The 56111-nt window shown below is 64.4% G+C and carries 55 protein-coding genes and 1 tRNA gene (2 of these 56 cut by a window edge); 28 read left to right on the forward strand and 28 right to left on the reverse strand.

Annotated features, from left to right (window positions below; translation table 11 throughout):
- The 4 genes in view from AAFN84_RS13135 to AAFN84_RS13150 are tightly spaced (at most 26 nt apart) and all read left to right on the forward strand, a layout consistent with a single transcriptional unit that may run on beyond the window.
- Nucleotides 1-448, forward strand: partial view of a methyl-accepting chemotaxis protein gene (locus tag AAFN84_RS13135; RefSeq protein WP_347514994.1) — the 3' portion only. 1385 nt of this gene lie to the left of the window's left edge; only the last 448 of its 1833 coding nucleotides appear in the window; the start codon falls outside the window, past its left edge; its stop codon occupies nt 446-448.
- Nucleotides 448-930, forward strand: a complete 483-nt coding sequence (locus AAFN84_RS13140; protein ID WP_347514995.1) for a chemotaxis protein CheW — start codon at nt 448-450, stop codon at nt 928-930. Before AAFN84_RS13135 ends, AAFN84_RS13140 begins: the two co-directional genes overlap by 1 nt.
- 26 nt (nt 931-956) lie before the next feature.
- Nucleotides 957-1817, forward strand: a complete 861-nt coding sequence (locus AAFN84_RS13145; RefSeq protein WP_347515136.1) for a protein-glutamate O-methyltransferase CheR — start codon at nt 957-959, stop codon at nt 1815-1817.
- A 6-nt stretch (nt 1818-1823) separates the two neighbouring features.
- Nucleotides 1824-2909, forward strand: a complete 1086-nt coding sequence (locus tag AAFN84_RS13150; RefSeq protein WP_347514996.1) for a chemotaxis response regulator protein-glutamate methylesterase — start codon at nt 1824-1826, stop codon at nt 2907-2909.
- Between the two features lie 69 nt (nt 2910-2978).
- On the opposite strand, the gene rpsP is transcribed toward AAFN84_RS13150, so the two are convergent.
- From rpsP to ffh, 3 genes are read right to left on the reverse strand one after another with little or no spacing between them, the layout of a single operon-like run.
- Nucleotides 2979-3395: a 30S ribosomal protein S16 gene (rpsP, locus tag AAFN84_RS13155; RefSeq protein WP_347514997.1), complete on the reverse strand. Its 417-nt coding sequence runs from the start codon at nt 3393-3395 to the stop codon at nt 2979-2981.
- A 55-nt stretch (nt 3396-3450) separates the two neighbouring features.
- A complete protein-coding gene (locus tag AAFN84_RS13160; RefSeq protein ID WP_347514998.1) occupies nt 3451-3771 on the reverse strand; it encodes a chorismate mutase in 321 nt (106 codons plus the stop codon).
- Between the two features lie 8 nt (nt 3772-3779).
- Nucleotides 3780-5351, reverse strand: a complete 1572-nt coding sequence (gene ffh, locus AAFN84_RS13165; protein WP_347514999.1) for a signal recognition particle protein — start codon at nt 5349-5351, stop codon at nt 3780-3782.
- 317 nt (nt 5352-5668) lie between these two features.
- Between ffh and AAFN84_RS13170 the strand changes: the two genes are divergently transcribed.
- Together AAFN84_RS13170 and AAFN84_RS13175 are read left to right on the forward strand one after the other, a co-directional pair.
- On the forward strand, nt 5669-6049 hold the full coding sequence (locus AAFN84_RS13170; protein WP_347515000.1) for a metalloregulator ArsR/SmtB family transcription factor: 381 nt from the start codon (nt 5669-5671) through the stop codon (nt 6047-6049).
- On the forward strand, nt 6046-6531 hold the full coding sequence (locus AAFN84_RS13175; protein WP_347515001.1) for an SRPBCC family protein: 486 nt from the start codon (nt 6046-6048) through the stop codon (nt 6529-6531). The genes AAFN84_RS13170 and AAFN84_RS13175 overlap by 4 nt, the downstream gene beginning before the upstream one ends.
- 54 nt (nt 6532-6585) lie before the next feature.
- Here the strand turns inward: AAFN84_RS13175 and AAFN84_RS13180 are convergent, their stop codons facing one another.
- Both AAFN84_RS13180 and AAFN84_RS13185 read right to left on the reverse strand, forming a co-directional pair.
- Nucleotides 6586-7257, reverse strand: a complete 672-nt coding sequence (locus tag AAFN84_RS13180; protein WP_347515002.1) for a DUF1236 domain-containing protein — start codon at nt 7255-7257, stop codon at nt 6586-6588.
- 72 nt (nt 7258-7329) lie between these two features.
- Nucleotides 7330-8592, reverse strand: a complete 1263-nt coding sequence (locus tag AAFN84_RS13185; RefSeq protein ID WP_347515003.1) for an NAD(P)/FAD-dependent oxidoreductase — start codon at nt 8590-8592, stop codon at nt 7330-7332.
- A 213-nt stretch (nt 8593-8805) separates the two neighbouring features.
- Between AAFN84_RS13185 and AAFN84_RS13190 the strand changes: the two genes are divergently transcribed.
- On the forward strand, nt 8806-9585 hold the full coding sequence (locus AAFN84_RS13190; RefSeq protein WP_347515137.1) for a lytic murein transglycosylase: 780 nt from the start codon (nt 8806-8808) through the stop codon (nt 9583-9585).
- Between the two features lie 68 nt (nt 9586-9653).
- Here the strand turns inward: AAFN84_RS13190 and AAFN84_RS13195 are convergent, their stop codons facing one another.
- Nucleotides 9654-10877, reverse strand: coding sequence for an argininosuccinate synthase (locus AAFN84_RS13195; RefSeq protein ID WP_347515004.1), 1224 nt, complete (start codon nt 10875-10877; stop codon nt 9654-9656).
- Between the two features lie 187 nt (nt 10878-11064).
- Here AAFN84_RS13195 and AAFN84_RS13200 point away from each other — a divergent pair, with 187 nt between their 5' ends.
- Complete coding sequence (locus tag AAFN84_RS13200; protein ID WP_347515005.1) at nt 11065-12012, forward strand: hypothetical protein; 948 nt, start codon at nt 11065-11067, stop codon at nt 12010-12012.
- 3 nt (nt 12013-12015) lie between these two features.
- Here the strand turns inward: AAFN84_RS13200 and AAFN84_RS13205 are convergent, their stop codons facing one another.
- The 8 genes from AAFN84_RS13205 to AAFN84_RS13240 all read right to left on the reverse strand — a co-directional run bounded on the left by AAFN84_RS13205 (nt 12016) and on the right by AAFN84_RS13240 (nt 17342).
- Nucleotides 12016-12480, reverse strand: coding sequence for a hypothetical protein (locus AAFN84_RS13205; protein ID WP_347515006.1), 465 nt, complete (start codon nt 12478-12480; stop codon nt 12016-12018).
- On the reverse strand, nt 12477-13709 hold the full coding sequence (gene rlmN / locus AAFN84_RS13210) for a 23S rRNA (adenine(2503)-C(2))-methyltransferase RlmN (protein WP_347515007.1): 1233 nt from the start codon (nt 13707-13709) through the stop codon (nt 12477-12479). Before rlmN ends, AAFN84_RS13205 begins: the two co-directional genes overlap by 4 nt.
- A 133-nt stretch (nt 13710-13842) precedes the next feature.
- Nucleotides 13843-14346 carry an invasion associated locus B family protein gene (locus AAFN84_RS13215; protein WP_347515008.1) on the reverse strand — a complete coding sequence of 168 codons (504 nt, stop codon included), beginning with the start codon at nt 14344-14346 and terminating at the stop codon, nt 13843-13845.
- 255 nt (nt 14347-14601) lie between these two features.
- Entirely contained in the window at nt 14602-14976 is a 375-nt protein-coding gene (locus tag AAFN84_RS13220; RefSeq protein ID WP_347515138.1) for a YkvA family protein, read from the reverse strand.
- Nucleotides 14977-15019: 43 nt separating this feature from the next.
- A complete protein-coding gene (locus AAFN84_RS13225) occupies nt 15020-15604 on the reverse strand; it encodes a protein-tyrosine-phosphatase (protein ID WP_347515009.1) in 585 nt (194 codons plus the stop codon).
- Between the two features lie 71 nt (nt 15605-15675).
- The gene (locus tag AAFN84_RS13230; protein ID WP_347515010.1) at nt 15676-15972 is read right to left on the reverse strand and encodes a 4a-hydroxytetrahydrobiopterin dehydratase; all 297 of its coding nucleotides are present in this window, start codon (nt 15970-15972) and stop codon (nt 15676-15678) included.
- On the reverse strand, nt 15973-16569 hold the full coding sequence (gene thpR, locus AAFN84_RS13235; RefSeq protein WP_347515011.1) for an RNA 2',3'-cyclic phosphodiesterase: 597 nt from the start codon (nt 16567-16569) through the stop codon (nt 15973-15975).
- 128 nt (nt 16570-16697) lie between these two features.
- Nucleotides 16698-17342 (reverse strand): arylesterase, encoded by a 645-nt coding sequence (locus AAFN84_RS13240; RefSeq protein WP_347515012.1) that lies wholly within the window; start codon nt 17340-17342, stop codon nt 16698-16700.
- Nucleotides 17343-17405: 63 nt separating this feature from the next.
- Here AAFN84_RS13240 and AAFN84_RS13245 point away from each other — a divergent pair, with 63 nt between their 5' ends.
- The 3 genes from AAFN84_RS13245 to AAFN84_RS13255 all read left to right on the forward strand — a co-directional run bounded on the left by AAFN84_RS13245 (nt 17406) and on the right by AAFN84_RS13255 (nt 21632).
- A complete protein-coding gene (locus AAFN84_RS13245) occupies nt 17406-18104 on the forward strand; it encodes an ABC transporter ATP-binding protein (RefSeq protein ID WP_347515013.1) in 699 nt (232 codons plus the stop codon).
- Between the two features lie 74 nt (nt 18105-18178).
- On the forward strand, nt 18179-20677 hold the full coding sequence (locus AAFN84_RS13250; protein WP_347515139.1) for an ABC transporter permease: 2499 nt from the start codon (nt 18179-18181) through the stop codon (nt 20675-20677).
- A 175-nt stretch (nt 20678-20852) separates the two neighbouring features.
- Entirely contained in the window at nt 20853-21632 is a 780-nt protein-coding gene (locus tag AAFN84_RS13255; RefSeq protein WP_347515014.1) for a Bax inhibitor-1/YccA family protein, read from the forward strand.
- Between the two features lie 71 nt (nt 21633-21703).
- Here the strand turns inward: AAFN84_RS13255 and AAFN84_RS13260 are convergent, their stop codons facing one another.
- Nucleotides 21704-22537 carry a universal stress protein gene (locus AAFN84_RS13260; protein WP_347515015.1) on the reverse strand — a complete coding sequence of 278 codons (834 nt, stop codon included), beginning with the start codon at nt 22535-22537 and terminating at the stop codon, nt 21704-21706.
- 217 nt (nt 22538-22754) lie between these two features.
- Between AAFN84_RS13260 and AAFN84_RS13265 the strand changes: the two genes are divergently transcribed.
- On the forward strand, nt 22755-24038 hold the full coding sequence (locus tag AAFN84_RS13265) for an MFS transporter (protein WP_347515016.1): 1284 nt from the start codon (nt 22755-22757) through the stop codon (nt 24036-24038).
- Nucleotides 24039-24051: 13 nt separating this feature from the next.
- On the opposite strand, the gene AAFN84_RS13270 is transcribed toward AAFN84_RS13265, so the two are convergent.
- Nucleotides 24052-24127, reverse strand: a tRNA-Ala gene (locus tag AAFN84_RS13270).
- Between the two features lie 132 nt (nt 24128-24259).
- Here AAFN84_RS13270 and AAFN84_RS13275 point away from each other — a divergent pair.
- The 3 genes from AAFN84_RS13275 to AAFN84_RS13285 are packed head-to-tail and all read left to right on the forward strand — an operon-like array spanning nt 24260 to nt 25535.
- Nucleotides 24260-24550 carry a YggT family protein gene (locus AAFN84_RS13275; protein WP_347515017.1) on the forward strand — a complete coding sequence of 97 codons (291 nt, stop codon included), beginning with the start codon at nt 24260-24262 and terminating at the stop codon, nt 24548-24550.
- Nucleotides 24551-24554: 4 nt separating this feature from the next.
- Complete coding sequence (locus AAFN84_RS13280; RefSeq protein WP_347515018.1) at nt 24555-24878, forward strand: DUF167 family protein; 324 nt, start codon at nt 24555-24557, stop codon at nt 24876-24878.
- 45 nt (nt 24879-24923) lie between these two features.
- Complete coding sequence (locus AAFN84_RS13285) at nt 24924-25535, forward strand: hypothetical protein (protein WP_347515019.1); 612 nt, start codon at nt 24924-24926, stop codon at nt 25533-25535.
- Nucleotides 25536-25539: 4 nt separating this feature from the next.
- Here AAFN84_RS13285 and ppa read toward each other — a convergent pair whose 3' ends face one another.
- Nucleotides 25540-26073 carry an inorganic diphosphatase gene (gene ppa, locus AAFN84_RS13290; RefSeq protein WP_347515020.1) on the reverse strand — a complete coding sequence of 178 codons (534 nt, stop codon included), beginning with the start codon at nt 26071-26073 and terminating at the stop codon, nt 25540-25542.
- A gap of 102 nt (nt 26074-26175) precedes the next feature.
- Complete coding sequence (locus AAFN84_RS13295) at nt 26176-26682, reverse strand: GNAT family N-acetyltransferase (RefSeq protein ID WP_347515021.1); 507 nt, start codon at nt 26680-26682, stop codon at nt 26176-26178.
- A gap of 130 nt (nt 26683-26812) precedes the next feature.
- On the opposite strand from AAFN84_RS13295, the gene AAFN84_RS13300 reads away from it, so the two are divergent.
- The 4 genes from AAFN84_RS13300 (at nt 26813) to AAFN84_RS13315 (ending at nt 29400) form a co-directional block, all read left to right on the forward strand.
- Nucleotides 26813-27043, forward strand: coding sequence for a hypothetical protein (locus tag AAFN84_RS13300; protein WP_347515022.1), 231 nt, complete (start codon nt 26813-26815; stop codon nt 27041-27043).
- Nucleotides 27044-27047: 4 nt separating this feature from the next.
- The gene (gene pdxY, locus AAFN84_RS13305; RefSeq protein ID WP_347515023.1) at nt 27048-27929 is read left to right on the forward strand and encodes a pyridoxal kinase PdxY; all 882 of its coding nucleotides are present in this window, start codon (nt 27048-27050) and stop codon (nt 27927-27929) included.
- Entirely contained in the window at nt 27926-28684 is a 759-nt protein-coding gene (locus AAFN84_RS13310; protein WP_347515024.1) for a DUF429 domain-containing protein, read from the forward strand. The genes pdxY and AAFN84_RS13310 overlap by 4 nt, the downstream gene beginning before the upstream one ends.
- Before the next feature lie 71 nt (nt 28685-28755).
- On the forward strand, nt 28756-29400 hold the full coding sequence (locus tag AAFN84_RS13315; RefSeq protein ID WP_347515025.1) for a carbonic anhydrase: 645 nt from the start codon (nt 28756-28758) through the stop codon (nt 29398-29400).
- Here AAFN84_RS13315 and AAFN84_RS13320 read toward each other — a convergent pair whose 3' ends face one another.
- Both AAFN84_RS13320 and AAFN84_RS13325 read right to left on the reverse strand, forming a co-directional pair.
- Entirely contained in the window at nt 29401-30669 is a 1269-nt protein-coding gene (locus AAFN84_RS13320; RefSeq protein WP_347515026.1) for a multidrug effflux MFS transporter, read from the reverse strand. It lies immediately after the preceding gene.
- On the reverse strand, nt 30666-31139 hold the full coding sequence (locus AAFN84_RS13325) for a MarR family transcriptional regulator (protein ID WP_347515027.1): 474 nt from the start codon (nt 31137-31139) through the stop codon (nt 30666-30668). Before AAFN84_RS13325 ends, AAFN84_RS13320 begins: the two co-directional genes overlap by 4 nt.
- A 132-nt stretch (nt 31140-31271) precedes the next feature.
- Here AAFN84_RS13325 and AAFN84_RS13330 point away from each other — a divergent pair, with 132 nt between their 5' ends.
- Nucleotides 31272-33323 (forward strand): M3 family metallopeptidase, encoded by a 2052-nt coding sequence (locus AAFN84_RS13330; protein WP_347515028.1) that lies wholly within the window; start codon nt 31272-31274, stop codon nt 33321-33323.
- A 10-nt stretch (nt 33324-33333) separates the two neighbouring features.
- Here AAFN84_RS13330 and AAFN84_RS13335 read toward each other — a convergent pair whose 3' ends face one another.
- Nucleotides 33334-33579 (reverse strand): hypothetical protein, encoded by a 246-nt coding sequence (locus AAFN84_RS13335; RefSeq protein WP_347515029.1) that lies wholly within the window; start codon nt 33577-33579, stop codon nt 33334-33336.
- 380 nt (nt 33580-33959) lie between these two features.
- Here AAFN84_RS13335 and typA point away from each other — a divergent pair, with 380 nt between their 5' ends.
- A complete protein-coding gene (typA, locus tag AAFN84_RS13340; RefSeq protein WP_347515030.1) occupies nt 33960-35789 on the forward strand; it encodes a translational GTPase TypA in 1830 nt (609 codons plus the stop codon).
- A gap of 77 nt (nt 35790-35866) precedes the next feature.
- Here typA and AAFN84_RS13345 read toward each other — a convergent pair whose 3' ends face one another.
- The gene (locus AAFN84_RS13345; protein ID WP_347515031.1) at nt 35867-36430 is read right to left on the reverse strand and encodes a peroxidase-related enzyme; all 564 of its coding nucleotides are present in this window, start codon (nt 36428-36430) and stop codon (nt 35867-35869) included.
- Nucleotides 36431-36538: 108 nt separating this feature from the next.
- Between AAFN84_RS13345 and AAFN84_RS13350 the strand changes: the two genes are divergently transcribed.
- Complete coding sequence (locus AAFN84_RS13350; protein WP_347515032.1) at nt 36539-41314, forward strand: NAD-glutamate dehydrogenase; 4776 nt, start codon at nt 36539-36541, stop codon at nt 41312-41314.
- A 79-nt stretch (nt 41315-41393) separates the two neighbouring features.
- The gene (locus tag AAFN84_RS13355; RefSeq protein ID WP_347515033.1) at nt 41394-42782 is read left to right on the forward strand and encodes an MFS transporter; all 1389 of its coding nucleotides are present in this window, start codon (nt 41394-41396) and stop codon (nt 42780-42782) included.
- Here AAFN84_RS13355 and purH read toward each other — a convergent pair.
- From purH to htpX, 4 genes are all read right to left on the reverse strand, one after another.
- Nucleotides 42779-44395: a bifunctional phosphoribosylaminoimidazolecarboxamide formyltransferase/IMP cyclohydrolase gene (gene purH / locus AAFN84_RS13360; protein WP_347515034.1), complete on the reverse strand. Its 1617-nt coding sequence runs from the start codon at nt 44393-44395 to the stop codon at nt 42779-42781. The two genes, AAFN84_RS13355 and purH, sit on opposite strands and share 4 nt — an antisense overlap.
- A gap of 94 nt (nt 44396-44489) precedes the next feature.
- Nucleotides 44490-46184, reverse strand: a complete 1695-nt coding sequence (locus AAFN84_RS13365) for a heparinase II/III family protein (RefSeq protein WP_347515035.1) — start codon at nt 46182-46184, stop codon at nt 44490-44492.
- A gap of 97 nt (nt 46185-46281) precedes the next feature.
- Complete coding sequence (locus tag AAFN84_RS13370; protein ID WP_347515036.1) at nt 46282-47598, reverse strand: RsmB/NOP family class I SAM-dependent RNA methyltransferase; 1317 nt, start codon at nt 47596-47598, stop codon at nt 46282-46284.
- 62 nt (nt 47599-47660) lie between these two features.
- Nucleotides 47661-48680: a zinc metalloprotease HtpX gene (gene htpX, locus AAFN84_RS13375; protein ID WP_347515037.1), complete on the reverse strand. Its 1020-nt coding sequence runs from the start codon at nt 48678-48680 to the stop codon at nt 47661-47663.
- Nucleotides 48681-48790: 110 nt separating this feature from the next.
- Between htpX and AAFN84_RS13380 the strand changes: the two genes are divergently transcribed.
- Together AAFN84_RS13380 and AAFN84_RS13385 are read left to right on the forward strand one after the other, a co-directional pair.
- The gene (locus AAFN84_RS13380; RefSeq protein ID WP_347515038.1) at nt 48791-49012 is read left to right on the forward strand and encodes a DUF1674 domain-containing protein; all 222 of its coding nucleotides are present in this window, start codon (nt 48791-48793) and stop codon (nt 49010-49012) included.
- A gap of 204 nt (nt 49013-49216) precedes the next feature.
- Complete coding sequence (locus AAFN84_RS13385; protein WP_347515039.1) at nt 49217-50590, forward strand: pilus assembly protein; 1374 nt, start codon at nt 49217-49219, stop codon at nt 50588-50590.
- A gap of 468 nt (nt 50591-51058) precedes the next feature.
- On the opposite strand, the gene acs is transcribed toward AAFN84_RS13385, so the two are convergent.
- The gene (acs, locus tag AAFN84_RS13390) at nt 51059-53014 is read right to left on the reverse strand and encodes an acetate--CoA ligase (RefSeq protein ID WP_347515040.1); all 1956 of its coding nucleotides are present in this window, start codon (nt 53012-53014) and stop codon (nt 51059-51061) included.
- Between the two features lie 286 nt (nt 53015-53300).
- Here acs and AAFN84_RS13395 point away from each other — a divergent pair, with 286 nt between their 5' ends.
- Together AAFN84_RS13395 and AAFN84_RS13400 are read left to right on the forward strand one after the other, a co-directional pair.
- Entirely contained in the window at nt 53301-53573 is a 273-nt protein-coding gene (locus AAFN84_RS13395) for an aspartate-semialdehyde dehydrogenase (RefSeq protein WP_347515140.1), read from the forward strand.
- 87 nt (nt 53574-53660) lie between these two features.
- Nucleotides 53661-54788, forward strand: a complete 1128-nt coding sequence (locus tag AAFN84_RS13400; RefSeq protein WP_347515041.1) for a DUF2235 domain-containing protein — start codon at nt 53661-53663, stop codon at nt 54786-54788.
- A 4-nt stretch (nt 54789-54792) separates the two neighbouring features.
- Here the strand turns inward: AAFN84_RS13400 and AAFN84_RS13405 are convergent, their stop codons facing one another.
- Nucleotides 54793-55455: a YggS family pyridoxal phosphate-dependent enzyme gene (locus AAFN84_RS13405; RefSeq protein WP_347515042.1), complete on the reverse strand. Its 663-nt coding sequence runs from the start codon at nt 55453-55455 to the stop codon at nt 54793-54795.
- Between the two features lie 166 nt (nt 55456-55621).
- Between AAFN84_RS13405 and leuS the strand changes: the two genes are divergently transcribed.
- Nucleotides 55622-56111, forward strand: the beginning of a protein-coding gene (gene leuS / locus AAFN84_RS13410) for a leucine--tRNA ligase (RefSeq protein WP_347515043.1). 2153 nt of this gene lie beyond the right edge of the window; 490 of the gene's 2643 nt are visible here — the first part of the coding sequence; it begins with the start codon at nt 55622-55624; its stop codon lies off the right edge, out of view.

Here is a 56111-nt window from a genome sequence, read left to right on the forward strand (position 1 = left end):
GCTCGTGCCGGACATCCGCAAGACCGCCGAACTCGTCTCGGAGATCAGCGCTGCCTGCCGCGAGCAGGACATCGGTGCTGCCCAGATCAACGAGGCGATCCAGCAGCTCGACCAGGTGACGCAGCAGAACGCGGGCGCCTCGGAAGAGATGTCGGCAACCTCGGAAGAACTCGCCGCACAGGCAGAGGAACTGCAGGCATCGATCGCCTTCTTCCGCACCGACATGGCAGGCACGAAGCGGACCGCGACGGTTGCACGACCGGCCGCGGCCCCGAAGAAGACCGTTGCCCACATCGCGCCAGCGGCGAAGAAGCCGATGGCAAAGAAGCCGACCTACCAGGCGGGCCATTCGGTTCACGCCCAGCAGGAACGCGCCAAGGGCTTCGCGCTCGACATGGCCATGGGCGGCCCCGATGAGCACGACGCCGATTTCAGGGAGTCGGCCTGATGTCCGCCTCCGACGAAGCCCAATACGTCACCTTCAGCCTGGGTGACGAGGTCTTCGCAGTGCCGGTCGGCGTGGTCCGGGAGATCCTGGACCACGAGGAGGCCTTCAAGATCCCCAACGGCCCTGACTACCTGCTGGGCCTGCGGGACGTGCGAGGCCAGGGCGTGCCGATCATGGACCTGCGGCTGAAGCTGGGGCTGTCGAAGACGGTGCCCACGCCGCACACAAGGGTTCTGGTCATGGACATCCCGCTCGACGACAGGATGCTGTCGCTGGGCATGGTTGCCGACCGGGTCTACGAGGTCACGCCGTTCCGGCGTGACCAGGTGGAGCAGGCGCCCGACATCGGAAGCCGCTGGCGTTCCGACTACATCGCCGGCGTCGTGCGCCGAGACCAGGGCTTCGTCGTCCTGGTCGACCTCGCACGGCTCCTGACAGAAAAAGACACGGCACTTCTGGCCCAAAGGCCGGAAGCTGCCTGACGCGTGTAACAGTTCGAGTTCGAGGTATCCGTATGGCGTCCACTGCAGTCAAGGCACAGCCACTCAACGACAGGCTGAGCAAGCGCAATTTCGAACGGTTGTCGGCATTCATCTACCGCTACAGCGGTATCAAGATGCCGGCGACCAAGCATACGATGCTGGAGGGCCGCCTGCGCCGACGCCTGCGGGCCACCAACATCCTCACCTTTGATGCCTATTGCGACTACGTCTTCGACCATGGCGGTCTGGAGACGGAACTCGTCCACCTGGTCGATGCGGTCACCACCAACAAGACCGACTTCTTCCGCGAGCCGAAGCATTTCGACTACATGCGGGACGTCGCACTTCCCGCGCTCGTCAAGCAGGGGGTCGGTTCCATTCGTGCCTGGAGCTCGGCCTGCTCGACGGGTGCGGAACCCTACACCATGGCCATGGTGCTCGACACGTTCTTCGAGACCCGACGTGACGGCTCATATTCGATCCTGGCTACGGACCTGAGCACCGACGTGCTGGAAAAGGCGCGGCTGGGCATCTATCCGACGGAGCTGATCGAACCGGTGCCGGACGACATGCGGCACAAATACATCCTGACCGCTGCCAATGCGTCGCGTCGCGACGTCCGCGTCACGCCCTATCTGCGCTCCAAGATCGGCTTCGGCAGGATGAACCTGATGGATGCCCGCTACAATGTGGGGGCGCCCATGCACATCATCTTCTGCCGCAACGTGCTGATCTATTTCGACAAGGAGACGCAGTCAGGCGTTCTGCAGCGCCTGTGCGACTGTCTCGTCCCCGGCGGCTACCTCTTCATCGGTCATTCCGAAACCATCGCCGGCCTCGACCTGCCGGTCCGCACCGTGGCGAACACGGTATTCCAGCGCGTCTGAGGGGCAATGGGAAACAAGATACGCGTTCTCATCATCGACGATTCCGCCAGCGTCCGGCAAACGCTCGTTTCCGTTCTCGAAGCCGATCCAGAGATCGAAGTCATGGGCGTGGCGGCGGACCCGTTCGTTGCCGCGCGGCGCATCCAGGAAGACATCCCCGACGTCATCACGCTCGATGTCGAGATGCCGCGCATGGATGGGATCACCTTCCTGCGCAAGCTCATGTCGCAGCGGCCAATTCCGGTGGTTATGTGCTCGTCATTGACTGAGGCGGGTTCGGAAACGCTGATGCAGGCGCTGGAGGCGGGTGCGGTCGACGTGATCCTGAAACCCAAGATCGCCGCCGCGGACCACCTCAACGAGATCGGCGACCGGATCCGCAATGTCGTCAAGGCGGCAGCGCATGCGCGTCTCGGCAATGTCCGTCGCGGGTACAGCGCTTCGGCTGGCGGGCCGGCGAAAAAACTCACCGCCGACGCGGTGCTTCCGCCACCTACAGGGCGCGCCATGGCGAAGACCACCGAAAAGGTCGTCTGCATCGGCGCCTCGACGGGCGGGACGGAATCGTTGCGCGAGGTTCTCGAGGCGTTGCCGGCCAATGCGCCCGGCATCGTCATCGTGCAGCACATGCCGGAAAAATTCACGGCCGCTTTCGCGCGCCGGCTGAACGGGCTGTGCCAGATGGAAGTGAAGGAGGCCGAGCACGGCGATCCGGTGTTGCGCGGCCATGTGCTCATTGCGCCGGGCGACCATCACGTGCTGCTCGAACGCCAGGGCGCGCGCTATCACGTCTCGGTGCGGCAGGGTCCGCTGGTGTCGCGCCACAGACCATCGGTGGATGTGCTGTTCCGCTCGGCTGCGCGCTCGGCGGGCGCCAATGCGGTCGGCATCATCCTGACCGGCATGGGCGACGACGGCGCGCGCGGCCTGCTCGAAATGAAGGAAGCGGGAGCGCACACGGTGGCGCAGGACGAAGCGACCTCCGTCGTCTTCGGCATGCCCAAGGAGGCGATCGCCCGCGGGGCTGCCGACAAGATCCTCCCGCTGGAGCGGATGGCCGGCGAAATCATGCAGTCGACCCAAAGCTGGTGATCCCAGTCACCTGAACGAAAAATGGCGGGCCGAAGCCCGCCATTTTCGTTTCCGAATTCGCAGCCTGGATCAGGAAGCAGCTTCTTCCTCGGCTGGGGCGGCGGCAGCTTCTGCTGCCGCAGCTTCCTCGGCGGCCTTCTTGGCGGCTGCGTCTTCCTCGGCCTTCTTTGCCGCGGCGACGCGTTCCTGCGCCTTCTTGCCCGGCAGGGCCTTGGTCGGGTTGCTGCGCGCGTCACGCGCAACTATGCCGGCTTCCGACAAGAAGCGAGCGACGCGGTCGGTCGGCAGCGCGCCGTTGTCGAGCCAATGCTTGACGCGGTCTTCATCGACCTTCACGCGCTCGCCATCCTTGGGCAGCATCGGGTTCCACGAACCGATCTGCTCGATGAAGCGGCCATCGCGCGGCGAACGCACGTCGGCGACGACGACGTGATAGTAGGGGCGCTTCTTGGAGCCCGCACGGGCGAGACGGATTTTCAGTGCCATGTCATTTCTCCTGGATTTTGGGCCGAAGGGCCGCATTTCGACATTTCGTTGATGGTCAGGCTCGGGTTTCCGCGCCCGAGGCGATTGCCTCGTGGTGGCGGATGACCTCGCGGATGATGAAGTTGAGGAACTTCTCCGCGAAGTCGGGATCGAGGTTTGCGTCATGCGCAAGCTGGCGCAGGCGCGCAATCTGCTGTTGCTCGCGGGCGGGATCGGCCGGCGGCAAATCGTGCTTCGCCTTGAGCACGCCGACCGCCTGGGTACAGCGGAAGCGCTCGGCGAGCATGTGGACGAGGGCCGCGTCGATGTTGTCGATCGAGGCCCGGTATTCGGCGAGCTGGGCGCGCGCGGCGTCTGTCGTCGTGATGTCGTTCATGGTCCCCCTCACTTCTTCCTTGGGCCGGGCAGGCCGGGAAGCTTCGGACCGCCCGGCAGGCCAGGAAACCCGGCCCCCGGAAGGCCCGGCAGTCCGCCAGGAAGACCCTTGGGCATGCCGCCGCCCAGCCCGGCAGCTTCAGCCTGTTTCTGGAGCGCTTCGAGCTGCTTCGGGTCCATCTTCGAAAGGTCGGGCATGCCGCCCATTCCACCCATGCCGCCGAGGCCCATCTTCTGGGCCATGCCCCCCATCAGGCCGCGCATCATGCCGCCGCCCTTGCCCTTGCCACCCATGGCCTTCATCATGTCGGCCATCTGGCGATGCATCTTGAGCAGCTTGTTGATCTGGGCGGCGTCCGTACCGGAACCCGCCGCGATCCGCTTCTTGCGCGAATGCTTGAGGAGATCAGGGTTGGCGCGCTCGGCCTTGGTCATCGACTGGATGATCGCGATCTGGCGGCCGAACATCTTGTCGTCGAAGCCAGCCGAAGCCATCTGGTCCTTCATCTTCCCCATGCCCGGCATCATGCCCATGATGCCACCCATGCCGCCCATCGACTGCATCTGGCGAAGCTGGTCGGCAAGATCGTTCAGGTCGAACTTGCCCGACTGCATCTTCTTGGCCATGGCCGCGGCTTTTTCCGCGTCGATGGTCTCGGCAGCCTTCTCGACGAGGCTGACGATGTCGCCCATGCCGAGAATACGGTCGGCGATGCGCTTGGGATGAAACTCCTCGAGAGCATCCATCTTCTCGCCGACGCCGATCAGCTTGATCGGCTTGCCGGTGACGGCCCGCATCGAAAGCGCGGCGCCGCCGCGGCCGTCGCCGTCCATGCGGGTCAGGACAAGGCCGGTGACGCCGACGCGTTCATCGAAATTGCGTGCGAGATTGACAGCGTCCTGACCGGTCAGCGAGTCGGCGACCAACAGGATTTCATGCGGGTTCGACGCACGCTTGATCTCGGCCATCTCGCCCATCAACGGCTCGTCGATGTGCGTACGGCCGGCGGTGTCGAGGATGACGACGTCGTGGCCGCCGAGCTTCGCCGCTTGAACAGAACGCCTGGCGATGTCCACCGGCGATTGACCGGCAATGATCGGCAAGGTGGCCACCCCGGTCTGCTCGCCGATCTGGCGAAGCTGCTCCTGGGCGGCGGGCCGGCGCGTATCGAGCGAGGCCATGAGCACTTTCTTGCCCTGGCGGTCGGTGAGGCGCTTGGCGATCTTGCCGGTGGTGGTGGTCTTGCCCGAACCCTGCAGACCGACCATCATGATGACGACCGGAGCCGGCGCATTGAGGTCGATCGTCTCGCCCTCCGAGCCGAGCATCTCCACGAGCTCGTCATGGACGATCTTGACGACCATCTGGCCGGGCTTGATCGATTTCAGAACCTCGGCGCCGACGGCCTTGGCGCGGACCTTGTCGGTGAAGGAGCGGACGACTTCCAGCGCCACATCGGCTTCGATCAGCGCACGGCGCACCTCGCGCAGCGCGGCGGAGACATCGGCCTCCGACAGCGCGCCACGACCGGTCAGGCCGTTCAATATCGAACCAAGTCGTTCCTGTAGGCTCTCAAACATCCGCTTTTCCCGTTCCCTGTCGTTGTTCGCCAGAGAGGTAATGCCTCAGCGCCGCGATGCCAAACCCAAAGCCAAAAAGCACCCGGGGGCGCATCGCGCTGCCGGGTGGTGACCTCCGGGATCGTATCTTCTCGTGGGAAGATCGCCCCGGTCGGCGGCTCGGAGTTGTCACTCGTCGCTGAATTCGTGCCGCTCTAGACAGGAAAACGCCGACGGAGTCAAGCGCGCGTGGCTGTGTGGCATGAATACATAGGTATTGACCTAACTATCAGTATGGCCTATCCAGGTTCCAGAATGATGACGAGGGAGATGGGTTCGTGGGGACGAGATCGGGGGACACAGGCCGCAACAGCATCGGCGCGCCAGACGCGCTGATCGTCGACGGCATCTTCCGGGCGCTGGCCGACCCGACCCGCCGGCAGGTGCTCGAGCGGCTCAGCGCCCATCCGGCCTCTGTGAGCGAACTGGCGGAGCCATACGAAATGGCGCTGCCATCCTTCCTCCAGCATCTGAAGGTACTGGAGAGCTGCGGGCTCGTTCGGTCTCATAAGACAGGACGTGTACGCACCTACCAGATCGCACCGGATCGACTAAAGCTGGCCGAAGACTGGCTCGGGCGGCAGCGCACCCTGTGGGAACGCAGGTTGGACCGGCTGGACAGTTATCTCATGCAGTTGAAGGAGGAAGACGGAAAATGACCTCATCCGTGATCAAGATCGATCCGGCGCTCGACCTCGTGCTGGAGCGTGAAATCGACGTGCCCGTCGACCTCGTCTGGAAAGCCTGGACGACACCGGCGCATCTGAAGGAATGGTTCGTGCCGAAGCCCTGGACCGTGACGGCGTGCGAGATCGACCTGCGCCCGGGCGGGCGCTTCTCGACCACGATGCGCTCTCCGGAGGGGCAGGAGTTTCCAAACGAGGGCTGCTACCTCGAAGTGGTGCCGAACGAGAGACTCGTCTTCACCGACACACTCTTGCCGGGATTTCGTCCGGCGCCGGAGCCCTTCTTCACCGCGGTACTGGAACTGACCCGCCAGGGTGAGGGGACGCGTTACAAGGCGATCGCCATCCACGGCAATCAGGACACGCGCAAGAAGCACGAGGAAATGGGCTTTCACGACGGTTGGAGTACGGTCGTCGACCAGATGGTCGAGCACATCAAGGCGCAGCGCCCGTAAATGCGCAAAAGCCGTCGGCATCGCTGCCGACGGCTCTTGTAACGGTTATACGTTCTAGCGAACGATGTGGACGATGCGCCGCGACTGCGGCTCGACCAGCACCGGCTGGCCGTTCACGTAGACGTAGCGATACTCGTAGTCCGGGATCTCGTAGACTTCCACGGTCTCCGGCAGGCTCGCTCCCACCACGACCTCGCCTTCGAGATAGACGGGATCGATCGGGTTGTCCTGGATATAGGTGCGCACCTGCGGTTCCGGCTGCAGGATGTCGCCGGTCGCGCCACCTGCCGCGCCGCCGGCGATACCGCCGACCGCCGCGCCGATGGGCCCGCCGATGATCGCACCGGCAATCGCGCCCGTGGCCGCGCCGGTCAGGCCGCCAACGGTGGAGCCGGCAGGCTCGTCATAGACCACGACCGGAACTTCCATCTCGGCAGGACGCTCCGTGACGACGACTTCAACGCCTGAATTGTCGCCGATGAGGTAGTCCGAATAAGCCCATCCGTCGACGCCAGCGGCGCTGACCTGACACCAGCTACTGCCTTCAAGGCAGCCCATGAGGGTCGCTTCCTGGTCGGCGCCGATGGCACCAATTACCGGGTACTGCGGCCCCGGGCCGGAACGCACGTTGAGGTCGGTGGTCGCGACGACGGCGGTTTGTGCCATGGCGGCACCGGACATGATGAGCATTGCGCCCGCAGTGGCCATGAATAGCTTGGTTTTCATCTTCATTACTCCGTTGACGTTCCCCTTCGGGCTCAACAACGGAATCAGGCCGATGCCGTTCCTCCTTAATGCTCACAAAATGCTACCGGACGGCGAATGAGGACCCGCCAGCCGTGCCACCACGTCGCGCGCGACGGCTTCGCCGGATAGCCTCGCACCTGCACAGGTCTGGATCAGTGGCCCAGCCAGATGTTCGCCGGCAAACCAGATGCGCTCGCCGACCGGATCGGAAAGCACTGCCCGCGCCGTCGACTTGCCGGGCCGTGCTGCGGCATAGGCGCCGCGTACGAAACGCTCGCCGCTCCAGCGCGTCATGGTGGCGCGGCCGACATATTTTCGCGCATCGTTGCCAAAGAGTCCGCAAAGCTGGCCGACGACATAGTCGACGCCCGCATCCTCTCCCGCCGCTTCCATCTCCCAGGCGAAATCGCCGCCGACGAAGCCGACCATCAGATCGATGTCGAACGGAAAGCAGAGGAAATACAGGTCGTGGCGTGCGTGCCCCTCCACCAGGAGGTCATCGAATGGCTTGAGGCCGAAGCGGCCGCCGCTGATCTCGACCGGAATCTTGGTCAGCATGCCCATCGGCAGGTCGAAGAGAGCTTCGACATGACCGGCGGGGAGTTCCGGCAGGAACTCTATCTCGTTGAACGCGAGAACCGCAGGCGACGCGGTCACGATCACCGCGCGGGCACGAACCGTGCCCCGGTTCGTGCCGATCGCGACACCAGGCCCGCCCCAGCGGATATTGCGCACTGGCGTCGACAGTTCGACTGGAACGTCGGCGCCAAAGCGGGCGACGAGCGCGCCGAAGCCTTCACGGGTAAAATAGTTCGGGTCGAGGTCGGCGGTCGCCCGGAAGTCAGCGATGGATATTTCGTCGGGGTCCTTGCCGAAATCCATCGGCCCGGAAAACGTTGCTGAGGCCCGAAGCGCCCGGCCGTAGGGCAATAGACTCGCAAGGCTGTCCTGCACGCCTTCATGCGCCGTGATACTGGCCTGGATATGGGCGTCGGCCTGCGCCATAGCCGCCATCTCCTCCGGCGCGGCCCTGCGCTTTCCGAAATAGAGATGGTCGAGCCCCATCTCGTGGTGAAACAGAGTCCAGCCGGCGGATTTCGCTTCCTCGAAATAGGGATTGCGATCGGCGGCATGCAGCCAGGCGCAGCCAATGTCGAACGGAACACCGAAATGATCGGACGACGTATGGGCCCGGCCGCCGATGCGGTCCATCGCTTCCAGCATGCGGAAACTCAAGCCGGCGGCGCGGATGATTTTTGCGGCTGCCAATCCAGCCGATCCCGCGCCGACGATCACGACATCGACATCCTGCATCTGCGATCGGCCCCCCACACCCAAAAAGTAAGGCTTCGGTAAGCATAGCAAAGCTATGGTCGCGCGTCTCGGCTCCGTTGGTCCAGGCCGACCGGGTGCGCGTTGTCGGAATGACAAGCGTCCTTGGGCATGGCAATATCGCCGCAAAGGACAACATCAACAATCTGGAGTGACCCAATGGCGAAGGCGAGAGTCAAGATTCTGGCGGCGGTCATGCTCGCGCTGGGCCTATCGGCCGGCTCGGCATATGCGCAGCAATGCGGCAATACCGGCGGCGGTTTCGAGGCATGGAAGGCTGCTTTCAGCAATCAGGCAGCCTCGCGCGGTATCGGACAGAGAGGCCTGTCGGCGCTCGCGAACACCCGCTACAGCAACGCCACCATCAAGGCCGACCGCGGACAGAAAAGCTTTCGCCTGTCGCTCGACCAGTTCATGGAACGACGCGGCGCGTCCACCATCGTGCGCAAGGGCAAACAGCTCAAGCAGCAGAACGCGCAATTGCTCAACAGCATCGAGCAGCGGTATGGGGTGCCGCCCGGCGTGATCCTCGCCATCTGGGGTATGGAAACCGCGTTTGGTGGATATCTCGGCAACCAGAACATCGTTTCGTCGGTCGCTACGCTTGCCTATGACTGCCGCCGCTCGGACTTCTTCACCCGCCAGCTCTACGCGGCGCTGCAACTGGTCGATCGCGGGCATCTGAGCCCCGACGCCATCGGCGCGGCCCATGGCGAAATCGGCCAGACCCAGTTTCTTCCTGAAAACGTCATCAAGTTCGGTGTCGACGGAGACGGCAATGGCCGCATCGACCTTATCCGGTCGCGCCCCGACGCATTGCATTCCACGGCCAACTTCCTGCGTGGCCATGGCTGGCGGCCAGGCGGCGGCTACCAGCCGGGCGAGGGGAATTTCCGCGCCATCCAGGGCTGGAACGCTGCAGGCGTCTACCAGCAGGCGATTGCCATCATGGGTCGACAGATCGACGGGAATTAACCGGTTCAAGACAGAAAAAAGGCCCGGAAGCGCCGCTTCCGGGCCTTTTCGTTGGAACTCGAGGATACTCAGCCGTTGCGCTTCCGTGCGGCCAGCGTGCGCAGGCGCAGCGCGTTGAGGCGGATGAAGCCCTCCGCGTCCTTCTGGTCGTAGGCGCCGCGGTCGTCCTCGAAGGTGACAAGGGCGTCGGAATAAAGCGACTTGTCGGAGCGGCGGCCAGTGACAATCACGTTGCCCTTGTAGAGCTTGAGGCGAACGTCGCCCTCGACGTCTTCCTGGCTCTTGTCGATCAGGGCCTGCAGCATCTCGCGCTCGGGCGAGAACCAGAATCCGTTATAGATCAGCTCGGCATAACGCGGCATCAGCTCGTCCTTGAGATGGGCCGCGCCGCGGTCGAGCGTGATCGATTCGATGGCGCGATGCGCCTGCAGCAGGATCGTGCCGCCGGGCGTCTCGTACACGCCGCGCGATTTCATCCCGACGAAGCGGTTCTCCACGAGGTCGAGACGGCCGATGCCGTTATCGCGGCCGAGATCGTTGAGCGCGGCGAGCAGGGTGGCCGGCGACATCGGTTTGCCGTCGAGCGCGACCGGGTCGCCCTTCCTGAAGGTGACCGTGATTTCGGTGGCCTTGTCGGGCGCGTCCATCGGCGAGATGGTACGCATGTGCACATATTCCGGCGGCTCGCCCCACGGATCTTCCAGCACCTTGCCCTCGGAGGACGAGTGCAGGAGGTTGGCGTCGACGGAGAAGGGCGCCTCGCCCTTCTTGTCTTTGGCGACCGGGATCTGGTGCTGTTCAGCGAAGTTCAGCAGGTCGGTTCGCGACTTGAACGTCCAGTCCCGCCACGGCGCGATCACCTTGATGTCGGGGTTGAGCGCGTAGGCGGAGAGCTCGAAACGAACCTGGTCGTTGCCCTTGCCGGTGGCCCCGTGGGCGATGGCATCGGCGCCGGTCTCGCGGGCGATCTCGACGAGGCGCTTGGAAATCAGCGGCCGGGCGATCGAGGTGCCCAGCAGATAGAGGCCCTCATACTGGGCGTTGGCGCGGAACATCGGAAAGACGAAATCCGACACGAACTCCTCGCGAACGTCCTCGATGTAGATTTCCTTGATGCCGAGCATCTCGGCCTTCTTGCGCGCCGGCTCCAGTTCCTCGCCCTGTCCCAGATCGGCGGTGAAGGTGACGACTTCGGCCCCCACTTCCGTCTGCAGCCATTTGAGGATGATGGAGGTGTCGAGACCGCCGGAATAGGCCAGCACCACCTTCTTGACGTCTTTCCACTTCGACATGTCGCACCCGGTTCTCTCGCGGGCTGTCGCCCGGCTTTGCAATCGGCGGCACTTTTAACAGGTATCCGGGGCCGGGCAAGGCCATCAGATGGCGCCGCTCATCGGATTGTGAGGTGGAACGACCTTGCCGCACGACCTGCCGTCGATAGACTTTGGCTTCTGATTCTGCTGATGCGGGGGAGACCAAGTGCTGGATCGATCAAGGCGTGAAGGATGGCAGCGCGCCGGCCACGTGGCACGGATGTGCCTCGCCACGGCGATCGGCTTTGCCGCGACGCCCGCTGCAGCCCAGGAAAACTGGGTTGCCCTGGAGAGCGAAGCGCGCGCCATGCTGCCGGCGGCAAGCGGTGGCGCGGTCACCGGCGGATCGTTGTCCTGCGAAGCGCAGCGCTGGACGCTTCGGCTCGACCTCGGCGATGCAGCCGAGCGAGCGGGCGGGGCGGCCGTCATTGCCGTCGACGGGCGTGCGTTCGACCTGGTGCTGTCGGTCGAAGGGCGGACGCTTGTCTCGCCGTTGCCGCGCGAGATGCTGGAACCGTTGAAGAAAGGCATCCGGATGGTGGCAACGCTGCCAGGCGAAGCCGGCGAGATCACGTTCCCGTTGCGCGGCTCGAATGCGGCCATCTCCGGCGCGGAGAACCGCTGCACCCTGCGCGACATGTCGGCCTATACTGCGATTACATTCACGCCATACTCGTCCCATGCCAATCTGGCACGCGAATTGCGGGCAAAGGACATCGAGGCCTTCGCCGCTTCGACCGCCTCGCAGCCGGAAGTCACGGTCGCGATGACAGAGCTGGGCGCGGGGCGGCGGCTGCTGTTCACCCGACTGTGCGGCTCGTCATGGTATTACGGCCTTTCGGGCTGCAACATCACCGGTTTTGCAACCGAACCGCGACCGGAAGGCGACGCATCACCGGACTGGACGGCAGTCTACGACACCGAGAACGTCCACCTGCACCTCGATCCGAAATCGTTGCACGATGGCTGGCCGGACGTGGTGACGCTGCCGGTGCGAGGCGGCGGCGCGGCCCTCGTGTGGCGCTGGGACGGTGAGGGTTACGCGCTGGAGGGCGAACTGCCCGAAGAGAGCGAACAGGACGACATGCTCAGCCTGCGTCCCTCGCAGGACTGATCGTCAGGGGGGGGCCGGGCGAATGTCGCCACCATGCAGCCACGCGCCGGCGCGCCGTCCCGCAACCGCCCAATAGCAAATGCCGCCGACCATGCCGCAGGCCAGCGCCGCCATGATCGGCATGGCATCGTCGGAAAGCGTCGCGCGCGGGTTCTCCCACGCAAGGATGATGCTCACGCCCGCGACCGCAGCGCCCGCCAGCGCATGATAGAGCCAGTCGCGTAAACCGGCGAATTCGGCGATCAGCATGGCGATGAATGCGGGCCCGAACGCGTGATAGGCAAACAGGACGGTCAGGAAGAAGGTGGTGAGGTAGAACGGTCCATCGGCGGGATAGGGGACGATTTCCATCCACCCTGCCGCACCGAACAGAAGAAGGCTGGCGAACAGACCCGCGGCGAGGGCAGCAGCGGTGAAGCCGATGATGATTGCGGTGAAGCGGCCGAGATAGACGATCAGCCGGCTCACGCCTCGCCGTGTCCGGCAATCATCATCGCCTCAAGCGCGAGGCGGTCGGACTTGCGCATGCGCTCCGATTCCGACTTGAGCTGACCACAGGCGGCGAGAATGTCGCGGCCGCGCGGCGTGCGGATCGGAGACGCATAGCCCGCCTGGTTGATATAGTCGGCAAACTTCTCGATCGTCTCCCATTCCGAGCACTGGTAGTTCGTGCCTGGCCACGGGTTGAACGGGATCAGGTTGATCTTGGCCGGAATGCCCCGGAGAAGCCGGACCAGTTCCTTGGCGTCGTCGATGGAATCGTTGACGTCACGCAGCATCACGTATTCGAAGGTGATGCGGCGAGCATTGGACAGCCCCGGATATTTCCGGCAGGCGTCCATCAACTGCTCGAGCGGGTATTTCTTGTTGATCGGCACCAGCATGTCGCGCAGATCGTCGCGCACGGCGTGCAGGGAGATGGCGAGCATGACGCCGATCTCGTCGCCGGTGCGGAAGATTTCCGGCACCACCCCGGAGGTGGAAAGCGTGATGCGGCGCTTGGAAAGCGACAGGCCGTCACCGTCCGACGCGATCAGCAGAGCCTTCTTCACCGCTTCGAAATTGTAGAGGGGCTCGCCCATGCCCATCATGACGATATTGGTGATCTTGCGCCCTTCGGCCGGCACGATCGCGCCATCGGGCGTTCCCGCGTCAGGGAAATCACCGAGCCGGTCGCGCGCAGTCATGAGCTGGGTGAGGATTTCCTCGGCGGTCAGGTTGCGCACCAGCTTCTGGGTGCCGGTATGGCAGAACGAGCAGGTCAGCGTGCAGCCGACCTGGCTGGAGATGCACAGCGTGCCGCGGCCTTCCTCTGGAATGTAGACCGTCTCCACTTCGACCGGCCGGCCTGCGCCGCGCGGCGGAAAGCGGAAGAGCCACTTGCGAGTGCCGTCGTTCGAAATCTGCTCTTCGACCACTTCCGGGCGCGCCACCGTGAAGTGACGATCCAGTTGTACGCGCAAATCCTTCGAGATGTTGAACATCTGCGAAAAGTCGGAGACGCCGCGCACATAGAGCCAGTGCCAGAGTTGCTGCACCCGCATTCTGCGCTGGCGTTCCGGCACGCCGGCCTCACCGAGCGCTTCGGCCATCTCGTCGCGCGACATGCCCACCAGAGAGGGTTTTTCCGGCAAGCGTGCGCTCGCCCCGAGAGAGGCGCGCGTCTGGGCGGAAGTGAGATCGATCGATAGGGTCATGGTCGGGAAAGATAGGAGCGGAAGCGTCCGCGTGCCAGTTGTGGCGCGCACATAGCAGAATAATGGCGCCGCGTCACGGCCCAAAGAAAAGGCCGGGCGCAATGGCCCGGCCCCGTCACCGAAGCACAACTGCCTATGAGCAATTCTCGATCGAACTGAGGGCTGCCGTGATTCCGCGCAGCGAGAAGACATAGTTGGTGGGGTTGCCTCGCCCCGATGTCGCCTGAACCCGCATGTCGGCGCCGGCGCGCATCGCCGCGATCAACTGGGGCTCTTCCGCGGCATTCTCCATCCATGCCGACTTGCCACGGGTGAACATGCTGAAATTGCGGTCGCCGACCGTCACCTGGACTTTGGAATTGGACTGGAAGTCGTAGGAGGCAATGAATTGCGGCTCGTAGGATACGTTCTGTCCCGGCTTCTGGCTGACGAAGAAGTAGATATCGCCGTGGTCGAGATTCGTCGGCTGCTTGTCGGTCGGTACCGTGAGCACATAGCAAACCTTGCCGCTGTTGGCATCGTAAGAGTAGGTGCCCCAAGCATTGTGCTGGCCGATCTTGGTCGCCGACTGGGCCATTACCGGGCTGGCTAGCGCCAGCAAGGCAAGGCAGGAGATCGTCGTAATGGTTCCGCGCATCGTCGTAGCGTCATCCCTGTGCGTGGTCGTGTACGGGTGGCCGAAGTGAACCCGAAAGGCTCATTCGCTTCATTTTAACTTAATCTGGGTTACCAAAGGGTGAACTGCGCCGAAACGTGCACCCGCCACTCTGAAAACCCGAACCACTGCGTGGAGATTCATCCATCGCAACGGCACGCCGCGTCCCTGGGGATGTCTTGAAAACCGCAAAAAAGGCGAGAGTTTGACTGAAATGCGCGTGATCCTCGCGCGGCCCTATGGCTGGGCGCCGTCGAGCGCCTCGCGGGCGGCCTTGCGGTGCTCTTGCGTGATGTGGCCACGGATGGAGGTCATGGCGGCCATCAGCACGGCCAAATCGTCGGTGAAGCCGAAACCGATGAGAAAATCGGGGATCAGGTCGGCGGGCATCACAAAGTAGGCCAAGGCCGCGAGCAGCGTGCCGCGCACTCGTGTAGGCGTCTTGGGGTCGAGGGCGGCAAAATAGGCTGCAACGACCTCGTCCATGAAAGGGATGTGGCGCGCAGCCCGCCGCGCGGTGCGCCAGAATCCGGCACGGACGCGCTGTTCCTGCCGCGCCTCTTCTTCGGCGGCGACGGGCTTGAGGATTTCCTGGATTTTGGCCTGCGGGATCGCCTGGGTCATGGTTTTGAAATGGGCGGTCTCCCGCCCTGCTTCAAGGGTCGACGGCCATCTCGACTTCGCGGGCGCGGCCGAGATCGCTCATCCAGCGTCGATAGTTCGGCTGCGTGACGAGCTGGCGCCCATAGTGCCTGCGCAACTCATCTGTGAGCCGGCCCTTGCGATCGAGCATGTCGTCGGCCATGCCGATCATCACCGAGTTTGGCCAAGCCTGGGGACGGATGCCACGCAGGCGCTCGAACAGCAGGGTTTCGGGAACGTCCGGCTCGGCCTGGGCCATCAGCGTGATCATCGCGGCCGTCGAGCGGGAAATCCCCATGTGGCAGTGGACGAGCAGATGGCCTTCCGTCCGCTCGCCGCGCGAATCGCGCAGGGACGCGCCGAAGGCGAGGATGGCCTCCATGTGATCGCGGTTCGGCGGGATCATGCCCGGCAGCGGATCGATGATGTCGTGAAAGCGAAGCGTCGTGCGATGATGCTCGCCATAGTCGGCGAAGGCGGTGAGATCGGCTCGCTCCGGGTCGATGACCGACAGGACATGCGTCACGGCGCGCGTGCCATGATCCGGCAATTCGTCGATGCCGCAAATGGTAAGAAGAGAAATCGAAGCGGGAATCATCGGCGGGCCTTTCGCTTGGGGAGGAGGGTTCCTTACCTCATGAAGCGCAAGTTTGGCAGCCCGACGACAGATCAGCTTGCGGCGAAACGCTCCATCCTGCCCGCCAGCTTGACGTCGAGCTCGGTCACTCCATCCGAATCATGCGTCGTCAGGCGAATGTCGACCTTGTTGTAGACGTTGAACCACTCCGGATGATGGTCGAGCTTTTCGGCGGCGAGTGCGGCGCGCGTCATGAACGCGAACGCCTCGCTGAAGGACTTGAACTTGAATGATTTGACGAGTGCCTTGCCGCCATCCTCGAGGGTCCAGCCGGGAAGGCCCGCCAGGGCCTCCTCGATCGCGTCGGTGTCCAAGCGGTCGCGCGGCATCTAGCGCATCATCCTGGATGCGAGCGCCATGTCGAACGCTCCGCCCGCGACGCGAACGTCCGGGGTTGGCAAAGGCCAGGTTTCCTCGATCACGTACGGGCCGCCGCCGACGGAATCGCGCGACGACATCAGCACGAAGCGGCCGACCTTGAAGGGCATGGTGGCGAAGTTGCCGCGCGCGGACAGGTAGGCCGCAGCTTCCATCGGGTGGGTGTTGCGCAGCCGCGCGATCGTCACGTGCGGCACGAATTTCCGTGGGTCGGCAGGCAGGCCGAGTCGCTGGCAGATTCGCTCGATCTCGCCCTGCAGCGCCATCAAATCGGGAGACGCGGTCACGGCGGCATACAGAGAATGTGGCTTCTTGGAACCGAAGGCGCCGACACCGGAAAGGGTCAGGCTGAACGATGGACGGCGTATCCGGTCGAGAGCGTTGGCGATCTCGTCGGCGACATGGCCTTCGACATCACCAAAGAAGCGCAGGGTCAGATGATAATTCTCGACGTCGATCCAGCGCGCTCCGGGAAGGCCTCCACGCAGGAGCGAGAGCGATAACGCGGCGTCGCGCGGTATCTCGAGGGCGGTGAAAAGTCGCGGCATTGCTACCTCCTCGAATCGACTGCTCAAGGCCAGCGAATCACCGAATACCGGATCGAGCAAGCCGTTTTGTGCGTTGCGAACGGTTCCCTTGCGGAAGTGTGGCGAAGCGGACTCACTGCGCCATACCCTCAGGTACCTTCGCGCAGGTCGGTAAGGACCTGCTCGATCACCGGCAGGAAGTTCTCCACCATGCGATCGACGCCCTGGGCGTTGGGATGCATGCCATCCTCCAGCAACAAGGAAGACTGTGCCGCGACGCCGTCGAGGAAGAACGGGTAGAGCGGCAGATCGTAGGTCTCCGCCAACTGTGGAAAGATCGGATCGAAGCTGGCTCGAAAGTCCGCCCCGAGATTGGGCGCCGCTATCATGCCCGCAAGGATGATGTCGATGTCGCGTGCCTGCAGCCGCTCGATCATCTGCTTCAGGTTTTCCTCCGTGACGCTCGGAGCGATGCCGCGCAGCATGTCGTTGGCGCCAAGCTCGAGAATCACCAGATCCGTTCCGTCTGGAATCGACCAATCGAGACGCGAAAGTCCCGCAGCACTGGTGTCGCCGGAAACACCTGCATTCGAAATCACGACATCGTGACCCCTCTCCTTCAAGACAGCTTCAAGCCTTTCGGGGAAGGATTGCCCCGCATCGAGCTGGTATCCGGCCATCAGGCTGTCGCCGAAGCCGACGATTCGCACCGGTTCGGCAACGCTTGCGGAAACGGTGACGAGAAGCGCGATGCAGCCAGCGAGCGCGAGGTTCCAAAATCGTTTGAATGCCATGCAGTTCAACCCATATGTGACCGGCACCGGACCGTGTTCCCAGCAATATAGGACGATATGCCCGTGACAGAAGCCGTGATCGAAATGAAAGACGTCTCGTTGACGCTCGGGCAAGGGGCTTCGTCCGTGCACGTGCTGAAAGGCGTCAGCGTGAAGGTCGCGCGCGGCGAGGCGACTGGCATCGTCGGACCATCGGGTTCAGGCAAGTCGACGCTTCTCATGGTGCTGGCGGGGCTGGAACGGGTCGATGCCGGCGAAGTCTGGATCGCCGGGCAGCGCATCGACGGGCGCAGCGAGGACGAGGTCGCGGCCTTTCGTGGCCGCAATGTCGGCATCGTGTTCCAGTCCTTTCATCTGATTCCCAACATGACGGCGCTGGAAAATGTCGCTGTGCCGCTGGAACTGGCGGGCCATTCCGATCCGTTCGGCGTCGCCGCACGCGAACTTGCTTCCGTTGGTCTCTCGGACCGTGTCACGCATTATCCGGGCGAACTGTCCGGCGGAGAGCAGCAGCGGGTGGCGATCGCGCGGGCTCTCGCGCCTGAACCGGCGATCCTCATAGCCGACGAGCCGACCGGCAATCTGGACCAGGCAACCGGCAGGCAGATTGCCGACCTGCTTTTTGCAACCGCCGAGGCCAGAGGCACGACGCTCGTGCTGGTCACGCACGATCCTAGCCTTGCCGCGCGGTGCCACCGCCAGATCGCGATGCGGTCCGGCCGAATTGAAAATGCGCCGGAACTGGCGGCGGTGAGCGCGTGAGCGCCGTGGCGTCTCCGCCCTCGGGCCGCGCCCTGACCACGCTTCGTCTGGCCGTCCGGTTCTCGTTGCGCGAGATGCGCGGCGGCCTTTCCGGCTTCCTGATCTTCATCACCTGCATCGCGCTTGGCGTCGCGGCGATCGGCGGCGTCAACTCCGTGGCGCGGGCGATCACGTCGGGCGTAGAGAGCCAGGGCAGCGAACTGCTTGGCGGCGACATTCGTTTCGAGCTGATCCATCGCGAAGCGGAAGGCGCGGAAAAGGCGTTTCTGGACAGCCTCGGCACCGTCGCCCACAGCGCCAACATCCGCTCGATGGCGCGTCTTTCCGATGCTTCCGACCAGACGCTCGTCGAGGTGAAGGCCGTGGATGGCCTCTATCCCTTGTATGGCGCCTTCGTTGCCGAGCCCAATCTGCCGGTCAACGAACTGGTCGGTGAAGAAGACGGCATCCATGGTGCGGCTGCGGCCGACATCCTGTTCGAACGGCTCGGCCTGGCCGTGGGCGATCGGATAAGCCTCGGCGACATGGAGTTCGAGCTGCGGGCGCGCATCGTCACCGAGCCGGACGCGATTTCCGATGGCTTCGGGCTTGCCCCGCGCCTCCTCGTGTCGATGGACGGTCTGCGCGCCTCGGGGCTCATCCAGCCCGGCAGCCTGATCGAGCATGGCTACAAGGTCCGGCTCGCCGAAACACCGAATGAAGCGACGCTGGAGCAAATCCGCGAAACGGCGACAGCGGAGTTTCCGGAAGCCGGCTGGAGCATCCGTTCGCGCAGCAATGCCGCGCCGGCGCTGTCCTCGAACGTCGAGCGCTTCTCCCAATTCCTGACGTTGGTCGGCCTGACGGCGCTTGTCGTGGGCGGTGTCGGGGTCGCCAACGCCGTGCGCGCCTATCTCGACTCCAAGCGCGGGGTGATCGCGACGTTCAAGAGCCTCGGCGCGTCGGGCCGCTTCGTGCTCACCGTCTATCTGGTCCAGATCCTCATGGTCGCCGGCATCGGCATCGTCGTGGGCCTCGTGCTCGGTGCATTGATGCCGCCCGCCGCCGGGGCGCTTCTGTCCTCGGTGCTGCCGGTGCCGGCGGCTGGCGGCATCTATCCGGATGCGCTGGCGCTCGCTGCACTGTTCGGCGTGCTCGTGACGCTCGCCTTCGCGCTGCTGCCGCTCGGCCGCGCGCGCGATGTGCCTGCCACCGCGCTTTTCCGCCAGATGAGCTTCGACGCCAGCGGCTGGCCGCGTCCAGTGTACCTTCTTGCCACGCTGGCACTGGCGGTTTCGCTGGCCGGACTGGCGATCTGGACGTCGACCGATCGACGCATTGCCATGATCTTCGTCGGCGCGGCGATCTGTGCCTTCATGGTGCTGCGCGTCGTCGGATGGCTCGTTCAGGCGTTGGCCCGGCGCAGCCCACGCGTGCGTTCTACTGCGTTGCGCCTGGCCATCGGCAACATTCATCGTCCCGGCGCGCTCACGCCATCCGTGGTGCTGTCGCTTGGCCTCGGCCTGACGCTGCTCGTCACGCTGGCGCTGATCGACGGCAATCTGCGTCGCCAGATCGCCGGCAACCTGCCCGAACAGGCACCGAATTTCTTCTTCGTCGACATCCAGAGCGGCACCGTCGAGGATTTCTCGGCGCTAATCGCGGAGCAGTCGCCGGATGGAGAGCTTGTCCGCGTACCGATGCTGCGCGGGCGGGTGATGGCACTCAATGACGTCGACGTGCGCGAAATCGAGGTGCCGCCGGAAGGCGCCTGGGTGTTGCGGGGCGATCGCGGCATCACCTATGCGCAGGACGTGCCGCAGAACTCGACGCTGACCCAGGGCGAATGGTGGGCAGAGGACCATGACGGCGAGCCGCTGGTTTCCTTCGCCGCGCAGGAGGGCGGCGAGCTGGGGCTCGAGATCGGCGACACGGTGACGGTCAACGTTCTTGGTCGCAACATCACCGCGCGGATCGCCAATTTCCGCGAAGTGCAGTGGGAGTCGCTCGGTATCAACTTCGTGATGGTGTTTTCTCCCAACACGTTTGCCGGCGCGCCGCATTCCTGGCTTGCAACGCTTGCGGATCCCGCCGCCACCACTGCCGACGAAGCACGCCTGCTCAATGCGGTCACACGCAGTTTCCCCGGGGTGACCAGCCTGCGCGTCAAGGACGCGCTCGACATCGTCAACGATATCGTTGCGCAGCTTGCCGTCGCGATCCGGGCGGCTGCGGCCGTGGCGCTCGTCGCGTCCATCCTCGTGCTGTCGGGCGCGCTTGCGGCGGGCAACAGGGCGCGGGTCCATGACGCCGTCGTGCTCAAGACGCTGGGCGCGACGCGTGGCACGCTGATCAGGGCGTTTTCGCTCGAATACGCCATCATCGGCCTCGCGACTGCCGCTTTCGCGTTATTGGCCGGGGGCGTTGCGGCCTGGTTCGTGATCTCGCGTATCATGAGCCTGCCATCGGCTTTCCTGCCGGAGGTGGCGGTGTCCACGGTGGTGATCGCACTGGTTCTGACGGTCGGATTCGGCCTTGTCGGCACATGGAGGGTGCTGGGCCATAAAGCCGCCCCGGTCCTGCGCAATCTGTAGCGGGCGTTAACCGCGTCGCAAAACCGCAGCTCACCGCGCATTTCAGGCTGCAACAGCCCTTGTCCTGCGACGCGAGAATGCGCATATTCACCGCAGGCATGCTGGAGTTCCGCCAGCGGCGCCTGGGCTTACGCCCGACACCCGACGGAACATGAGCAGACAAAGAGGATTTCCAATGGCTGACCTTCGCAACTATCAGGCTCGCGTCGCGACTGCTGGTTCGCGCGCCGATGCCTCGATCGACGAGGGCCTGCGCGCCTACATGATCAAGGTTTACAACCTGATGGCGCTCGGCCTCGCGATCACCGGCATCGCCGCACTCGGCACCGTGGCGCTCGCGACCACGACTGATCCCTCCGCCGCCGTGGCCCAGCTGGGCAATGGCAAGATGCTGACCGCGCTGGGCGGCGCGCTTTACGGCTCGCCGCTGCGCTGGGTGGTGATGCTCGCGCCGCTGGCGATGGTGTTCTTCCTGTCGTTCCGCGTCGAGAAGATGAGCCTTGGCGCCGCACAGGCCACATTCTGGGCCTTCGCCGCGCTGATGGGCATTTCGCTGTCTTCGATCTTCCTGGTCTACACCAGCGGATCGATCGTGCAGACGTTCTTCATCACCGCCACCGCCTTCCTGGCTCTGTCGCTGTTCGGCTATACGACCAAGCGCGACCTGTCGGGCATGGGCTCGTTCCTGATCATGGGCGTCTGGGGCCTCATCCTGGCTTCGATCGTCAACATCTTCCTGGGCTCGTCCGCGCTTCAGTTCGCCATTTCGGCGATCGGCGTGCTGGTGTTCGCCGGCCTCACGGCCTACGACACCCAGCAGATCAAGGAGATGTATTATGAAGGCGACGGCGCGCTCGTTGCCGGCCGCAAGGCCATCATGGGCGCCCTGAGGCTTTATCTCGACTTCATCAACATGTTCATGTTCATGCTGCAGTTCCTGGGCAACCGCGAATAACAGCCGGAATTCGGACACGAAAAAGGGCGGCCTCGTGCCGCCCTTTCTTTTTGCCGGCAGAGCCCTCCACCTCAATGCGACAGCAGGGTCGGACGGGCGGGGTTCTTCAGCATGTACTGGGTCGCGCCGCCGAGAAGGAAGTCGCGCAGCCGCGAATGCCCGAATGCGCCCATAACCACGAGGTCGGCACCGCTGGCGGCCGCATCGATAGCCTCGCCGACAGATCCACCCTTGCGCTCGACGTTTCGCACCGTTGCCGTCACCCCATGGCGCGACAGATGCTCGGCCAGTTGGGCGCCGGTGGCATGCTCGGGAACATGCTTGTCGTGGTTCACCGTCACGATGGTCACCTCCCCGGCGCGTTGAAGCAGCGGCAAAGCGTCGCCGATCGCGCGGGTGGCGGCACGACCCCCATCCCACCCGATGGCGACGCGCTCGAGCGCGAAGGTCTCACCGCCCGCTTCGGGCAGCAGCAGTACCGGCCTTCCCGAATCGAATACCAGCCCTTGCACCAGGCTCGCCCATGACTTGTCCTCCTTGACGAGGGGAACGATGGTCAGATCGCGCAGCCTTGCCTCCTCGACGAGCGGTTCGCCGACATCCGTGCCTTCGGCCGCCGAGCGGATCCTGCCCTCAAAGGGCACGCCGGCACGGCCAGCCTCTTCCTCGAACCGCGCAACTTCGGCCAGCGCCGCTTCATGGGCCTCGCGCTGGCGCACCTCGATCTGGTGCGTCAGTTCGGTGCTGAAGGGGTGAAAACTTACCGGCAGGGGCACTCGCGGCTCGACCACGCATCCCGTAACATGCGCCTCGAACAGGCGCGCCAGATCAAGCGCCTTTCGCACCGTGCCGAGCGACGGCTTCCCCTGCGTGGAGGGAAGCTTCAGCAGGATGTCCTTGAACATGATCGTCCTCCATGGAATGTCAGCCGCACAGCGCGAGCAATCTATGGCACGAGTGCCCGACAACGCCGTCGTGCGTCAAGCCAATGGCGAAACGGGATCGGCAAGGCGTGGTTTCATGGGCAGTGGCCAAGGACAGCCATCGCACGCCGGAATCGGTTGACAGAGCCCGCGTCGGGGAAACATTGTCCACGCCTCTTCCTGCGTCGTCCGGTGATCCATGACGCCTTCGCCCTTTGGCCGTTTCGTCGCCGCGAGCGGATTGACCAACCTCGGTGACGGAATTGCCACCGTGGCATGGGCGTGGGTGGCATCCCTGCTGACGCGTGATCCGTTGCTCATCGCTAGCGTGGCGGTTGCATTGCGTCTCCCTTGGGCGCTGCTTGCCCTGCCGGCGGGCGTGGTTACCGACAGGGTCGATCGCCGCCTACTGATCCTTCGAATGGACATCCTGCGGGCGCTCGCGTTCGCGGCCGCGGCCGCGGCGCTGTGGGTGTCGCTGCCGCTGGCCGAACCCCCGCAGAGTGGCGTCGCCGCGCCGTGGACGTTCTGCGCCGTGGTCGTTGCGGCGGCCATCGTCGGCGGCGCGGAAGTCTTCCGCGACAATGCCGCCCAGACCATGCTGCCCAGCATGGTCCCGCACGAGCGGCTCGAATCGGCGAATGGCCGGCTATGGAGCGTCGAGCTGACGACCAACGCCCTTCTCGGTCCCGCCATCGGCGCCTTTCTGATTGCCGTCGCCGTGCCGCTGCCGTTCGCCGCCAATGCGCTGGCCTACGGCCTGGCCGCATTGCTGATCGCCGGACTGGCCGGGTCGTTCCGGCCAGAGGCGGACGGCAAGAGGAACTGGCAGCGCGAGATCGGCGAAGGCCTGCGTTTCCTCGCCGGCGCGCCGCTGCTCAGGATGCTGGCCTGGATCACCGGCTTCTGGAACCTGTTCCACCAGATGATCTTCATCGCGCTCGTCCTGCATGTGCAGGAGAACCTGGGTCTCGGCGCACCGGCATACGGGCTGATACTCGCCGCCGGTGCCGCCGGCGGCATCGCCGGCGGCCTGCTGGGCGAACGCATCGTCCGCCGCCTCGGGCCCGGGCGGACCGCGCAATGGATGCTTTTCAGTTCCGCGCCGGCGTTCGTCGCGGCCGCTCTGGCGCCGGGCGCGGTGTCGCTGGCGGTGGTCCTGGCGGTGTTCGAGTTCTCCGGCATGGTCTGGAACACGGTGTCGGTTTCCTACCGCCAAAGAACCATACCCGACAGGCTGCTCGGACGGGTCAACAGCGTCTACCGGCTGCTTGCCTGGGGCATGATGCCGATCGGCCTCGTGCTTTCGGGCGCGCTCGTGGCCGGTCTCGACGGCATCCTGCCGCGAACTGTCGCGCTCACCGTGCCATTCTACGTGGCGGCTGTCGGGGTGCTGGTGGTGACAATCATCGGCTGGCGGGGATTGGGCCGGGGATTCTCCGCCCAGAAAAAGCCGGTCGATGCGGTGGTCGCGCAAGAGTGATTTGTCTGCCGGCTGGTGGAGCCGAGGGGGATCGAACCCCTGACCTCGTCATTGCGAACGACGCGCTCTCCCAGCTGAGCTACGGCCCCGTCCAGCGGATGCGCGGCATTTACGAGCCGGCGGCGCGCACTGTCAAGCGTCAGTTGGCCGGCCAAGGCGCGAAGGGCCTTGCCCGCCATGCCGCCAATGGCTACATGTCGCGGGTTCGAAGGGAGACCAGCATGCTCGCGCTCATCCAAACCATCGTGCTCGCGCTCGATCTCTATTGGTGGATCATCATCGCGTCCGCGATATTCTCCTGGCTCTATGCCTTCAACGTGATCAATTCGCGCAACCAGTTCGTCGGCGCGATCGGCAATTTCCTGTTCCGGGTAACCGAGCCGGCGCTGCGGCCCATCCGGCGCATCATGCCCGATCTCGGCGGAATCGACATCTCCCCGATCATCCTGCTCCTGATCATCTTCTTCCTTCGCCAGTTCATCCTGACGACAGTCGCGCCAGCACTCGTCTAGTCCAGTGAGCCAGCCGAGTTTCCATCGCCGCCATGCGGGTGGCGTGGAGATCGTCGTGCGACTGACGCCGAATTCCGCACGCGACCTGATCGAGGGCACAGGATCGTCGGCGGATGGGCGGGCCCATGTGAAGGCGCGGGTGCGCGCCGTGCCGGAAAAGGGCAAGGCCAACCAGGCGCTGGTGAGGCTCGTTGCAAGGGCCCTCGACGTTCCTGCCAGCAACGTCCGGATCGTGTCTGGCGACACCGCGCGGCTGAAGACGCTGCGCGTGAGCGGTGATGCAGATGCCATCGAGCAGAGGCTCGCAGGGCTGGGAGAAACCGGCTAGCCGCGCTACCATCGGCAGGTGACCTGTCCTCGACGGAGAAAGCCGATGCTCATTGCAACCGCGGCCCTGACCGCCACGACCCTGATCTGCCTTGCTTCCGGTGCGGCCGCGCAAGAAGCGATCGTCAGCGAATATACCGACATCGACGTCGACAGCCACTGCTCGGTCTACGCGGCAGCGGAGGACGGGAACGGCGACTGGGCCAACATGGCATGCGCGGGCTATCGCGGCTATCCGGTCGTCATCCAGTACGGCGACGCGCGCGAGTCGGTCTTCTACGGCTTTCCGCCGGATGGCGACCTCGCGCCGGTGTGGGAGAGCTTCAGCGCGTTCAACGCGGCCGGTCCGAAGATCGAATGGCGCATCGCCAGGCAGGAGGGGCGTGAGACGCCGTTCGCGACCATTCATCGCTGGTTCGTCAGCACGTCGGTGGTGGATTCGACGAAGACGGAAGTTCTGGTCGTCGAGAAGGTCGGGCAGGTTCACGGCCGGGACGGATGCGCCGTCGGCTATGTCGTTGCGACCGGAAATCCCGATGCCAACGAAATGGCGCGTCGCATCGCAGATACGCAGGCGCGGGATTTCGCCTGCGGCGACCAGCCGGTGATCGACGCAGGCAGCGTGCCGCTTCCCGATTTCGTCCGTTCGGAGAACTGAAGCCTCAGGCTTTCGCCTTCGCGCGTTCGATCGCCTCGACGATCATCTGGCGGGCGGCAGCGGCGTCGCGCCAGTCGCCGATCTTGACCCACTTGCCGGGTTCCAGATCCTTGTAGTGCTCGAAAAAATGCTCGATCTGCTGCAGCGTGATCTCCGGCAGGTCGGTGTGATTGAAGACGTTCTCGTAGCGGCGCGTCAGCTTCGGCATCGGGACGGCGATGATCTTCTCGTCCTTGCCCGCATTGTCCTCCATCACCAGCACGCCGATCGGGCGCACGTTGATGACGCAGCTCGGCAGTAGCGGGCGCGTGTTGCAGACCAGCACGTCGATGGGGTCGCCGTCCTCGGACAGCGTGTGCGGCACGAAGCCGTAATTGCCCGGATAGGTCATCGGCGTGTAGAGGAAGCGGTCGACGACAAGCGTGCCGGCCTCCTTGTCCATCTCGTACTTGATCGGCTGTCCGCCGACCGGCACCTCGATGATGACGTTGACGTCCTCGGGGGGATTGTTGCCAATGGAGATGGCGTCGATGCGCATGGGCTTGGTTCCTGATCTGGCTGCGGCTTTCGAGCGCTGCGGATATACCGCGCGGCTCGATATTGCAATGCAGCAAGAGGAGGATGTCGCCGGTCGCGGCGATCAGTCCCAGACGAAGGCGACCTTGCGCAATGCCTTCTGGTCGAACACTTCGACACCCTCGGCGACGTCCCGGCCGCCAGAACCTTCGTAGAAGGCGAGGGCATTGCCATTTTCTTCCAGCGCCCAGACGACCAGGCCCGCAAGGCCATGGTCGGCGAGCTTCTGACGCGCGGCAGCGAACAGACGCGTTCCGAGGCCGATGCCCTGATATTCCGGCTGCACGTAGAGCTCGTAGATTTCGCCCTGTTGCGGCAGTTCGCGCGCCCGGTTGCGCCCGAGGGTCGCGTAACCGACAACCTCGCCGCCGATTTCGACCACGAGCACACTGGCAGCGCGGCGGATCGCGTCGGCCCACCACTTCCTGCCGCGACGGTTGATCATCCCCGTCAGCGCCTTGTGCGGGATGATGCCGGCATAGGCTCCCTGCCACGCGTCATGATGCACGTCGGCGATCGCATCCGCGTCGCTTGCCTGTGCCCGTCTGATATCGACCGTGATCGTCTTCATGATTTGTTAAGCATAATATCAGGTTTGTGCTGCGGCAAGCACAACCGGCCTTCGCGCTCGATTGCGCACAGAACGGCGCTTGGCGCGGGGCCCGGCGGTGGCTAAGGTCAGCCGCATCAGTGAGGCGGGTATGAGCCGAGACAGCGAAAATCAGGCCGAATCGAAACGAATCATCGGGCGTGTCGGTGCCGAGACCGAGGCGTCGATGGTGCGACGTGTCCAGGATCACATGGCCGGAAAGGACGCCGACGAGCGTGACTGGGCGGAGCTGTGGGGTACCCGCATCGGCCGCTGGCTCGGTCTGGTGCTGCTCGCCTACCTCCTCTTCGTGCTGGTCCGTTTCGTCGTGGAAGGCGGCTGAACCGATGACCGGGGAACAACGCGCGGCGCCGGGCGCCGTCATCGTCATTTCTAGCCATGTCGTGCGCGGTACGGTGGGAAACCGGGCTGCGGTCTTCGCATTGGAACATCTGGGCCATCGGGTGTGGGCGGTGCCGACCGTGACCCTGCCGTGGCATCCTGGGCACGGGCGCGCGACGCGGATCGTTCCGCCATCCGACCAATTCGCCGCTTTGTTGCAGGATCTGGGCAGGGCGCCCTGGCTCGACGAGGTCGATGCGGTGCTCACTGGCTATCTGGGCGACGCTGAGCAGGCCGTGGCGGTCGCAGAACTGGTGGATGCGGTCAAAACGCGCAATCCCGACGCGCTCTATCTGTGCGATCCGGTCATGGGCGATGTAGACGGACTCTACGTGCCGGAGGCAACCGCGGCGGCGATGCGCGACGTGCTTCTGCCGGCCGCCGATATCGCGACGCCCAACCGCTTCGAACTGGAATGGCTCGCGGGAAAGGAGCTGGCCGACAATGCGGCGCTGTCGCGCGCGGCGTCAGAACTGGCGGCGGAGACGGTGCTCGTCACCTCGGCGCATGCGATGATGGCCGGATCGATCGGCAACCTTCTGGTGACGCCTCGCGAGGTGCTTTTGGCCGAACATAGGGCGATTGCCAACCCGCCCAACGGCACCGGCGATCTCGCCTCGGCATTGTTTCTCGCGCGCCGGCTGCAGGGCATGGCGACCGAAAAGGCGCTGCAGATGACGGCGGCCGCGGTCTTCGAAGTGGTGGCGCGCGCCGTCAAGCGGGGCTCGGACGAACTGATGCTGGAAACCGACGCGCAGAGCCTGAGCCATCCGATGGCGATGGTGCAGACACGCCGTCTCGTGACGCCCGGCGGCAGGCACGCGTGACGGTCTGCGCCGGCGTGGATGGCTGCAAGGCCGGCTGGGTCGCGGCCATTCGCGACACCGATGGCACGTTGCGCGCGCAGGTGGTCGCCACGCTTGAAACGCTCGTCGAGCAGTTGCCGGACGACGCCGTCATCGCGGTCGACATGCCGATCGGCTTGCCCGAACGCGTCGGCAAGGGAGGCAGGGGACCTGAAGCCCTGGTGCGCCGTCAGCTCAGCGCCCGGCAGTCCAGCGTGTTCTCGATACCGTCGCGCGCCGCGGTCCACGCTGAGCCAGGTCCATTCGCCTCGATCGAGGAGTGGTATGCCGCCCATCGGCGGGCCAGCGACGTGGCGCGCCGCACATCGGAGCCACCGCGCGGCGTGTCGATACAGGCGTTCGGCATCTTCTCGAAGATACGGGAGATCGATGATTTGCTGGTGCGGCGTCCAGGGCTGCGCCGGCGCGTGGTCGAATCGCATCCCGAAGTCGCCTTCTGGCGCGCCAACGGCAGCGTCGCGATGAGCCTGCCGAAGAAGATCAAGGGCCGCGTCAATCAGGCCGGAATGGACGAGAGACGTGCCCTGCTGGTCAGAAGCGGCCTGGACGCGCCATTCGTCACCGCGGCCCGGCCGCGCGGCGCAGCCGACGACGATTTTCTGGACGCCTGCGCGGTGCTGCTCGTTGCCGAGGCGTATGCGCGGGGGTCGGCGATCTGCTTTCCCGATCCGCCTCTCGCCGACGCACGGGGCATACCGATTGCGATCTGGGCGTAGCTGTGACTGGACCAGACGGCACGGCACGAACGCGATTGCACAAGCGCCGCTTTGGAGCTACTGGCAAGGTCATGACGCATCTGCCTGAAAGACTGATCGACGGCTATCGTGCCTTCATGGATGGACGCTATGCCTCCGAGCGCGAACGCTACCGCACCCTGGCAAAAGACGGCCAGACCCCCGAGACGATGGTCATCGCCTGCTGCGACTCCCGCGCCGCGCCAGAGACGATCTTCGACTGCGGCCCCGGCGAACTCTTCGTCGTGCGCAACGTCGCCAACCTCGTCCCGCCCTACGAGCCGGACGGCAAGCATCACTCGACCTCTGCGGCCCTCGAATTCGCGGTACAAAGCCTGAAGGTCAAGCATATCGTGGTGCTCGGCCATGGTCGCTGCGGGGGCATCCGCGCGGCTCTCGACCCGACGGCGGCGCCGCTGTCGCCGGGCGACTTCATCGGCAAGTGGATGGGGCTGGTGGCCCCGGCCGCTGAAACGGTGGTCGCCAACACGATGATGACGACGGCGGAGCGCCAGACCGCGCTCGAGCGCATTTCGATCCGCTATTCGATCGCCAATCTGCGCTCGTTTCCCTGCGTGTCCATTCTTGAGCGCAAGGAGCGGCTGACGCTGCATGGCGCCTGGTTCGACATATCGAGCGGTGAACTGTGGACGATGGATCCGGCCACCGGCGATTTCGAGCGGCCGGAAATCGTCTAGCTATTCGGCCGGCGGCGTCGTCTCCGGGGCGCGGGCGAGCACAACGTTGGCCATCGCCGGCTCGGGCAGCAGTCGCCACCAGATCCAGAAGACAATCGCGGAAAAGCCTAGCGCCGGCACCACGGTCGCGAGTGCAATCACCGGATCGAGGAAGAAGCCGGCCAGCAGGCCTCCGAGGAGACCACCACCCATCTGGAGAAAGCCGCTGAGCGCGGCCGCTGCGCCGGCTATGTGGGGAAACGGCGCGAGCGACGCCGTCGACATCGCGGGCATCAGGAAGGCCGCGCCGAAAGCATAAAGCGCCACCGGCACCATGACCGACAGGAAGGTCGGTTCGGCGACCCTGAGCGCGATGGCGAGCGCCGCGCTGCCAATCGCGATGAAGACGATGCCGACCGGCATGATGCGGTAGGCGCCGTAGGGTCCCATCAGGCGCCGTACCACGAGGTTGCCGCCGAAGAACGAGAAGGACTGCATCAGCATGCCGAGGCCGAACGCCGTCGGCGACAGTCCTATGCGGTTCATGAGGATGAAAGGCAGGATGACGGCCAACGTATAGAAGGCGCCGATCGCGCCGCCGAGCACCAGCGCCGAAGACATGAAGTAGCTGCTCTTGAAGAGCTGGCCGTACGATCGCACGAGCGCCAGCGGCCTGATGCGCGAGAGGTCTCGCTCCACCGTCTCGACCATGGCGAACTGCACGCCGAGCATGATGACGATGCCGAAGATCAGCATAAGCACGAAGATCGCGTGCCAGCCGAGGAACTCCATCGTCACGCCGCCGAGAGTGGGCGCGAAGGCAGGACCAATACCCAGGATCAGGCCGATCAGGTTCATGATCCGCGCGGAACTCTCATTGGTGAAGAGGTCGCGCACGATAGCGCGCGAAATCGCCACGCCGACGGCCGCTCCAACACCCTGGAGGAACCGCGCCGCAATCAAAACCTCGATTGTCGGGGCCACAACGGCAAGGGCGCTGGCGATCAGATAGATGCCCATGAATGCCTGAGCAATCGGCTTGCGGCCGAAGCCGTCCGACAGCGGACCGCAAACGAGCTGGGCCAGGGCAAAGCCTGCGAAGTAAAGCGACAGCGTCAGCTTGACCACGGCGTCCGTGGTGCCGAAAGCATGGGCGATCTCCGGCATTGCCGGGGTGAAGAGGGACATCGAGATCGGACCGACACCAACGAGCAGGGCGCCGATGATGCCAACCCGGCGCTCGCTCATCACGGGAGCCGCGGGGTGGGGCGTGGGCGGTTGCATGTTCATGCGGCCGCACTCCCCTTGGAGCATTCCGGGCGCAACTCGATGAGCCTTGTGCGGATCTCCTTCAGGCCGTCCCGGATTTCCTCGATGAGCTGTGGTGCCAGTGTCGCGGAGATGTCCTCGCGCAGTTCGGTGCCGATGCGTCCGATCGCTTCGAGCACGGCATGCGCTTCATCGGTGACCTGCACCAGCTTGGCGCGGCGGTCGGTGGGGTCAGCTTCGCGACGCACCAGCCCGCGCGCCTCCAGCCGATCGAGATAGGTGGACAAGGTCATCGGTTCGACGCCCATGCGATCGGCCAGGGCGCCTTGCCTGATGGCGCCGGCGCGCGCGGCGCTGACGAGTGCGCGCGCTTCGCCGGGTGTCAAGCCCATGCCGGCATCGCTGGTGCGGCGATCGAATTCGGCGCGCAGCAGGCGCGCGACGTCGGAGATCAGGAAACTGATCGTGTCTGGATCGAAACGGGGGGTCATTGGTAAGTCAGCCTTATTATCAGCGCTACTTACTTATTCGTGGTTTGCGCGTCAAGACGGGCGCTGCCCGTTGCTTCCTCCGGCGGCCATGCCTAAATCTCGCCGGTACCGCATTGCCATCCGGAGTTCTCCATGTCAGCAGCCATCGATATCGCCCACCACCCGCTTACGCACTGGACGGGGCCGCTCGGACTTCCGGCATTCGACGCGATCACGGACGACCAGTTCGCCGCGGTGTTCGACGCCGCCCTGGCCGCGCATGTGACGGAGATCGACGCGATCGCCGACAATGCGGCGGCGCCGACCATCGAAAACACGCTCCAGGCTCTGGAACTGTCGGGCGATGCGCTGGGACGGGTCTCGGCGATCTTCTGGTGCCGCGCCGGGGCGCACACCAATCCGGCGATCCAGGCGCTGGAGAGGGACATTGCACCGAAGATGTCGCGGCATTTTTCCGCGCTCTACATGAACGAGGCGCTGTTTGCACGGATCGACGCGCTTTACGCGGGCAGCGACGCTCTCGGTCTGGATACCGAGACGTCACGGGTATTGGAAAAGACCTGGAAGCGGTTCGTCAAGGCCGGCGCGAAGCTGTCGCCGGAAGACAAGCAGCGGCTCGCCGCGATCGGCGAAAGGCTGGCGTCGCTCGGTGCGCAGTTCGGCCAGAACGTGCTGGCCGACGAAGCGGGGTGGTCGCTGTTCCTCGACGAGGGCGACGATCTCGCCGGTCTTCCGGAATTCCTGAAAGATGCCATGGCGGAGGCTGCGGCGTCGCGCGGACAGGAAGGTCGGTACGCCGTCACGCTCTCGCGTTCCATCATCGAGCCGTTCCTCACCTTCTCGGCGCGGCCGGAGCTGCGCGCGCAAGCGCATCAAGCATTCACCAAGCGAGGCGAGAACGGCGGCGAAACCGACAATTCCGCACTGGTGAAGGAGACGCTGGCGCTGCGGGCGGAGCGAGCCAGATTGCTCGGCTATGAGAGCTTCGCCGCGTTCAAGCTCGACGACACCATGGCGAAGACGCCACAGGCGGTGATGGCGCTGCTGGAGCCTGTATGGGACAAGGCCCGCGCCAAGGCCGCAGCCGACAAGACGGAGCTGGAACGCATCGCGCTCGCCGCTGGAAGCAACGAAAAGATCGCGGCGGCCGACTGGCGCTTCTGGCAGGAAAAGCTGCGGGCGCAGAAATACGCCTTCGACGAGGCCGAGTTGAAGCCCTACCTGCAGCTCGACCGCATCATCGCCGCCTGCTTCGATGTCGCCGGCCGCCTGTTTGGGCTCGTCTTCGAGGAGAAGCCCGGCATCGCCGCGTGGCATGAGGACGTGCGCGTCTTCGCGGTGAAGAATGCCGACGGTTCGCACCGCGCGACGTTCCTGGCGGACTATTTCAACCGGTCTTCCAAGCGATCCGGCGCGTGGATGAGTTCGCTGGAAAGTGGACACAGGCTGGGCAAGGGCGCGTCGCCGATCATCTACAATGTCATGAACTTCGCCAAACCGCCCAAGGGACAGCCGGCGCTTCTGTCGATGGACGATGCACGGACGCTGTTCCACGAATTCGGCCACGCGCTGCACGGCATGCTAAGCGAAGCGACGTGGCCTTCCGTGTCGGGCACGGCGGTATCGCGTGACTTCGTCGAGCTTCCCTCGCAGCTCTACGAGCATTGGCTGACCGTGCCGGAAATCCTCGAAAAGCACGCGTTGCACTACAGGACCGGAGAAGCGATGCCCCGCGCATTGCTCGACAAGATGTTGGCGGCACGGACGTTCAATGCCGGTTTCGCCACCGTCGAGTTCACGGCGTCGGCGCTCGTCGACATGGCGTATCACTCGCAGGCCGACGCGCCGGAAGATCCGCTGCTTTTCGAAGCCGAGACGCTGGCCAAGCTGTCGATGCCGGCAGAGATCGCCATGCGTCATCGCACGCCGCACTTCCTGCACGTGTTCTCGGGAGACGGTTATTCGGCCGGCTACTATTCGTACATGTGGTCAGAGGTTCTCGATGCCGACGCTTTCGCCGCTTTCGAGGAAACCGGCGACGTTTTCGATGCGGCGACTGCCGAAAGGCTCAGAGCCAACATCTATGCAGCAGGAGGGACGAAGGATCCCGTGGATCTCTATACGGCTTACCGCGGAAAGATGCCGTCACCGGAAGCAATGATGGAAAAGCGCGGCCTGGCCTGAGCTGCAAGGCCTAGCAGGCGGGAAGATCGCCTCGGCGCGCGGGATCGGCGCAGGCCGGTACCGCGCCCTTGTCAGGACGGGGCCCGGTTACGGCGGCATAGTCGACACCGTCATTGCTGGGCTCGAAGGCTTCGTCCGAAACGACCATCCGATCCACGCTGACCAGCGACGGGGCGGAAAACGCCGCCCCCAGGCCCAGTCCCAGCGGGACGGCGGCCATGGCCACAAAACGGAAGATCGTTCTCGGGAAGGGCATTCGTTCCTCGTTGCCTATCGTGCGCCAATCTAACGCGCGACCGTTAACAAGGTTTCAATTGGGGAGAAATTTTGTGCGAACGGCCCCGGAGCGAGCTCCGGAGCCGTCGTGCGGCGTGCGTCGACCCCCCGGTCCTCGACGCGCCTGCAAGGTCTTAGCCTCTGTCCGCTACGCATTCTGACGCGGCGTCAGCAATGGAGGAAAGGGGTCATGGAGTCTAAAATCGATCAACGGACTGTTCACCGAATGGAGACAGTGGACCACAGCGAGTAGAACGACCACGCGCAAGGCCCCTTTCGCAAATGCGAAAAAGCCTGTATAGCGCCGCCAACCGAAAAAATGCCGCGCCCTGACGTGCCGGCCAAGCCTCCGAGAGACTTATGAAGCTTCGAAACATCGCGATCATCGCGCATGTCGACCATGGCAAGACCACCCTCGTCGACGAACTCCTCAAGCAGTCGGGCTCGTTCCGCGAAAACCAGCGCGTCGCAGAGCGCGCGATGGATTCCAACGATCTCGAGAAGGAGCGTGGCATCACGATCCTGGCGAAGGCCACGTCGGTCGACTGGAAGGATGCCCGCATCAACATCGTCGACACGCCCGGCCACGCCGATTTCGGCGGCGAGGTGGAGCGCATCCTTTCGATGGTGGATGGCGCGATCGTACTGGTCGACGCCGCCGAGGGCCCGATGCCGCAGACCAAGTTCGTCGTCGGCAAGGCGCTAAAGGTCGGCCTGCGCCCGATCGTGGTGATCAACAAGATCGACCGCCCGGACGCACGTCACGTTGAAGTCGTCAATGAGGTCTTCGACCTGTTCGCGGCTCTCGATGCGACCGACGAGCAGCTCGACTTCCCGATCCTCTACGGATCGGGCCGCGACGGCTGGGTCTCCGAAAATCCGGAAGGCCCCAAGGACCAGCGCCTTGCACCGTTGTTCGACCTGGTGCTGGACCACGTTCCGGAGCCGACGGTCGAGCCGGGCCCGTTCCGCATGATCGGTACGATCCTCGAGGCCAATCCGTTTCTGGGTCGCATCATCACCGGCCGCATCGCGTCGGGCACGCTGAAGTCCAACCAGCAGGTCAAGGTGCTGCACCATGACGGCTCGCTGATCGAGACCGGCCGCATCTCGAAGATTCTCGCCTTCCGGGGGCTGGAGCGTCAGCCGATCGAAGAGGCGCAGGCCGGCGACATCGTCGCGATCGCGGGCCTGTCGAAGGGCACAGTCGCCGACACGTTCTGCGACACGTCCGTCAGCGAGCCGATGCAGGCCCAGCCGATCGATCCGCCGACCGTGACCATGTCCTTCATCGTCAACGACTCGCCGCTGGCGGGCACCGAAGGCGACAAGGTGACGAGCCGCGTCATTCGCGACCGCCTGCTGAAGGAAGCGGAGGGCAATGTCGCGCTCAAGATCGAGGAATCGGCCGACAAGGATTCGTTCTACGTGTCCGGCCGTGGGGAATTGCAGCTCGCGGTGCTCATCGAGACGATGCGCCGCGAGGGATTCGAGCTTGCCGTCTCGCGTCCGCGCGTCGTCATGCAGAAGGACGACAGTGGCGAGCTTCTCGAGCCCATCGAAGAAGTCGTCATCGACGTCGACGAGGAGCATTCGGGCGTTGTCGTGCAGAAGATGTCTGAACGCAAGGCCGAGATGGTCGAGTTGCGCCCATCGGGCGGCGACCGCCAGCGCCTTGTCTTCCATGCACCGACACGCGGCCTCATCGGCTACCAGTCGGAGCTGCTGACGGATACGCGCGGCACCGCGGTCATGAACCGCCTGTTCCACTCCTACCAGCCCTACAAGGGCGAGCTCGCGGGCCGCTCCAACGGTGTGCTGATCTCGAACGAGCAGGGCGAGTCCGTCGCATTCGCGATGTGGAACCTCGAGGATCGCGGCCCGATGGTCATCGATGCCGGCGTCAAGGTCTATCAGGGCATGATCATCGGCATCCACTCGCGCGACAACGATCTCGAAGTGAACGTGCTCAAGGGCAAGAAGCTCACCAACATCCGCGCCGCCGGCAAGGACGAGGCCGTGCGCCTCACGCCGCCGATCCGCATGACCCTGGAACGCGCGCTCGCCTGGATCCAGGACGACGAGCTGGTCGAGGTGACGCCGAAGACCATCCGCCTGCGCAAGCTTTACCTCGATCCGAACGAGCGCAAGCGCTTCGAAAAGAGCAAGTCGGTCGCAGGCGCGGCCTGACACGGCGTCGAACCTGTCCAATACGTGAAACGGCGACCGCAGTGTCGCCGTTTTCATGATGCCTGCGCGTGAGCCGGCTATCGCGCCATGGCGTGGTATTCGACGTTCGGCCGCATATCGACGGCGGCGGCCACCCGGTTCGACATGTTGAAGAACGAGGCCGTGGCGGCGATGTCCCAGATATCGCGCTCGGAAAAGCCGGCATCGCGAAGGCCCTGCCGGTCGTGCTCCTCGATGGTGTCGGGTCGCTCCGTCAACTTGACCGCAAAATCGAGCATGGCCTTCTGCTTCGGCGAGAGTTCCGCGGCGCGATAGTTCATCACCATCTGTTCGCCGAGCTGAGGGTCGTTGGAGAGCTGCCGCACCGCGGCGCCATGGGCGGTGAGGCAGTAGTAGCAATGGTTCACCGATGACACGGCCACCGCGATCATCTCGCGTTCGAGCTTCGACAGCCCCGATTCACCCAGCATGAGCTCGTTGTACATGTCGGTGAAGGCGCGCAGCTTCCGGTCGTCGAACGCATATGCCTTCAGGACGTTCGGGACGAGGCCGAGCTTTTCCTCGCACTTGGCGAAATAGGACTTCGTCGCATCCGAAAGATCGGTCGCCGCCAGGTCAAGCGCGGTTACCTTTTCGCTCATCGTTTCATCTCCCTTTCATTGTTTGCCGGCCAGTATGGCGACGGGTCGTCAAACGACTTTTGTCTGTTACGATACAGGCAAAAGTCGAGGAGGGGAGAGGGATTCGCCATGGGGTCGGGCAAGAAATCGCCGCAGGGCAAGGCGGCAACGAAGGCAGGCAGCGAGGAAGTCGGAAGGCTGGCATCGTTCCTGCGGGCGCGGGCGCCGGCTGAAGACCTCGCGACATATGACGACGCGGTCTTCGAGAAGGCCATCGCACTCGCCTACCGGTCGCTCAAGAAGCACCGGGAGGGCGACAGCGTCGTGTCGATCGACAACGACCCCGCGCTGGTGCGCCATGGGCGACCGATCACGGCGATCACGATCGTCAACGACAACATGCCGTTCCTGTTCGATTCGATCACCGGCGAGATCACCGAGAGTTCCGGCGAGGCATCGCTGGTGCTGCACCCGATCCTGCTGGTGAAACACAACAGGTCGGGCGTCGCGGAACTGGTCGGCGACGGCTCGGGTGGCAAGATCGACACTGAGGCCGACAAGGTCAGCCTGATCCACGTCCATGTCGGGCGCCTGGGCGAGGATGCGGCCGAAGCGCTCAGGGCAAAGCTGGAGCAGGTGCTGTCTCAGGTGAAGGTGGCGGTCTCCGACTGGAAGCCGATGCTGGCCCGGCTCGACGAAGCGATCCACGATTTCCGCTATGCGCCGATTCCGCTCGGCAAGGACGAGGTGACGGAAGCCATCGCCTTCCTGGAGTGGCTGCGCGACGACAATTTCACATTCCTCGGCATGCGTGAGTTCAAATATGTCGGCGGCGAAAAGACCGGCACGCTGGAAAGAACCCGCAAGGCGGGGCTCGGAATCCTCGCCGACCCGGATGTCAGGGTTCTGCGCCGGGGCGACGAACCGGTCACGACGACGCCCGAAATCCGCGCCTTCCTACATGGGCCGGAGCCGCTTCTGGTCACCAAGGCCAACGCCAAGTCGATCGTGCATCGGCGCATCTATCTCGACTATGTCGGCGTCAAGACGTTCGACGCAAAGGGCAAGCTGACCGGAGAACTGCGCATCGTCGGGCTGTTCACCTCCACGGCCTACACGCGCTCGGTGATGAAGATCCCGTATATCCGGTCGAAGGCCAATGCGGTCATCGCCAAGTCCGGTTTCGACCCGCACGACCATTCCGGCAAGGCGCTGATCAATGTGCTGGAATCCTATCCGCGCGACGAGCTCTTCCAGATTCCCGTGCCGGTGCTGCGCAAGCACGCCGAGGCGATCCTCGCGCTGGGCGAGCGGCCGCGCGTGCGCGCCCTGGTGCGTGTCGACCAGTTCGACCGCTTCGTTTCCGCGATCATCTTCGTGCCGCGAGACCGCTATGATTCCAACGTGCGCGAGCGGATAGGCGAGTTTCTCAAGACGGCGTTCGACGGTCGTTTGTCGGCTTACTATCCGGCTTTCCCGGAAGGGACGCTGGCGCGCGTTCATTTCATCATCGGTCGCTCGGGCGGCAAGACCCCCAAAGTGGAGATCGAGGCGCTGGAGGCAGCGCTGCGCTCGATCGTGCGCACCTGGGACGACGCGCTGCGGGAAGCGGCGTCCGACGCGCAGTCAAGCCCGTCGCTGATCGCGATCGCCAATCGCCTGCCGCAGAACTATCGCAACTCGTTCTCGCCAGAGACGGCATTGCGCGACGCCGGCCGCATCGCGACGATCACCGCCGAAGACCCGATCGCCGTCGACTTCTATCACCTTGCGGACGACGAGCCGTCTGGCGCGGCGCTGAAGATCTACCATCACGGAACACCGGTGGCGCTTTCGATGCGCGTTCCGCTGCTCGAAAACATTGGCTTCCGCGTCATCAGCGAACGGACGTTCGAAATCGCCGCGGAGGACGGGGGGGAGCCGGTCTTCATCCACGACATGGAGCTCGTCAACGCCTTTGGCGGGCCGGTCGATCTGGCCGGCGGCGGGCTGCTGCTCGAAGAGGTCTTTCTTTCGATCTGGCGCGGCGAAACCGACAATGACGGATATGCCGCCCTCGTCCAGACCGCCGGGCTTCGCGCCCGTGAAATCCAGCTCCTGCGTGCCTATGGGCGCTACCTGCAGCAGGCCGGCATTCCGCAGAGCCAGGACTTCATCGCCGCCGTGCTGACCCGCCATCCCGACATCGCGCGCGCGCTGTTCGGGCTTTTCGTGGCGCGCTTCGATACGCAAGGCGGCAAGGACGGCGAAGTGACGGCAAGGCATCTCAAGGCGGCGATCAAGGATGCGCTCGATGAGGTGCCGAACCTCGATGACGACACGATCCTGCGGCGCTATGAAAACCTGATCGATTCCACCTTGCGCACCAACTATTTCGCGCGCGAGTCCGATGCGCCGCGTTCATTGGCGATCAAGCTGGACTCGCGCAACGTGATGGGACTGCCGGAACCGAAGCCATGGCGGGAAATCTACGTCTACGGGCCACAGGTCGAGGGCGTGCATCTGCGTTTCGGCGCGGTGGCGCGCGGCGGCCTGCGCTGGTCCGACCGGGCGCAGGACTATCGGACCGAGGTGCTGGGGCTGGTCAAGGCGCAGCAGGTGAAGAACGCCGTGATCGTGCCCGTGGGCGCCAAGGGCGGGTTCTATCCGCGCCTTCTGCCCGCCGGCGGCAGCCGCGGCGACATCTTCGCTGCCGGCAAGGCCGCCTATGTGAACTTCGTTTCCAGCCTGCTGTCGATCACGGACAATCTCGAAGGCGACACCGTCGTGCCGCCTGCCGCCATGGAACGCCGCGACGGCGACGACCCCTATTTCGTGGTTGCCGCCGACAAGGGCACGGCGACGTTCTCCGATACCGCCAATGCCATCAGCCAGGCGCATGGCTTCTGGCTCGACGACGCTTTCGCGTCGGGCGGCTCGGCCGGCTACGACCACAAGAAGATGGGCATTACAGCGCGGGGTGCGTGGGAAGCCGTCAAGCGGCATTTCCGCGAGATGAACCGAGACATCCAACGCGAGCCGTTCACTGTTGCAGGCGTCGGCGACATGTCGGGCGACGTCTTTGGCAATGGAATGCTGCTGTCGCCCTGCATCCGCCTGGTCGCGGCCTTCGACCATCGCGACATCTTCCTCGATCCCACGCCTGACGAGGCCGCGTCGTTCGAGGAGCGCCAGCGGCTGTTCGACAACCCGCAGCTCAACTGGCAGGACTACGACCGCTCGAAGCTGTCGGAAGGCGGGATGATCATTTCGCGCACCACCAAGTCGGTGACTCTCAGCGATCAGGCCGCCGAATTGCTCGGCTTGCAGAAGAAGACCGCGTCGCCAGCCGAGATCATGAATGCCATTCTCAAGGCGCATGTCGACCTTTTGTGGTTCGGCGGCATCGGCACCTATGTACGCGGGTCAAACGAGAGCAATGGAGACGTGGGCGACCGGGCAAACGATGCGATCCGCATCACGGGCACGGAAGTCGGCGCCAAGGTCGTCGGCGAAGGCGCCAATCTGGGCATGACCCAGCGCGCGCGCATCGAATACGGCCTTGCGGGCGGTCGCTGCAATTCCGATGCGATCGACAATTCGGCCGGGGTCAATTCGTCTGACGTCGAGGTGAACATCAAGATCGCGCTGGCTGCGGCCATGCGGAAAGGGTCGTTGACCCGGCCGGCGCGCAACAAGCTGCTGGCCGACATGACGGAGGACGTGGCCGGCCTGGTGCTCGCCAACAATTACGAGCAGACGCTGGCGGTTTCTCTGGCGCGTCGGCGCGGACTTGCCGACCTGACGCATCAGGAGCGGTTCATGCAGGCGCTGGAAGCGCGGGGGCTGCTCGACCGTGTCGTCGAGGTGCTTCCGTCGAGCGCGGCGGTGGCCGAGCGCGAAGCGCGCGGCGAGGCGCTGACTCGTGCGGAAATCGGCGTGTTGCTCGCCTATGCGAAGATCGTGCTGTTCGACGATATCGTGGCCAGTGGTCTTCCCGACGACCCGCATCTGGAAATGGACCTGATGGCGTATTTTCCGGGGCGCATGTCGAAGAAATACGCCGACGAAATCCGGGGACACAGGCTGCGGCGCGAGATCATCGCGACACTGCTCGCCAACGATGCCATCAACCGTGGCGGGCCTTCCTTCATCACCCGGATGCAGGATCTGACGGGTCGCACGGCGGCGGAAGTCGTCTCGGCGTTCACGGTTGTGCGCGACGGCTTCGAACTGCCGGCGCTCTATGCGCAGATCGACGCGCTGGACGCGAAGATCGACGGCGACATCCAGTTGGAGCTTTACCAGACGGTCGGTCGGCTGGTTCATGCAGCCACTGGCTGGCTGCTCAAGAACGACGATGGCGCCGCGCCGCTGGGAGAGCGGATATCGGCGCTACGCGAGGCACGGAAGACTCTCGAGGGCAAGATCGGCGCGATGGTTCCAGCCTTCACGTCGGACCGCCTGCGCGACCGCGCCCATGGCCTGTTCAAGGCCGGCGCGCCCGAGGCACTGGCGGAGCGCGTTGCCTTCCTGTCGATCTCCGAACTCATCCCCGATATTGCCCAGGTGGCGCAGGAGGCGAAAGCGGGCTTGCTCGAGGCCGCACGCGCCTTCTTCGCCGTCACCGAGGCGTTCCGGATCGGCCGGATTTCGGATGCCGCTCGATCGATCTCGCCGACCGATTATTATGACGGGCTGGCACTGTCTCGTGCCACGGAAACGGTGAGTGCGGCGCGACGCGGCATGGCGACAAGCGCGCTGGTCAGCCATGGCAAGGAGACCGACCCCGTCGCAGCCTGGCTGGAAGCCGGAGGCGAACGCGTGTCGCGCACCCGCGACCGGCTGCAGGCGCTGACGGAAGGCGGAGACCTGACGGTTTCGCGGCTGACGGTGGCGGCGGGGCTGATGGCGGATCTGAGCTGAACGGACAACCCGCGCGCTATCTCTCGTCATGGTGTTCGGCTAGGTTCTAGCCAATGCGAACAGCCGATCGGGGACGGGAATGAGTAACGAGGCAGACGTGCGTCCGGTGCCGCGCAGCGGCATCCGGGCCTGGATGATGTTCGACTGGGCGGCACAGCCATTCTTCACGGTGGTCACCACCTTCATCTTCGGGCCGTACTTCGTCTCCCGCATGGCCAGCGATCCAGCCACCGGCCAGGCGGCATGGGGCTACGGCATCGCGGCTGCCGGCATCGTCATTGCCATCCTGTCGCCGGTGCTGGGCTCGATCGCCGACCGGGCCGGCGCGCGCAAGCCGTGGCTCGCGGCCTTCGCGGTGGTGCAGGTCATCAGCCTGTGCTGCCTGTGGCTGGCTGAGCCCGGCTCGTCGCTGGTGATGGTGCTTGTGTTCTTCTGCCTCGCCACCGTCGCCGCGGAGTTTTCGATCGTCTTCAACGATTCGATGATGCCGCGGCTCATCACCAAGGATGAGATCGGGCGGGTGTCCAACATCGCCTGGGGCCTCGGTTACCTCGGCGGCATGATCGTGCTGATTTTCGTCGTCGCCCTGCTCGCCGCGTCGCCTGAAACCGGCAAGACGCTGATCGGTGCCGATCCGCTATTCGGGCTGGATCCGGTGCAAGGCGAGGATGCACGCGCCACCGGACCACTGTCGGCGCTCTGGTACGTCGTCTTCGTGCTGCCGCTGTTCCTGTTCACCCCGGACGCGCCCAAGGCGATGTCCGTGCGGCGCGCGGTCGGTGCCGGGCTGCGCGATCTGGCGAATACGATTTCCGAAGCACGCCGCCGCGCTGGGCTGGTTCGCTTCCTCGTTGCACGGATGATCTACCAGGACGGCGTCAACGCGCTCCTGGCGCTGGGCGGGGCGTTCGCGGCGGCACTGTTTGCCTGGTCGATCACGGAGGTGGGTATCTTCGGCATCATCCTGAACATCGTCGCGGTTCCCGGATGCCTGCTGGCCAGTCGGATCGACACGGCACTGGGTTCCAAGACGGTGGTGATGATCTCGCTGGTGATGCTGTGCGTCGCCACCATCGGGATCATCTCGACGGGTCCCGGCTTCACCTTGTTCGGCGCGCTGCCCCTGCCGGCAGACGATTCCGGCGGGCTGTTCGGCACCGCCGCTGAGAAGGCATATATTCTCTACGGGTTGCTGGTCGGCCTGGCCTTCGGCCCCGTCCAGGCGTCCTCGCGCTCCTATCTGGCAAGGAGCGTGGCGGTCGATGAGGCGGGACGCTATTTCGGCCTCTATGCTTTCGCCGGGCGAGCAACGAGTTTCCTCGCCCCATTCCTGGTTGCGACTGTCACGGTCGCCAGCGGATCGCCACGCCTCGGCATGGCGGTCATCATCATCTTCCTCGTTGCAGGGCTCATCATCCTGCGAACCGCGCCCTATCCGGCCCATAGTGCCCGGGAAAACTCCGACTAGTGCCGGAAGTGGCGCGTGCCGGTGAAGACCATCGCGATGCCGTGCGCGTCTGCCGCGGCGATCACTTCTTCGTCCCGCATTGAACCGCCGGGCTGGATGACGGCTGTGGCGCCGGCCTCGACCGCGGCAAGCAGACCATCGGCGAAGGGGAAGAAGGCGTCGGAGGCAACGACCGAGCCTTTCGTCAACGGTTCGGGGTTTCCGGCAGCCTCGGCGGCGTCGAGGGCCTTGCGGGCGGCGATGCGCGATGAGTCCACACGGCTCATCTGCCCGGCGCCGATACCGACGGTCGCCAGGTTGCGCGCATAGACGATCGCGTTCGACTTGACATGCTTGGCGACGCGGAAGGCAAAGGCGAGGTCGGCCATTTCCGTATCGCTCGGTGCGCGCCTGGTGACGACCTTGAGATCGAGGTCGTCGACGACCGCATTGTCGCGCGACTGGACCAGCAGGCCACCGGACACGGACTTGACCGTCATGCCGGCAGAGCGGGGGTTGGGCAGGCCGCCGGTGACCAGCAGGCGCAGGTTCTTCTTCGCGGCGACGATCGATATGGCCTCCTCCGAGGCGTCCGGTGCGATGATGACCTCGGTGAATGTCTTCACGATTTCCTCGGCAGCTTGCGCATCCAGCAGTTGGTTGAGCGCGACGATGCCACCGAAGGCCGAAACCGGGTCACAGGCAAGCGCGGCGAGGTAGGCGTCCTTCAATGTCGCGCCTTCGGCTACGCCACAAGGGTTGGCGTGCTTGATGATGGCAACGGCGGCCGCGCGCGCGGGGTCGAATTCGCCGACGAGTTCGAATGCTGCGTCGGTGTCGTTGACGTTGTTGTAGGAGAGTTGCTTGCCCTGAAGCTGACGGGCGGAGGCGACGCCCGGCCGTTTGTCGCCATTGACGTAGAACCCAGCCTTCTGATGCGGGTTTTCACCGTAGCGCATCACCGTTTCGAGCTTGCCGCCAAAGGCACGCCACGTCGGGGCCTCGATATCCAGCGCGTCGGCGAACCAGCCGGAGATCGCGGCGTCATAGGCGGCGGTGCGTGCGTAGGCCTTTGCCGCCATTTCCTGGCGAAAGCGATAGGGTGTCGCGCCATCGTTGGCCGACAGCGTGTCGAGCAGCGGCTGGTAGTCTGCGGGGTCGGTGACGATCGTCACATAGGCATGGTTCTTGGCCGATGCACGCACCATGGCCGGCCCACCAATGTCGATGTTCTCGACGACCGAGGCATAGTCGCCTCCCGATGCCCGCACCTCCTCGAAAGGATAGAGGTTGATGATCGCGACATCGATCGCGCCGATCCCGTGTTGCTCCATTGCCGCGGCATGCTCTGCGTCGTCGCGGATGGCGAGCAGGCCGCCGTGGACGGACGGATGCAGCGTCTTGACGCGGCCATCCATGATTTCCGGGAAGCCGGTGATTTCGGAAACGTCCCTGACCGCGATTCCCGCCTCGGCGATCGCCTTGGCCGTGCCCCCGGTGGACACCAGCTCGATGCCGGCATTCGCAAGCGCCTGGGCAAGCTCGATCAGGCCGGTCTTGTCGGACACGGAAAGCAATGCGCGGCGCGCCCTGACGAGATCGGGAGCGGGGATGTTCTTGGATATGACGGCCATGCTGGCGGCTCCATCTGGCGGGGACGGGGAGGATGCCGGGGCCGTAGCACATGGCGTAGGGATTTGGAACGCAGGCGTCGGAGTGCCCGGGTTCCTATGTGCGCAGGAAGCGCCAGTGGATTTCCGGATGTTCGGATGCCTTGTAGGTCAGGACGAGCTGGCGGGCGCGGCGTGGTCCGCCAAGCGCGGCGAAGAACAGGGATTCCTCGACGGCCGGCGCCAGTTCCTCGCAGGTGAATTCCCAGCGTTCGCCGCTGGGCGCAGAAAGGACGAGATCGTCGCGCTGGTTCTGGAACAAGGCGATGTCGGGATGGAGGTGGAAGCGGACGGCGACATTGTCGTGGCCGTTCGACCTTGCAATCTCGCCGCCTCTGCGGAACACCCGATCGATACCTTCGAGCATCTCGCCGCCGGCGCTGAGGCTCAGTTCTCTCTCGTGATAGAGGCCGAAGCGTTGGACGTATCCGTCGTGCTGCGCGACGAAGGCCTGGATGCCTGTGGAATCCATGCGCTGGCACGGAACATTGCGGGGCCCGGCGATCAGCGGCGCGCCAAGCAGCCCGCTCAAGCCACGAGACAGGGTGAAACGGGCCGATGAGGTGTCGTTGAGCGTCGCCGTCGAATGCGCGGCCGTGGAACGCGACAATGGCCGGAAATCCTCGGCACCATAGGTGTCGACGCCGCAATTGACGATGAAGTGATCCCTCCCGGAAGAAAGCTCGAAGGCGAGGCATCCGGCCTGCGCGGCATGCGAGACCTCCGTGGGTGGTGCCGCGCCGGCGTCGGCGATCACGGTGGTGTTTCCCATGCACAGGCGCTCGTAGCCGGAATGTGGCGCATGCAGAAGCGGTGCACCGACGGTGTCGTCGTGATGCAGGATCGCCGCGATCCTGTCGTGGCCGGTGGCGCCCATGCCGTTGAACCGAGCGAGCGTGCCGTCCTGGTGGCGGAAGAAGCGCAGGGCCGGCAGCATGCGCTCAACCGCGCCGATCAGGGCTTCGGGCGGCGCCTCGGCCTGGTTCGAATAGGTATGGCGCAGCGGCAACAGGTCAGCGAGCAGTTCGAGCACGGCTTCGGGACTACGCGAGATGTGCCCGCCATCGGGCAGGATCTGCCGCTCGAGCTCGATCGACAATTGCCGCGATGCAGCGCGCAGGGTGGCGGGCGACGCGGGCAGCGAAAGCGCTGCGAAAGCCAGCGCGATGCGCGCGCGCAGCCTTTCCTCGCCGTCGGGCATTTCGGGCGTCGTCGCGCGCAGGTAGCGGATCTGGATGGCGAGCGATTTGAGGAACGCGCGGTAGAACGGAAACTCCGCGCCTTGCAGCACGACGCCGGAATGCTGGAGCCAGGCGATGACGCGCCGGGCGGTTATGGCCGGCTCCCAGGCGACGCCGCCAATCTTGCGGCCATGCATGGCGATCCAGTCGCTCACCAGCGCGCGGGCGTTGGCAGAGGCGAGCTCGGTTTCGGCGGCGCGCATGTGGCGCAGCCAGCGAAAACCGTGCAGCGACGACATCCAGGCGGCACTGGCTATCTCCGTAAGGAACGGGGAAGCGTCGGTCTCCACCATGTAGCCGGCAAACGGAAACCGGCCGTGATAGATTTCGTTGGCGATCTGGGGGTCGGCGACGCGCAGATCCGGCGGGGCGATCAGGACGCGTTCCGGCGTACGCCCAGTGAACCGCCAGCGGTAGATCGGGCCGACACGCAGGCGGCCGCGCGCGCGCCGCCACAAGGTGGCGGCGACCAAAGCCCATATCTGTGGGGATTCAGCCCTCGCGGCCGACAAATCTCGTTTCCTCCGAATCGCCGAAGCGTAATTTACATTTTGGGAATATGGTAAATGATTCAGCAATTTATTCGAAGGTCGAAATTGAAGCTGTCAGTCAGCCCAATCGACGCAGCCTGACGGCATAGAAGCCGTCGAGGCCCGACAGGCCGGGCGTGCCCATGACGAGCCCTGCCGGGGTGGTGCGGATGGCGCCGTCACTGGCGACGAACGGCGCCAGATAAGGGAGCTCCTCTGCCGAGACGGGATCGAGCCGCATCTCCGGGTTGGCGGCGAGGAAATCGTCGACCAGCCGTTCGCCTTCGAGGGGATCGAGCGAGCAGTTGGAGAACACGAGGCAGCCGCCGGGCCGCACCAGAGTCGCCGCATGAGCGAGCATCCGGGACTGCAGGTCGGCGAGGCGGGCGACGTCGTCCGGCCCCTTCGTCCATGGCACGTCCGGGTGGCGGCGCACCGTGCCGGTCGACGAGCAGGGCGCATCGAGCAGCACCGCGTCGAACAGTTCCTGAGGGCGGAAGGCGAACAGGTCGCCCTCGACGATCTCTGCCTCGAGCTGAAGCCGGGCGAGATTGGCCGCGAGTCGCTTGGCGCGGTTGGGCGAAAGCTCGAGCGCGGTGACCCTGGCTCCGGCCTGCGCAAGCTGCGCCGTCTTGCCGCCGGGTGCGGCACACAGGTCGGCGACGCGAAGTCCGGAGATGTCACCGAAGAGCCGCGCGGGGATGGCGGCTGCCGCGTCCTGCACCCACCATTCGCCCTCGGCGAAGCCGGGCAGGTCGGGGACTGAGGCGTCGAGCTTCTCGATGCGCACGCTGCCGGTCGGCAGCACGATGCCGCCGAGGCGTTCCGCCCAGCCCGCCGGGTCGCTCTTGACCGTCAGGTCGACCGGGGCCTCGAGCCGGTGCGCGGCGAGGATCGCTGCTGCGTGGTCGTCGCCATAGGCGGACTTCAACCTTTCGACGAACCATTGCGGCGCATCGTCGGTGGCACCCATCGCGGCTGGCAGCGCGCGCTCCTTGCGCCGCCCGATTTCGCGCAGCACCGCGTTGACGAGGCCTGAAAAGCGTTTCGTGCGCGGGTCTTCGCCAGCCTGCGTGACCGCAAGGTCGACGGCGGCTGAGTCAGGCACGTCGAGAAACAGCATCTGCGCGGCGGCGACATGCAGAATATGCGACAAGGTGTGGGCGTTTGCCGGCAAGGGACGGTCGAGCCTGGCGGACACCAGCGCATCGATCGTGCCGCGGAAACGCAGCGCCGTCGTCAGGATGGCACGCACCAGCGAACGATCGCGCATGTCCAGCGCACGAAACTGCGGATGGCCATGGTCGTTATCGGTCAGCCCGTCGAGCGAGGTCTTCGCATCGATCACCGCCGCCAGCAGCCGCGTCGCCGCCTTGCGGGCCGCGAGACCGGGCACGTTGCTTTCCGTTTTCGCAGGACGACTTCCGTTGCCGCCGCGCGCGCGGCGGCCTTGCGTCGTCACGACCTGCCGCTCCGCGGTCCGGTCGGATTGCGGCCCCACGGGTTCTGCTGGGGAGGCTCCGGGGTCGGCGCGGGTCGGCCACCCCAGGGGCCTCCGTCGGTGCCGGTTGTCGGTGCTTCGGGCGCGGGGCTGCGGGCGGGCGCAGCAGGCCGGTCATTGCCGCCCGCTCCACCACCGAACTCCTGCGCCAGCTTCTGCAATGCTGCGATGCGGTTCTCCGTGGCGGGGTGGGTGGAGAACAGATTGTCCATCCGCTCGCCAGACAACGGATTGATGATGAACATGTGCGCGGTTGCCGGATTGCGCTCGGCATCCGGGTTGTGGACCGCCTTGGCGCCGCGCGCGATCTTGTTGAGCGCCGAGGCCAGCCACATCGGGTTGCCGCAGATCTCGGCGCCGCGCTTGTCGGCGGCATATTCACGGGTGCGGCTGATTGCCATCTGCACCATCATCGCAGCCAGCGGGGCGACGATGATCGCCACCAGCACGCCGATGATGCCCAGTGGATTGTTGTTGCGGTTGCCGCCGAAGAAGAAGGCGAAGTTGCCGAGCATCGAGATCGCGCCGGCAAGCGTCGCGGTGATCGTCATGGTCAGCGTATCGCGGTTCTGCACGTGGGCCAGTTCGTGGGCCATCACCGCCGCGACTTCCTCGGGGCTCAGGCTCTTGAGAAGTCCGGTGGTCGCCGCGACGGCCGCGTTCTGCGGGTTACGGCCGGTTGCGAACGCGTTGGGCTGCGGGTTGTCGATAATGTAGACCTTCGGCATCGGCAGGCCCGCGCGTCCGGCAAGGTCGCGTACGATGGTGTAGTATTCGGGCGCGTTGCGCTCGTCGACCTCGACGGCGTGGTGCATGCGCAGCACCATCTTGTCGGCGTTCCAGTAGCTGAACAGGTTCATGCCGGCGGCGATCACGAAAGCGATGAGCATGCCGCCCGAGCCGCCAATGAGATAGCCGATGCCCATGAAGAGCGCCGTCATCAGGGCCAGAAGCATCGCTGTGCGAATGACGTTCATGCAGAACTCCGCTGTTTCGAAAGCCAGCCGCGCCGGGTCGATCCCGCGCTGCGAACCGTCTATATGATGGGCAGCGACCGATGGAAATTCAATCTTTCGAGCAGCAAGCCATGAATGAATCGCCCGACACCGAAAAATCCGCCGCCGAACCGCTGCCAGAACCCAGGACGCTGTCGCCCGCGGCACAACGTGCGCTCGAGGAAGCCGAAGAGCGGCGGATGTCGGCGCTCAAGCGCGAGGCCGCCTTGCCGAAGGAAATCGGCGGGCGCGGCGGCAACGACCCGGCGCGCTACGGCGACTGGGAAGTCAAAGGCATGGCGAGCGACTTCTAGGCGCAAGCGTGCCGATACGAGACACGGCCGCGCCGCGGTCCCCCGCGCCTTAACCGACACGAAACCAAGCTTTCAGGATCGCGCCCGCATTAACAGCGTCTTGGCCTTCAACATGCCATTTTGCCGCCCAAAGGACCGGAACCGGCCCGCCTGATGCATCCGGAAACAGGATCATCATCAGGTGTTGCGAATGGAGACAGGGCGATGCAGGCGAAGGGCGTACTGAGGCGGCTGACAAGGCATTTTCGCGACGGGCGCGGCGGCAATTTCGGGCTGATGGCGGCCATCATCGCGCCCGTGGTCCTGCTGGCGGCCGGCTATGGCATCAACGTAACCCAGATATCGCTGACGCGGTCCAACCTGCTTGCCGCGCTCGATTCCGCGGTGACGTCGACGGCGCGCGACCTGACGACGGGCGTCATCGACGAGGAGGACGCGCCGGAGGTTGTGAAGGCGTTTCTCATGGCCAACGGGCTGCGGGCATTTGCCGAAGACGGGCGGCTGACGCTCGACAGCCTCGTGATCGACAAGCAGGCCCGCACGGTATCGGCGGTCGCAAGCGTCGAACTCGACGTCGCCTTCGCGCTGTTCGGCGCGGCCAACAAGCAGATCATCACGACTGAATCCGCAGCACTCTATTCGGATCGGCGTATTGAGATCGCCATGATGCTGGACGTGACGGGGTCGATGAAGGGGCAGAAGATCAGGGATCTAAAAACGGCAGCGGGCAATGCTGTCACGCAACTGCTTTTGGCAAATCGGAATGGCAATGCGCGTGTGAGGATCGCTCTCGTGCCCTACGCCGCTGCAGTCAATGTCGGTAGCGCGCTGGGTATGCGCACAATATTCGAAGAACAGCCGAACGGACCCAACTTGCCTCCACCAAACTGGGCGCGACCTGCTTCATTGAAGAACAATTGTACCACCGAGCGCAGGTTGCCGGACGGAAGTGCGGACTTCTCCGACGTCGGCCCGTATGACGAGCGGATGAACAACGATGACAAATACTATCAAACGCTTGTCAATCGCGACGACAGGCTCAGGTCATGCCCCAACGCACAACTGGTGCCGTTGACGGCCAACGAGGACACCCTTCAGGATACGATCCAGGATTTTTCCGCCGATGGGTATACCGGCGGAGGGATTGCGGCGCAGTGGGGCTACTACATGCTGTCGCCAAACTGGCGCCGGGTTATCCGCGATGCCGGATTGGGGGATGGCCCGGCAGACCCCGACCCGGACGAGGTCTCCAAGGTAGCAATCCTGATGACGGACGGAGTGTTCAATACGACATTCGTAGGCACATCGACCTGGCCTGAAGGAGGCGAGGAAGCGCTGTCTACGAGCAACGCCGAACGCGTATGCGAAGAGATGAAGAAGGACGGCATCGAAGTCTTCACGATCGGTTTCGCCCTGCCGGCAGGCGAAGTGTCTGCGGCAAGACGGGTGCTAGAGGATTGCGCCTCGGATGACACGGGGGCGGTCCGCCATTTCCACGAAGCGTCGACAGGCGAGGAACTCGATGAGACGTTCCGTGAAATCGCGCGCAACATCGAAACCTTGGCACTGACGCGCTAGCCTTCACTGCACGCCAATAGCAAAGGGCCGGCTCTCGCCGGCCCTCCGTGCTTTCCGTCCGTGGCGCGGCCCGTGACGACAGCAGTGCTGCCGGCCGCGCGTCACGCGCCTGTCAGGAAGACTGCTTCCTGAAAGGACGATCCGCCGGGGCCACACTACGGTTGAAACCACTCGACATCAGATCACCTCCTTTCAGTTCGTTGAACACGCGCCCAATGTGGGGTGGTTCGCTCCGCACCGCAAGGAGAATCATGTGGCCCTTGGAGTTGGTCGTCGGGACTGGGCTCATGAGCTCCGGCATGGATCCTCGGGTCGAGCCCGAGGATGACGATATTGAAGGTTGCCGCAAACCGCGTACGTTGACGTTTGATAGCGACCTCACCGCCTGCGTCATCCTCGGGCTCGACCCGAGGATCCATGCCGGGGCGGTTCCGCTTCGCAGCCGTCCAGTCCTGCCGGTGCCGGCCCTTATTTCTTCTTGTTCTGGCGGTTGGCGACGAGATCGTCGACGACGCCGGGATCGGCGAGAGTCGAGGTGTCGCCCAGCGCGCCGAAATCGTCCTCGGCGATCTTCCTGAGAATGCGGCGCATGATCTTGCCGGAGCGCGTCTTTGGCAGGCCGGGCGAGAACTGGATCAGGTCTGGCGAGGCGATCGGGCCGATCTCCTTGCGGACATGCGCGACGAGTTCCTTGCGCAGCGCGTCGCTGCCTTCTTCGCCCGCCATCAGCGTGACGTAGCAATAGATGCCCTGGCCCTTGATGTCGTGCGGATAGCCGACGACGGCGGCCTCCGACACCTTGTCATGGGCGACGAGGGCGGATTCGACCTCGGCGGTGCCCATGCGGTGGCCGGAGACGTTGAGCACGTCGTCGACGCGGCCGGTGATCCAGTAATAGCCGTCCTCGTCGCGGCGGCAGCCGTCACCGGTGAAATACTTGCCCTTGTAGGTGGCGAAGTAGGTCTGGATGAAGCGGTCGTGGTCACCATAGACGGTACGCATCTGGCCGGGCCAGGATTCGGTGATGCAGAGATTGCCGTCTGCCGCGCCCTCGAGCACCTTGCCGTCATTGTCGACGAGCTGAGGCTGGACGCCGAAGAACGGCCGGGTCGCCGACCCCGCCTTCAGGTCCGTTGCGCCGGGTAGCGGCGTGATCAGGATGCCGCCGGTCTCGGTCTGCCACCAGGTGTCGACGATCGGGATCTTCTTGTCGCCGACGACCTTGAAGTACCACTCCCAGGCTTCGGGATTGATCGGCTCGCCAACGGAACCCAGCACCTTGAGCGACTTGCGCGACGCGCGTTTTACGAAGTCGTCGCCGGCGCCCATCAGCGCGCGGATGGCGGTCGGCGCGGTGTAGAAGATGTTGACCTTGTGCTTGTCGACCACGTCCCAGAGGCGCCCGGCATCGGGATAGTTGGGCACGCCTTCGAACATCAGCGTGGTGGCGCCATTGGCCAGCGGGCCATAGACGATGTAGCTGTGCCCGGTGACCCAGCCGACGTCGGCGGTGCACCAGTAGATGTCTCCGTCGTGGTAGTCGAAGACATACTGGTGCGTCATCGAGGCATAGACGAGATAGCCGCCGGTGGTGTGCAGCACGCCCTTGGGTTTTCCTGTCGAGCCAGAGGTGTAGAGGATGAACAGCGGGTCTTCCGCCTTCATCTTTTCCGGCTTGCACTCCGGCTTAACCGTGCGAACTTCCTCGTGATACCAAAGATCGCGGCCATTGGCCCAGCCGACCTTGCCGCCGGTGCGGCGGACGACAAGCACGTTTTTGACAGAGACGTGATTCCGGGCGGCGATGTCGATCGCCTTGTCGGTGTTTTCCTTCAGCGGGATCGTCTTGCCGCCGCGCAAGCCCTCGTCGGCGGTGATGACGAAGGTGGATTCGCAGTCGACGATGCGCCCGGCCAGCGCGTCGGGCGAGAAACCGCCGAACACGACCGAGTGAACCGCGCCGATGCGCGCGCAGGCCAGCATCGCGTAGGACGCTTCGGGGATCATCGGCATGTAGATGGTGACGCGGTCGCCCTTCTTGACGCCGTGCTTCTTCATCACGTTGGCCAGCCGGCATACGTACTCGTAGAGTTCGTTATAGGTGATCTTCTTGTCGTCGTAGGGGTTGTCGCCCTCCCAGATGATCGCCGTCTGATCGCCGCGCTTCTTCAGGTGGCGGTCGATGCAATTATGGGCGACATTGGTCTGGCCGTCCTCGAACCACTTGATCGATACCTTGCCGTCGAAGGAGGCGTTCTTGACCTTGGTGTAGGGCTTGAACCAGTCGATGCGCTTGCCGTGCTTGCCCCAGAACTTGTCTGGGTTCTTGATGCTTTCCCTGTACCATTTCTGGTAGGTGTCGTTGTCGATCAGCGCGTCCTTCTTCCAAGCAGGCTGGACACGGTGGATCTTGACGTCGGACATGCTTTCTCCCTCCCGGATCGATTTGCCGGCGCGCTTGGCTGCCGGTCGGCAACGGTCGCCGCCTCTCGCGGCGCATTATGTCCAAATCGGGCCCGGCGACAACATCACTCGCGAAGCAAGACATGGTTGATCGAGGGCGGCGTTGTCAGCACTCCCGGGTGCGTGATGCTAACAGTTTGTAATAGAACGATAAATTCGCCGTGAACGTTCGGAAATCAATAGACGGTTAACCATCCCGCGCCATAGTTTTGCGAATGGAGGAGCAACCTTGAACGGGGAACTTGCCATGCGCGACCACGCCGAACTCGAAATGATGCTCAAGGGCTATGGCCTGACGACGGCCGAAATCCTGTATCGCATGCCGGACCATCCCGGCCTTCTGCAGACCTTCGTCTGGCAGCACTATGACCTCGCCCCGAAGTTTCCGGCGCTCTATCAGTTCATCGACTTCTGGCAAGACAAGATCGAGGGCGCGCTGCATTCCGTCGCCTACACGCATCAGCGGCTGATCGCGCCCAACGAGTGGCGCAATGTCAGCGGCGAGTTGGCGCTGCACTGAGGGCATTTTCTTACGTCACGTCAATATTCGTCGGAATCATGCTATAAGGCTGCGTCATCAAGGCAGGGCGGCTGAAGAAGGAAGACGATGCCGGCGAACGATGAAAGATGGGTGCTGATCTTTTCTGATGGAACCGGCCAGCGCGGCGTGCGCGACGAAGCAGACATGCCACAGATCTCCGGAATGACAGTGAAAAACACCAACGTCTTCCAGATCTACTTCGCGACCGAAGGCCTGCCGGAGTTTGAGGCCTTCTATGACGCCGGGTTGGGCGCACCGGCCGAGGGCGGCAATGAATGGTCGCGGACGCTGCGCAATCTTTGGAGCAAGGCAACAGGGTGGGGCATCACGGCCAATATCACCGACTGTTACGAGGCGCTGATGATGCGCTGGAAGCCGGGCATGAAGATCGGTCTGTTCGGATTCAGTCGCGGAGCCTACACGGTGCGCTGCCTCGGTGGCGTGCTTGCCACGTGCGGCCTAGCAACCCGGATGGACGGTGCGCCCTTGCCCGGCGACGAGACCGCGGCCGCTGTAAAGCGCCGCCGCGCTGTCGCCGAGGAGGCGGTCGCGACCTACAAGATCGGCAAGGAAGATAAACGCCGAGCGGCGGGGCAGACCTTCGCCGAGCGTCATGCGTCGGAGCTGTGCGTGCCCGACGTAATCGGCGTCTTCGATACGGTCAAGGCGCTTGGTCTGCCGGGCGTGATGAACGCGGTCAACCCTTGGCAGCACGAGTTCCATGATAGCGAGCTGGCTTCGCGCGTACATGTTGGGCTGCACGCCCTGTCTATCGATGAGAACCGGAAGACGTTCGCGCCGGAGTTGTGGGACGATCCAGATGTGGAGGCGCTGGCAAAGGGCCAGGTGATCGAGCAGGTCTGGTTTCCCGGCGTCCATTCCGACGTCGGCGGCGGTTATGAGGACGGCAGGTTAGCCGACCTCGCGCTTCAGTGGATGCTGGCGCGGGCCGAGGCGCTGGTAGGGCTGCGTATTCCGCTCAGCGTATCAATCCACGACAATCTGCTGGCGCCATCCCACAACGAGCGCACAGGGTTCGGCGTTCTATGGCGGCCGGGTGAGCGGGCCATTCGGGGCAAGGCGGTCGATGTCGATGCTGCCTGCGCCGATCTGGAAACCCGGTTCGACCGCCATGCGCCCGCGTATCGTCCGAACCCGCTAAGCCGTCACCCCCGTTTCGCTCGCTTTTACTGAAGCACTACCGGCTGCCGAAGATCGCCGAACCGACGCGCACACTGGTGGCGCCGAAGGCGATTGCGGTCTCGTAGTCACCCGACATGCCCATCGAGAGCTTTTCGACCCCGGCGTCGCGGGCGAGCTTTTCGAGAAGTGCGAAATGCGGCCCGGGATTCTCGTCGAAGGGCGGGATCGCCATCAGCCCCTCGACGGCAATCCCGTGCACCTCGCGGCAGCGTTTCACGAAGCCGACCGCCTCGCGCGGGTCGATGCCGGCCTTTTGGTCTTCAAGCCCGGTATTGACCTGTACGTAGAGCTTCGGCGCCTTGCCCTGTTTCTTGATCTCCTTGGCGAGCTCGGCGGCGATCTTTTCGCGGTCGACGGTCTCGATGACGTCGAAGAGAGCGACGGCCTCCTTCGCCTTGTTCGACTGCAACGGGCCGATCAGATGCAGTTCGAGGTCCGGGAAGTCTTCGCGCAGAGCGGGCCATTTTCCCTGCGCCTCCTGGACGCGGTTTTCGCCGAAGACGCGCTGGCCGGCCTCGATGACGGGGCGAATGTCATCGGCGGCAAACGTCTTCGATACGGCGACGAGGGTCACCGAGCCTGCCGGACGCTTTGCTTCCTGTTCGGCCGCCGCGATATTCGCCTTGACCGTCTTCAGTCGTGAAACCGCATCGTTCATGGTCCAAATCCGCTGTTTTCGTTGCCTGCCGGGCCGTCATGGTTGACGGGTCCGGGAAACCGTGGTGAAGGCATGGCAACTTTCAACTTTCCCGTGACAATGCACGCGATTGTTCAAATTGCCCGATTCTGCATCGCCAGCGTCTTCTAGGTGAAAATCTAAAGCCATGCCACCAGTCGAGAGATACAACCCCCGCGCATCCGAACCCAAATGGCAGAAGGCCTGGGACGCCGCACAGCTCTTCGCCACGAAGAACGATGCGCCGGGCGAGAAGTACTACGTGCTCGAGATGTTTCCCTATCCCTCGGGCCGGATCCACATGGGCCATGTGCGCAATTATGCGATGGGCGACGTGGTCGCGCGCTACAAGCGCGCCCGGGGCTTCAACGTGCTGCACCCGATGGGGTGGGACGCCTTCGGCCTGCCGGCGGAAAACGCCGCGCGCGACAACAAGGTCAACCCGCGCGACTGGACCTACGCCAATATCGAGACGATGAAGGGCCAGTTGAAGACGATGGGCCTGTCGCTCGACTGGGCGCGCGAATTCGCGACCTGCGATCCGTCCTACTATCGCCACCAGCAGAAGATGTTCCTCGACTTCTGGAAGTCGGGGCTGGTCGAGCGCCGCAATGCCAAGGTCAACTGGGACCCGGTCG

The organism is Mesorhizobium sp. CAU 1741, assembly GCF_039839275.1.
Lineage (GTDB): Bacteria > Pseudomonadota > Alphaproteobacteria > Rhizobiales > Rhizobiaceae > Aerobium.

Coding starts and splice junctions, on each gene's coding strand:
- AAFN84_RS13140 (WP_347514995.1), top strand. CDS start 448: ATGTCCGCCTCCGACGAAGCCCAATACGTCACCTTCAGCCTGGGTGAC.
- AAFN84_RS13150 (WP_347514996.1), top strand. CDS start 1,824: ATGGGAAACAAGATACGCGTTCTCATCATCGACGATTCCGCCAGCGTC.
- rpsP (WP_347514997.1), bottom strand. CDS start 3,395: ATGGCACTGAAAATCCGTCTCGCCCGTGCGGGCTCCAAGAAGCGCCCC.
- AAFN84_RS13160 (WP_347514998.1), bottom strand. CDS start 3,771: ATGAACGACATCACGACGACAGACGCCGCGCGCGCCCAGCTCGCCGAA.
- ffh (WP_347514999.1), bottom strand. CDS start 5,351: ATGTTTGAGAGCCTACAGGAACGACTTGGTTCGATATTGAACGGCCTG.
- AAFN84_RS13175 (WP_347515001.1), top strand. CDS start 6,046: ATGACCTCATCCGTGATCAAGATCGATCCGGCGCTCGACCTCGTGCTG.
- AAFN84_RS13180 (WP_347515002.1), bottom strand. CDS start 7,257: ATGAAAACCAAGCTATTCATGGCCACTGCGGGCGCAATGCTCATCATG.
- AAFN84_RS13185 (WP_347515003.1), bottom strand. CDS start 8,592: ATGCAGGATGTCGATGTCGTGATCGTCGGCGCGGGATCGGCTGGATTG.
- AAFN84_RS13190 (WP_347515137.1), top strand. CDS start 8,806: ATGCTCGCGCTGGGCCTATCGGCCGGCTCGGCATATGCGCAGCAATGC.
- AAFN84_RS13195 (WP_347515004.1), bottom strand. CDS start 10,877: ATGTCGAAGTGGAAAGACGTCAAGAAGGTGGTGCTGGCCTATTCCGGC.
- rlmN (WP_347515007.1), bottom strand. CDS start 13,709: ATGACCCTATCGATCGATCTCACTTCCGCCCAGACGCGCGCCTCTCTC.
- AAFN84_RS13215 (WP_347515008.1), bottom strand. CDS start 14,346: ATGCGCGGAACCATTACGACGATCTCCTGCCTTGCCTTGCTGGCGCTA.
- AAFN84_RS13225 (WP_347515009.1), bottom strand. CDS start 15,604: ATGATTCCCGCTTCGATTTCTCTTCTTACCATTTGCGGCATCGACGAA.
- AAFN84_RS13230 (WP_347515010.1), bottom strand. CDS start 15,972: ATGCCGCGCGACCGCTTGGACACCGACGCGATCGAGGAGGCCCTGGCG.
- thpR (WP_347515011.1), bottom strand. CDS start 16,569: ATGCCGCGACTTTTCACCGCCCTCGAGATACCGCGCGACGCCGCGTTA.
- AAFN84_RS13240 (WP_347515012.1), bottom strand. CDS start 17,342: ATGGCATTCAAACGATTTTGGAACCTCGCGCTCGCTGGCTGCATCGCG.
- AAFN84_RS13250 (WP_347515139.1), top strand. CDS start 18,179: ATGCGCGGCGGCCTTTCCGGCTTCCTGATCTTCATCACCTGCATCGCG.
- AAFN84_RS13255 (WP_347515014.1), top strand. CDS start 20,853: ATGGCTGACCTTCGCAACTATCAGGCTCGCGTCGCGACTGCTGGTTCG.
- AAFN84_RS13260 (WP_347515015.1), bottom strand. CDS start 22,537: ATGTTCAAGGACATCCTGCTGAAGCTTCCCTCCACGCAGGGGAAGCCG.
- AAFN84_RS13265 (WP_347515016.1), top strand. CDS start 22,755: ATGACGCCTTCGCCCTTTGGCCGTTTCGTCGCCGCGAGCGGATTGACC.
- AAFN84_RS13275 (WP_347515017.1), top strand. CDS start 24,260: ATGCTCGCGCTCATCCAAACCATCGTGCTCGCGCTCGATCTCTATTGG.
- AAFN84_RS13285 (WP_347515019.1), top strand. CDS start 24,924: ATGCTCATTGCAACCGCGGCCCTGACCGCCACGACCCTGATCTGCCTT.
- ppa (WP_347515020.1), bottom strand. CDS start 26,073: ATGCGCATCGACGCCATCTCCATTGGCAACAATCCCCCCGAGGACGTC.
- AAFN84_RS13295 (WP_347515021.1), bottom strand. CDS start 26,682: ATGAAGACGATCACGGTCGATATCAGACGGGCACAGGCAAGCGACGCG.
- AAFN84_RS13300 (WP_347515022.1), top strand. CDS start 26,813: ATGAGCCGAGACAGCGAAAATCAGGCCGAATCGAAACGAATCATCGGG.
- pdxY (WP_347515023.1), top strand. CDS start 27,048: ATGACCGGGGAACAACGCGCGGCGCCGGGCGCCGTCATCGTCATTTCT.
- AAFN84_RS13315 (WP_347515025.1), top strand. CDS start 28,756: ATGACGCATCTGCCTGAAAGACTGATCGACGGCTATCGTGCCTTCATG.
- AAFN84_RS13320 (WP_347515026.1), bottom strand. CDS start 30,669: ATGAACATGCAACCGCCCACGCCCCACCCCGCGGCTCCCGTGATGAGC.
- AAFN84_RS13325 (WP_347515027.1), bottom strand. CDS start 31,139: ATGACCCCCCGTTTCGATCCAGACACGATCAGTTTCCTGATCTCCGAC.
- AAFN84_RS13330 (WP_347515028.1), top strand. CDS start 31,272: ATGTCAGCAGCCATCGATATCGCCCACCACCCGCTTACGCACTGGACG.
- AAFN84_RS13335 (WP_347515029.1), bottom strand. CDS start 33,579: ATGCCCTTCCCGAGAACGATCTTCCGTTTTGTGGCCATGGCCGCCGTC.
- typA (WP_347515030.1), top strand. CDS start 33,960: ATGAAGCTTCGAAACATCGCGATCATCGCGCATGTCGACCATGGCAAG.
- AAFN84_RS13345 (WP_347515031.1), bottom strand. CDS start 36,430: ATGAGCGAAAAGGTAACCGCGCTTGACCTGGCGGCGACCGATCTTTCG.
- AAFN84_RS13350 (WP_347515032.1), top strand. CDS start 36,539: ATGGGGTCGGGCAAGAAATCGCCGCAGGGCAAGGCGGCAACGAAGGCA.
- AAFN84_RS13355 (WP_347515033.1), top strand. CDS start 41,394: ATGAGTAACGAGGCAGACGTGCGTCCGGTGCCGCGCAGCGGCATCCGG.
- purH (WP_347515034.1), bottom strand. CDS start 44,395: ATGGCCGTCATATCCAAGAACATCCCCGCTCCCGATCTCGTCAGGGCG.
- htpX (WP_347515037.1), bottom strand. CDS start 48,680: ATGAACGTCATTCGCACAGCGATGCTTCTGGCCCTGATGACGGCGCTC.
- AAFN84_RS13380 (WP_347515038.1), top strand. CDS start 48,791: ATGAATGAATCGCCCGACACCGAAAAATCCGCCGCCGAACCGCTGCCA.
- AAFN84_RS13385 (WP_347515039.1), top strand. CDS start 49,217: ATGCAGGCGAAGGGCGTACTGAGGCGGCTGACAAGGCATTTTCGCGAC.
- acs (WP_347515040.1), bottom strand. CDS start 53,014: ATGTCCGACGTCAAGATCCACCGTGTCCAGCCTGCTTGGAAGAAGGAC.
- AAFN84_RS13395 (WP_347515140.1), top strand. CDS start 53,301: ATGCGCGACCACGCCGAACTCGAAATGATGCTCAAGGGCTATGGCCTG.
- AAFN84_RS13400 (WP_347515041.1), top strand. CDS start 53,661: ATGCCGGCGAACGATGAAAGATGGGTGCTGATCTTTTCTGATGGAACC.
- AAFN84_RS13405 (WP_347515042.1), bottom strand. CDS start 55,455: ATGAACGATGCGGTTTCACGACTGAAGACGGTCAAGGCGAATATCGCG.